Origin of the sequence: Mesorhizobium sp. LNHC252B00 (assembly GCF_000502955.1) — a bacterium.
GTDB lineage: Bacteria > Pseudomonadota > Alphaproteobacteria > Rhizobiales > Rhizobiaceae > Mesorhizobium.
Map to the genome: position 1 here is coordinate 235172 of NZ_AYWO01000002.1, position 56020 is coordinate 291191.

56 protein-coding genes, 1 tRNA gene and 3 pseudogenes (2 of these 60 cut by a window edge) are annotated in these 56020 nt (G+C 62.4%); 25 read left to right on the forward strand and 35 right to left on the reverse strand.

Annotated features, from left to right (window positions below; translation table 11 throughout):
- On the forward strand, positions 1–839 hold the 3' portion of the coding sequence (locus X744_RS165530; protein ID WP_023757391.1) for an ROK family protein. It extends 406 nt beyond the left edge of the window; the window shows 839 of its 1245 coding nt (coding positions 407–1245); its start codon lies off the left edge, out of view; the stop codon is at positions 837–839.
- 136 nt (positions 840–975) lie between these two features.
- Here the strand turns inward: X744_RS165530 and X744_RS165525 are convergent, their stop codons facing one another.
- The 10 genes from X744_RS165525 to X744_RS165480 form a co-directional block, all read right to left on the reverse strand.
- Complete coding sequence (locus tag X744_RS165525) at positions 976–2295, reverse strand: HlyD family type I secretion periplasmic adaptor subunit (protein ID WP_023757392.1); 1320 nt, start codon at positions 2293–2295, stop codon at positions 976–978.
- 3 nt (positions 2296–2298) lie between these two features.
- Entirely contained in the window at positions 2299–4038 is a 1740-nt protein-coding gene (locus X744_RS165520; RefSeq protein ID WP_245266415.1) for a type I secretion system permease/ATPase, read from the reverse strand.
- Between the two features lie 64 nt (positions 4039–4102).
- Entirely contained in the window at positions 4103–5515 is a 1413-nt protein-coding gene (locus tag X744_RS165515) for a family 16 glycosylhydrolase (RefSeq protein WP_023757394.1), read from the reverse strand.
- Between the two features lie 535 nt (positions 5516–6050).
- On the reverse strand, positions 6051–6740 hold the full coding sequence (gene phoB / locus X744_RS165510; protein WP_032906962.1) for a phosphate regulon transcriptional regulator PhoB: 690 nt from the start codon (positions 6738–6740) through the stop codon (positions 6051–6053).
- Positions 6741–6759: 19 nt separating this feature from the next.
- Positions 6760–7467, reverse strand: coding sequence for a phosphate signaling complex protein PhoU (gene phoU / locus X744_RS165505; RefSeq protein WP_023757396.1), 708 nt, complete (start codon positions 7465–7467; stop codon positions 6760–6762).
- 25 nt (positions 7468–7492) lie between these two features.
- Positions 7493–8296 (reverse strand): phosphate ABC transporter ATP-binding protein PstB, encoded by an 804-nt coding sequence (pstB, locus tag X744_RS165500; RefSeq protein WP_023757397.1) that lies wholly within the window; start codon positions 8294–8296, stop codon positions 7493–7495.
- A complete protein-coding gene (gene pstA / locus X744_RS165495; RefSeq protein WP_023757398.1) occupies positions 8293–9144 on the reverse strand; it encodes a phosphate ABC transporter permease PstA in 852 nt (283 codons plus the stop codon). The genes pstB and pstA overlap by 4 nt, the downstream gene beginning before the upstream one ends.
- Before the next feature lie 3 nt (positions 9145–9147).
- Positions 9148–10131: a phosphate ABC transporter permease subunit PstC gene (gene pstC, locus X744_RS165490; protein ID WP_023757399.1), complete on the reverse strand. Its 984-nt coding sequence runs from the start codon at positions 10129–10131 to the stop codon at positions 9148–9150.
- Positions 10132–10195: 64 nt separating this feature from the next.
- Complete coding sequence (gene pstS, locus X744_RS165485) at positions 10196–11251, reverse strand: phosphate ABC transporter substrate-binding protein PstS (protein ID WP_023757400.1); 1056 nt, start codon at positions 11249–11251, stop codon at positions 10196–10198.
- 510 nt (positions 11252–11761) lie between these two features.
- Positions 11762–16327: a PAS domain-containing protein gene (locus X744_RS165480; protein WP_023757401.1), complete on the reverse strand. Its 4566-nt coding sequence runs from the start codon at positions 16325–16327 to the stop codon at positions 11762–11764.
- Between the two features lie 190 nt (positions 16328–16517).
- Between X744_RS165480 and X744_RS165475 the strand changes: the two genes are divergently transcribed.
- Positions 16518–16871 (forward strand): hypothetical protein, encoded by a 354-nt coding sequence (locus X744_RS165475; protein WP_023757402.1) that lies wholly within the window; start codon positions 16518–16520, stop codon positions 16869–16871.
- A gap of 150 nt (positions 16872–17021) precedes the next feature.
- On the opposite strand, the gene X744_RS165470 is transcribed toward X744_RS165475, so the two are convergent.
- Positions 17022–17258: a hypothetical protein gene (locus X744_RS165470; protein ID WP_023757403.1), complete on the reverse strand. Its 237-nt coding sequence runs from the start codon at positions 17256–17258 to the stop codon at positions 17022–17024.
- A gap of 329 nt (positions 17259–17587) precedes the next feature.
- Between X744_RS165470 and X744_RS165465 the strand changes: the two genes are divergently transcribed.
- Entirely contained in the window at positions 17588–17791 is a 204-nt protein-coding gene (locus tag X744_RS165465) for a hypothetical protein (RefSeq protein WP_023757405.1), read from the forward strand.
- A gap of 60 nt (positions 17792–17851) precedes the next feature.
- Here X744_RS165465 and X744_RS165460 read toward each other — a convergent pair whose 3' ends face one another.
- The 7 genes and pseudogenes from X744_RS165460 to X744_RS165435 all read right to left on the reverse strand — a co-directional run bounded on the left by X744_RS165460 (position 17852) and on the right by X744_RS165435 (position 21676).
- Complete coding sequence (locus X744_RS165460) at positions 17852–18220, reverse strand: hypothetical protein (protein ID WP_023757406.1); 369 nt, start codon at positions 18218–18220, stop codon at positions 17852–17854.
- 279 nt (positions 18221–18499) lie between these two features.
- A complete protein-coding gene (locus X744_RS165455; RefSeq protein ID WP_023757407.1) occupies positions 18500–19363 on the reverse strand; it encodes a glutathione S-transferase family protein in 864 nt (287 codons plus the stop codon).
- A 21-nt stretch (positions 19364–19384) separates the two neighbouring features.
- The gene (locus X744_RS165450) at positions 19385–19966 is read right to left on the reverse strand and encodes a VOC family protein (RefSeq protein WP_023757408.1); all 582 of its coding nucleotides are present in this window, start codon (positions 19964–19966) and stop codon (positions 19385–19387) included.
- A 343-nt stretch (positions 19967–20309) separates the two neighbouring features.
- A complete protein-coding gene (locus tag X744_RS165445) occupies positions 20310–20486 on the reverse strand; it encodes a Flp family type IVb pilin (protein WP_023757409.1) in 177 nt (58 codons plus the stop codon).
- A gap of 211 nt (positions 20487–20697) precedes the next feature.
- Positions 20698–20772 (reverse strand) — tRNA-Glu (locus X744_RS165440).
- Between the two features lie 90 nt (positions 20773–20862).
- Positions 20863–21269: pseudogene (locus tag X744_RS01000000169230) on the reverse strand (VOC family protein).
- A 29-nt stretch (positions 21270–21298) separates the two neighbouring features.
- Positions 21299–21676: a hypothetical protein gene (locus X744_RS165435; RefSeq protein ID WP_023757410.1), complete on the reverse strand. Its 378-nt coding sequence runs from the start codon at positions 21674–21676 to the stop codon at positions 21299–21301.
- A 26-nt stretch (positions 21677–21702) separates the two neighbouring features.
- Between X744_RS165435 and X744_RS165430 the strand changes: the two genes are divergently transcribed.
- Together X744_RS165430 and rpoH are read left to right on the forward strand one after the other, a co-directional pair.
- Entirely contained in the window at positions 21703–22743 is a 1041-nt protein-coding gene (locus X744_RS165430; RefSeq protein ID WP_023757411.1) for an RluA family pseudouridine synthase, read from the forward strand.
- A 189-nt stretch (positions 22744–22932) separates the two neighbouring features.
- A complete protein-coding gene (rpoH, locus tag X744_RS165425; protein WP_023757412.1) occupies positions 22933–23844 on the forward strand; it encodes an RNA polymerase sigma factor RpoH in 912 nt (303 codons plus the stop codon).
- A 162-nt stretch (positions 23845–24006) separates the two neighbouring features.
- Here the strand turns inward: rpoH and X744_RS165420 are convergent, their stop codons facing one another.
- The 4 genes from X744_RS165420 to X744_RS165405 form a co-directional block, all read right to left on the reverse strand.
- On the reverse strand, positions 24007–24879 hold the full coding sequence (locus tag X744_RS165420) for an MBL fold metallo-hydrolase (RefSeq protein ID WP_023757413.1): 873 nt from the start codon (positions 24877–24879) through the stop codon (positions 24007–24009).
- Between the two features lie 140 nt (positions 24880–25019).
- Positions 25020–25679, reverse strand: a complete 660-nt coding sequence (locus X744_RS165415) for a peroxiredoxin (protein WP_023757414.1) — start codon at positions 25677–25679, stop codon at positions 25020–25022.
- 218 nt (positions 25680–25897) lie between these two features.
- Positions 25898–26263 (reverse strand): cell division protein ZapA, encoded by a 366-nt coding sequence (locus tag X744_RS165410; protein ID WP_023757415.1) that lies wholly within the window; start codon positions 26261–26263, stop codon positions 25898–25900.
- 20 nt (positions 26264–26283) lie between these two features.
- The gene (locus tag X744_RS165405) at positions 26284–26556 is read right to left on the reverse strand and encodes a DUF4164 domain-containing protein (protein WP_013529251.1); all 273 of its coding nucleotides are present in this window, start codon (positions 26554–26556) and stop codon (positions 26284–26286) included.
- 262 nt (positions 26557–26818) lie between these two features.
- Between X744_RS165405 and tkt the strand changes: the two genes are divergently transcribed.
- From tkt to X744_RS165370, 7 genes are all read left to right on the forward strand, one after another.
- Entirely contained in the window at positions 26819–28810 is a 1992-nt protein-coding gene (tkt, locus tag X744_RS165400; protein WP_023757416.1) for a transketolase, read from the forward strand.
- Between the two features lie 157 nt (positions 28811–28967).
- Complete coding sequence (gap, locus tag X744_RS165395) at positions 28968–29978, forward strand: type I glyceraldehyde-3-phosphate dehydrogenase (RefSeq protein WP_023757417.1); 1011 nt, start codon at positions 28968–28970, stop codon at positions 29976–29978.
- Positions 29979–30194: 216 nt separating this feature from the next.
- Positions 30195–32084 carry a potassium/proton antiporter gene (locus tag X744_RS165390; protein WP_023757418.1) on the forward strand — a complete coding sequence of 630 codons (1890 nt, stop codon included), beginning with the start codon at positions 30195–30197 and terminating at the stop codon, positions 32082–32084.
- 144 nt (positions 32085–32228) lie between these two features.
- Positions 32229–33425 (forward strand): phosphoglycerate kinase, encoded by a 1197-nt coding sequence (locus X744_RS165385; RefSeq protein ID WP_023757419.1) that lies wholly within the window; start codon positions 32229–32231, stop codon positions 33423–33425.
- A 164-nt stretch (positions 33426–33589) separates the two neighbouring features.
- Positions 33590–34615, forward strand: coding sequence for a class I fructose-bisphosphate aldolase (locus X744_RS165380; protein ID WP_023757420.1), 1026 nt, complete (start codon positions 33590–33592; stop codon positions 34613–34615).
- A 222-nt stretch (positions 34616–34837) separates the two neighbouring features.
- Positions 34838–35578 (forward strand): thioredoxin family protein, encoded by a 741-nt coding sequence (locus X744_RS165375; RefSeq protein WP_023757421.1) that lies wholly within the window; start codon positions 34838–34840, stop codon positions 35576–35578.
- A gap of 59 nt (positions 35579–35637) precedes the next feature.
- Positions 35638–36351, forward strand: a complete 714-nt coding sequence (locus X744_RS165370; RefSeq protein WP_023757422.1) for an SGNH/GDSL hydrolase family protein — start codon at positions 35638–35640, stop codon at positions 36349–36351.
- Between the two features lie 30 nt (positions 36352–36381).
- On the opposite strand, the gene X744_RS26175 is transcribed toward X744_RS165370, so the two are convergent.
- Positions 36382–36561, reverse strand: coding sequence for a hypothetical protein (locus X744_RS26175; RefSeq protein ID WP_032906964.1), 180 nt, complete (start codon positions 36559–36561; stop codon positions 36382–36384).
- A 98-nt stretch (positions 36562–36659) separates the two neighbouring features.
- Complete coding sequence (locus X744_RS165365) at positions 36660–37607, reverse strand: ring-cleaving dioxygenase (RefSeq protein WP_023757424.1); 948 nt, start codon at positions 37605–37607, stop codon at positions 36660–36662.
- A 309-nt stretch (positions 37608–37916) separates the two neighbouring features.
- On the opposite strand from X744_RS165365, the gene X744_RS1000000171440 reads away from it, so the two are divergent.
- From X744_RS1000000171440 to X744_RS165355, 4 genes are all read left to right on the forward strand, one after another.
- The gene (locus X744_RS1000000171440; RefSeq protein WP_023757425.1) at positions 37917–38084 is read left to right on the forward strand and encodes a hypothetical protein; all 168 of its coding nucleotides are present in this window, start codon (positions 37917–37919) and stop codon (positions 38082–38084) included.
- 87 nt (positions 38085–38171) lie between these two features.
- A complete protein-coding gene (locus X744_RS165360) occupies positions 38172–38762 on the forward strand; it encodes a DJ-1/PfpI family protein (protein WP_023757426.1) in 591 nt (196 codons plus the stop codon).
- 75 nt (positions 38763–38837) lie between these two features.
- Positions 38838–39227, forward strand: a complete 390-nt coding sequence (locus X744_RS01000000169235) for a hypothetical protein (RefSeq protein WP_245266417.1) — start codon at positions 38838–38840, stop codon at positions 39225–39227.
- Positions 39228–39307: 80 nt separating this feature from the next.
- Complete coding sequence (locus X744_RS165355; RefSeq protein WP_023757427.1) at positions 39308–40027, forward strand: YafY family protein; 720 nt, start codon at positions 39308–39310, stop codon at positions 40025–40027.
- 65 nt (positions 40028–40092) lie between these two features.
- Here X744_RS165355 and X744_RS165350 read toward each other — a convergent pair whose 3' ends face one another.
- From X744_RS165350 to X744_RS165345, 3 genes are all read right to left on the reverse strand, one after another.
- Entirely contained in the window at positions 40093–40788 is a 696-nt protein-coding gene (locus tag X744_RS165350) for a DUF1013 domain-containing protein (RefSeq protein WP_023757428.1), read from the reverse strand.
- Positions 40789–41064: 276 nt separating this feature from the next.
- Complete coding sequence (locus tag X744_RS1000000171445) at positions 41065–41205, reverse strand: DUF1127 domain-containing protein (protein WP_023757429.1); 141 nt, start codon at positions 41203–41205, stop codon at positions 41065–41067.
- Positions 41206–41386: 181 nt separating this feature from the next.
- A complete protein-coding gene (locus X744_RS165345; protein WP_032906965.1) occupies positions 41387–42397 on the reverse strand; it encodes an NAD(P)H-quinone oxidoreductase in 1011 nt (336 codons plus the stop codon).
- A gap of 111 nt (positions 42398–42508) precedes the next feature.
- Between X744_RS165345 and X744_RS165340 the strand changes: the two genes are divergently transcribed.
- The 3 genes from X744_RS165340 to X744_RS165330 all read left to right on the forward strand — a co-directional run bounded on the left by X744_RS165340 (position 42509) and on the right by X744_RS165330 (position 44330).
- Positions 42509–42700, forward strand: coding sequence for a DUF1192 domain-containing protein (locus tag X744_RS165340; protein ID WP_023757432.1), 192 nt, complete (start codon positions 42509–42511; stop codon positions 42698–42700).
- Positions 42701–42787: 87 nt separating this feature from the next.
- The gene (locus X744_RS165335) at positions 42788–44035 is read left to right on the forward strand and encodes an MFS transporter (protein WP_023757433.1); all 1248 of its coding nucleotides are present in this window, start codon (positions 42788–42790) and stop codon (positions 44033–44035) included.
- 31 nt (positions 44036–44066) lie between these two features.
- Positions 44067–44330: a metalloregulator ArsR/SmtB family transcription factor gene (locus X744_RS165330; RefSeq protein WP_023757434.1), complete on the forward strand. Its 264-nt coding sequence runs from the start codon at positions 44067–44069 to the stop codon at positions 44328–44330.
- An 11-nt stretch (positions 44331–44341) separates the two neighbouring features.
- Here X744_RS165330 and X744_RS1000000174785 read toward each other — a convergent pair.
- The 3 genes and pseudogenes from X744_RS1000000174785 to X744_RS165320 form a co-directional block, all read right to left on the reverse strand.
- A pseudogene (locus X744_RS1000000174785) lies at positions 44342–44452 on the reverse strand (transcriptional regulator); the annotation flags it as partial.
- 5 nt (positions 44453–44457) lie between these two features.
- Positions 44458–45114 carry a glutathione S-transferase family protein gene (locus X744_RS165325; RefSeq protein WP_023757435.1) on the reverse strand — a complete coding sequence of 219 codons (657 nt, stop codon included), beginning with the start codon at positions 45112–45114 and terminating at the stop codon, positions 44458–44460.
- A 98-nt stretch (positions 45115–45212) separates the two neighbouring features.
- On the reverse strand, positions 45213–46049 hold the full coding sequence (locus X744_RS165320; protein WP_023757436.1) for an alpha/beta hydrolase: 837 nt from the start codon (positions 46047–46049) through the stop codon (positions 45213–45215).
- 100 nt (positions 46050–46149) lie between these two features.
- On the opposite strand from X744_RS165320, the gene X744_RS165315 reads away from it, so the two are divergent.
- From X744_RS165315 to X744_RS165305, 3 genes are all read left to right on the forward strand, one after another.
- Positions 46150–46671, forward strand: a complete 522-nt coding sequence (locus tag X744_RS165315; protein WP_023757437.1) for a helix-turn-helix domain-containing protein — start codon at positions 46150–46152, stop codon at positions 46669–46671.
- Between the two features lie 79 nt (positions 46672–46750).
- The gene (locus X744_RS165310; protein ID WP_023757438.1) at positions 46751–46984 is read left to right on the forward strand and encodes a hypothetical protein; all 234 of its coding nucleotides are present in this window, start codon (positions 46751–46753) and stop codon (positions 46982–46984) included.
- A gap of 160 nt (positions 46985–47144) precedes the next feature.
- Entirely contained in the window at positions 47145–47576 is a 432-nt protein-coding gene (locus X744_RS165305) for a heme-binding protein (protein WP_023757439.1), read from the forward strand.
- 73 nt (positions 47577–47649) lie between these two features.
- Here the strand turns inward: X744_RS165305 and X744_RS165300 are convergent, their stop codons facing one another.
- From X744_RS165300 to X744_RS165290, 3 genes are all read right to left on the reverse strand, one after another.
- Complete coding sequence (locus X744_RS165300) at positions 47650–48051, reverse strand: hypothetical protein (protein ID WP_023757440.1); 402 nt, start codon at positions 48049–48051, stop codon at positions 47650–47652.
- Between the two features lie 245 nt (positions 48052–48296).
- Positions 48297–48479 (reverse strand): 50S ribosomal protein L32, encoded by a 183-nt coding sequence (rpmF, locus tag X744_RS165295; RefSeq protein ID WP_008834724.1) that lies wholly within the window; start codon positions 48477–48479, stop codon positions 48297–48299.
- A gap of 141 nt (positions 48480–48620) precedes the next feature.
- A complete protein-coding gene (locus tag X744_RS165290; RefSeq protein WP_031259605.1) occupies positions 48621–49382 on the reverse strand; it encodes a transglycosylase domain-containing protein in 762 nt (253 codons plus the stop codon).
- Between the two features lie 78 nt (positions 49383–49460).
- On the opposite strand from X744_RS165290, the gene X744_RS165285 reads away from it, so the two are divergent.
- From X744_RS165285 to X744_RS01000000169240, 3 genes and pseudogenes are all read left to right on the forward strand, one after another.
- Complete coding sequence (locus X744_RS165285; protein WP_023757442.1) at positions 49461–50378, forward strand: polyprenyl synthetase family protein; 918 nt, start codon at positions 49461–49463, stop codon at positions 50376–50378.
- A gap of 160 nt (positions 50379–50538) precedes the next feature.
- Positions 50539–51345 carry a class I SAM-dependent methyltransferase gene (locus tag X744_RS165280; protein WP_023757443.1) on the forward strand — a complete coding sequence of 269 codons (807 nt, stop codon included), beginning with the start codon at positions 50539–50541 and terminating at the stop codon, positions 51343–51345.
- Positions 51346–51581: 236 nt separating this feature from the next.
- Positions 51582–53643, forward strand: a pseudogene (locus X744_RS01000000169240) (response regulator).
- Between the two features lie 159 nt (positions 53644–53802).
- Here X744_RS01000000169240 and X744_RS165275 read toward each other — a convergent pair.
- Both X744_RS165275 and ispG read right to left on the reverse strand, forming a co-directional pair.
- Positions 53803–54657 (reverse strand): lytic transglycosylase domain-containing protein, encoded by an 855-nt coding sequence (locus tag X744_RS165275; RefSeq protein ID WP_023757444.1) that lies wholly within the window; start codon positions 54655–54657, stop codon positions 53803–53805.
- A 157-nt stretch (positions 54658–54814) separates the two neighbouring features.
- Positions 54815–56020 carry the 3' portion of a flavodoxin-dependent (E)-4-hydroxy-3-methylbut-2-enyl-diphosphate synthase gene (ispG, locus tag X744_RS165270; protein ID WP_023757445.1) on the reverse strand. 45 nt of this gene lie beyond the right edge of the window, so only the last 1206 of its 1251 coding nucleotides appear in the window; the start codon falls outside the window, past its right edge — the gene reads right to left on this strand; its stop codon occupies positions 54815–54817.

The window sequence follows — 56020 nt, forward strand, 5'->3', positions numbered from 1 at the left end:
GTTTCGAAGATCCCGATCTTGACGTTCACAGGATCGCCCGCATCGCGCTGGCGATCCAGGGCATCACCGACACCCGTGCTCGCGCCATGCTGTGGTCGCCAATCACGCCGCACACCGATATCGCCTTCGCCGACATCCTCGAAGACGAGTTCGGCATCCCCGCCACCATGGAGAACGACTGCAACATGATGGCGATCGCGCTGCGCTGGCGCGATCCCGATCGCTACCGCAACGATTTCATCGCCATCCTTTTGTCGCACGGCATCGGCATGGGCCTGGTGCTGAAAGGCGAATTGTTCACCGGCACCCACTCGTCGGGCGGCGAGTTCGGTCATATGATCCATCGGCCGAACGGCGCGCTCTGCCGCTGCGGACGGCGCGGCTGCGTCGAGGCCTATGCCGGCAACTACGCCATCTGGCGCAATGCAAGGCAATTGGGTGAGGACGCGGAACCCGTCGCCGATGTCAGCGACGCCGACATGCGCTCGCTGGCGGCTGTGGCCCGCGAAAGTGACGGGCCCGAACGGGAGGCCTATCGCAAGGCCGGCGAAGCCCTCGGCTACGGTCTCGGCAGCCTTTTCGCGCTGATCGATCCGGCGCCCGTCGCCATGGTCGGCGTCAGCGCCGCCGCCTTCGACCTGATCGAGCCGGCATTGCGCAAGGCCATCGCCCAGACCGCCGGCGGCCAGCATTCCGAATGGATTTCCTTCGAGGCCGAGCCGAACGAACTGCCGCTGATCCGCGAAGGCTGCGCCATGCGGGCACTGACCTTCGTCGACCAGGAGATTTTTGCGCCAGGTGTGCTGGCGAGAGGGAGCGCCGGAAAGAGTGTCGCGTGAGACCAGGGTCAAAAGCCAATAATTGTGAACAGCCGAGTTCGACGCTAGGCGGAAGTTAGCACGTCCTCGGTTGAACTCTCACAGCCAAGTCCCTTGCAGTCATTGCTGCGCCGATCGATTGCGCGGTCCGCGACATCTACCGCTCCGTGAAAGCGCGAGCGAAGGAATCGCGCATTGGCCGTGCGAGATACTCGAAAAAGCTCCGGTCGCCAGTACTTATGAACGCTTCTACCGGCATTCCAGGATAGAGCTGCTCCGCTTTCACGCCGGGCGGCAAGGCGGAGGCAATTTTCAGCTTCGCGCGGAAATACGCTTCATGCGTAACCTGGTCGATGAGCCGGTCTGCGGAAACCTGTGTCACGATGGCTGAAATCTCAGGCGTGAGCCGCATGTTCAACGCTGATAGTCGCAGTCTTGCCGGCTGGCCGACACGAACCTGGTCGATGTCTTTCGGCGGCAGCCGTGCATCGACGACCAGACCCGATGTCGTAGGCAGAATCTCCATGATCTTCTCGCCGGGGGCAATCACGCTGCCCTTGGAATTATAGGTGGACGACACCACGATGCCCGCTGCCGGTGCCTTGATCGTCGTCCGCCGCAGCACTGCCTCGGACGCCCGCATCTGTTCGTCGATGTCGGCCAGCGAAGACCGTACCTCGTCGAGCTTCGTCAGGGCTTCCTCCACGCGTTGCGTGGTCAGGCGCTCGATTTGCTCCTGGGCTTCGACGATCTGGGTGTTGGCCGCTGCAAGATTTGCCTCCAGCGCCCCTGCCTGCCCGACGAGATCGGCTTCGCTGCGCAAAAGCTGCGAATATTCAGTGCGATTGGTGAGGCCTTTGTCCAGCAGATTGGTCTTGATGCCGAGCTCTTTCTTCACCACTTCGGCCTGTTGCTGGACGGCCAGTTTCTGGGCTTGCAATCCGACGACAGACTGGCGATGCATGGCAACCCGCTGCGCGAGGATCGATTGTTCCGATCGAAACCGGGCGAGCCTGGCATTGAATTCCTTCTGCTGTTCTCGAACCAGAATCTCGAAATCGTCCTGGAACGGTGCTGGCGCGGCCCCCGTGATTGGCGCAAGCTGGTCCAATCCGTCGCGTTCCGCCTCCAGCCGCGAGGCGCTCGCCTTCAACGCGATCGACTGTCTCGTCAGCCGGTTGAGCTCGGCTTGCGCGGCCGTTCTATCCAGCAGGATCAGATCCTGGGCCTGCTGCACGCGATCGCCTTCATGGGCGAGCAACGCTTGAATGATACCGCCCTCAGGATGCTGAATGAGGATGTTTCCGCCTGTCGCCGAGATTGTGCCTTGCGTGATGACCGCGCCGGACAACGGTGCACTGACCGCCCAATAGCCAAAACAACCTATCAATATCGCTGTTGCCGCATATCCGGCGAAAGCCACCCGCCGGATGTCGGTGCGCGCTTTGCCTTCCCAGACGAGACTCTGTGCTGCCATCTTCTAGGATCCAAAGCGGACGTTATGAGGGGTGCTGCGGATCGTCGTTACAAAGGACCCTGTCACCGCCATGCTGCGCTTCGGGGGAAGGCCGATGCCGGCGATCGGCTGCCGCAACACGTCGCCGCTTGGACCGAAGGCTTCGATCACTCCACTGCGCAGAAGCATCACGCGGTCGCAGGCTGCGGCGACCGAAGGGCGGTGCGTTATCACGATCGTCGTAACGCCCGCTCCTTTCGCCGCGGCAAGCACGTCTTCGAGCGCGGCTTCGCCGCTGCCGTCGAGATGTGTGCTGGGCTCATCCAGCACAAGAATACGCGGATTGCCGTAAAAGGCGCGCGCCAGCCCGATCCTTTGGCGTTCGCCGCCCGACAGTGTTCTGTCCGACGGACCTATTCCGGTCTGGTAGCCATCGCGCAGCGCCAGTATCAGTTCATGCGCCTGGGCACGTTTTGCCGCTTCGACGATAGAGGCGTCACTTGCATCAGGTTCAAAGCGGGCGACATTTTCCGCGATTGATCCGGGAAAGAGCTCCACCTCCTGAGCGAGATATCCGATATGACGGCCAAGCTGCTTCTCGTCCCAGTTTCTGAGGTCGGCGCCGTTTATCCTGACGCAGCCGCTGGTCGCTTGGATCGCACCGACAAGCAATCTTGCCAGGGTGGACTTGCCGGCCCCGCTTGGACCTATTATCGCAACCGCTTCGCCGGCGCCGATCTGGAAGTTCAGTCGCTTGATGATGGGTTCGGTGCCGGGCGTGGCGTTCGGAGCGACAAGGATCAGCCCCTGCACGACAATTTCGCCCGACGGATCCGGCAAGGTCAGTTTTCGCGCGTGTGCCGGATGGGCGGAAAGCGCCTTGTCCAACCGCTTCCACGATCGTCTGGCGTCGACGATCTGCCGCCATGAACCGATCAGTTGATCGAGCGGCTGCAGCGCGCGGGACGACACCAGGGAAGACGCGAAGATCATCCCTGCCGTCATCTTCCCTTGCAGCACGAGCCATGCTCCAACGCCCAGTATCGCCAGCTGAAGGATCATGCGTACGGCTCGCGATGTTCCGCTGAAGATCGCGTTGGCCGTGGACGAACGGTCATGAAGAACTAGCGCCTCCGCCACGTGCCTGCCCCAGACGCGCGCGGCGTTTTGGACCATACCCATAGCGAGCAGCGTCTCCGCGTTGCGGGCAAAGGCCTGCTCCGACAGGCTGGCGACAGCCGAACGTTCCGCGGACAAAGCGTCGTTCCTGCCGACGGCGAGCTGATTTGCCAGGACCAGCGTAAGCAACAGCGCAACCCCTGCCAGCGTAAGCCAAAACAGAAAGGGATGGATGAGGTACAGCAGGGTGAGGAAGAAGGGAGCAAACGGCAGGTCGAACAAGACCGCCACGCTGCGTGACCTGATGAAGGCGCATATCGAGGCAAGGTCGCGCAGTGGAGACATGGCTGCGCCGCCGGCGTACTTGGCTTCAAGCGAGACGGCGAATGTCCTCGCACCCAGTCTGTCGTCGACAGTGGCTGCAACGCGCTGCGTGTAGATGGAGCGGACCGCATCGAGGAGACCGAGAAAGGCTAGCGCGAGAACCGCGATAGCCGACAGGTAGAACAGCGTCTCGACGCGGTAGGAAGGCAGGACGCGGTCATAGACCTGCAACAGATAAAGGGGGATCACCAACAGCAGGATGTTGATGAGGAACGAGAAAGCACCGACATCGGCGATGGCGCGCCTGAAAACTGCCCGCAAACTGGACTCTCCAATCATCCCCGCGCTCCCTGACGGCTAATGGCCTCAAACATGAAGCCGCCGCTTAGACCGAGTGGTCGCTTGCCATGTCCAAGGGTTGGTCCAGCGTATAGGCGTGGATATAGTCGATTTTCATCTCCGCTGGAGTAGCCAGATGGTCAGGAGGCTGGCCGGCAATGCCGCCCACCGCGAGATTGGCCAGTATGTACATGGGGTCGTGCATGTCGGACGGCGTCGCCGCTTGGGCGACCTTCACACCGTCATAGGTCCAGACAAGCTCATCCTTTGTCCAGAGCAGGCCATAGGTGTGGAAACCGTCAGTGTCCGCAACGTTCACGGTGGACGAAACCTTCGTGTGCTCTCCCGTCTCATTGGTGTGCGCTGTCATGAAAAGCGTGTTCGGATCCTGACCGCGCGTTTCGACGACGTCCAGCTCCGGCGGCCACGATCCGTCTTCCGGAAGCAGCCAGAAGGCCGGCCAGGCTCCGGCCGTTTCGGGCAGGTCCGCCCGCATTTCGAAATAGCCGTAGGTTTGCGCGAAGGTGTCGTGGGTCGTCAGTATCCCCGATGTGTATTCGTAGTTGTTGATCAGAGGCTTGATGTCCTCCGGCGCCTGCGCGGCGGTGATGGTGAGGACGCCGTTTTCAACGCTGAACGGGTGGACGGAACTCGTCGGCCCGTAATTGGCGTCGATATACCATTGCAACTCGCCATTGCTGCTCAATGTGCTGCCGTTCGGCGCGCCCCACGAGAAATTGGAATTCCACGTGCCGTCCTGCCCGTCCCGAAGGCTCAGCGTGTTGAATTCGTCGGAGAAGGACAGCGTCATTCCGGACTTGTCTATCGGCAGTTCGAACTGGGTGGGCTGCAACTTGTCGATGGTCGTATTCTTGAACACCAGGATCTCGTCAGATCCGAGGTTCAGCATCACGTTCGATTCCACCTGAACCATCTGCGAACGGACGGCGTCGAACGAAGTGAAGTCATAGCCGTTAAGGCGCACCACATCGGTCGCACCGAAATCGAAGATAAGATCGCTCCCATTTCCTTTGGAGATGGCGAAAGTGTCGGCGCCGTCACCGCCGATCAGGACATCATTTCCCTTGCCGCCATCCAGCGTCTGATGACCCGACCCGCCCTTGATGATGTTGTCCAACGCATTTCCGAACGCATATCGATTGGCGCCGGTAACGACCAGGTTCTCGAAATTGTCGGGGAGCTTGTAGCTCATCCAGGTGTCGATCGTGTCGATCCCGGCCCCGGGATCTTCGACCGCCTTATTGTTGGTGGAATAGAGGTGATAGTAGTCATCGCCGGCGCCACCGTACATCGTGACATAGACGCCGGTGTCTCCCCAGAAGGAGTCGTTGCCTGAAGTGCCATGCAGTTCGGCCCCGGCTCCGGTTGCCGAGAACCAATGACTGGACGCGCCGGTGTAGGGAAGAGGAATACCTTTGGCGTTTAAGACCGTGCTCATCAGAAATCCTTCCTCTTTAGTGTCCGACCTGGTCAAATCATTCGGCGCAGCGTCCGGCGACCGCTTTCAAAGCAACGTTGCAACGAACGAGATCGTTCCCGCGGAATCATCATCAGATCCAAGATCGTATTGACTATTCGGAGCACATACAATCAATAAAGAAGAGGGAAACTCGCTCTTAGTCGGATGCAATTTTTAATAAAATTGCGAATTTATGCGAAACCACATCCTCTAGCGGGCACATAGCCATATTAGTTCAAATTGTTTCTTGAGGCGCGCGACTTTGATCGGAGGTCTGCGGGCAAGATAGCAATGTGACCAACTAAAGTGTCACGGGCCGTGCTTCCTGCGGCCAGCCTGGCAGAAAAGCGAATTGGGAGATCGGAAGGCAATCGCCAGCCAGTCAAGGTACGCGCGAGCCCGCGACCGCGAAGGGCAGTTTAGACTTCGATGCCGCCTGCTTGAATGTCTGCCATCGCGTGGCCATTGGCGACGACCTGCTGATCGAATTTGAACCTTGGTTCCGATCTATCGGCTAGTCTTCCCTGATCGCGTAGCCTGCGCCCCGAATGGTGCGGATGACGTCGGGCATGCGGCCGTTGTTGACGGCTTTGCGCAGCCGCCCGACATGCACGTCTACCGTGCGTTCGTCGATGTAGATCGTTTCGCCCCAGACGTTGTCGAGCAGCTGGCTGCGCGAGAACACGCGGCCGGGATGGCGCATCATGAATTCGAGCAGGCGGAATTCGGTCGGCCCGAGCCGGATCTCGCTCTTCTTGCGATAGACCCGGTGCGATTCTCGATCGAGCACGATGTCGCCGACCTTCAGCACGCTGGACAGCAGTTCCGGCTTGGCACGGCGCAGCAGCGCCTTGACCCTGGCCATGAACTCCGGTGTCGAAAACGGCTTTACCAGATAATCGTCGGCGCCGGTCGAGAGGCCCCGCACGCGATCGCTCTCCTCGCCGCGCGCGGTCAGCATGATGATCGGCAGCCGCTCGGTCTCGGGACGCATTCGCAGGCGCCGGCAGAGTTCGATGCCGGAGACCGCCGGTACCATCCAGTCGAGCACCAGAAGGTCAGGCACGTTCTCCTGCAGCCGGATCTCGGCCTCGTCGCCGCGCGTCACGACCTCGACCTGATAGCCCTCGGACTCCAGATTGTAACGGAGCAGCACGCCTAGCGGCTCCTCGTCCTCCACCACCATGATGCGTGGCGCGATCATCGGCTGGTTACCCCTGTCGTCATGCCGCGGGCGCGGACATTGTCGTCTCGTCCTGTTTCGGACGATTGGCCGGCAGCTGCGTGCCGGTCAAAACATAATAGGCATTTTCCGCGATGTTGGTGACATGGTCGCCGATGCGCTCGAGGTTCTTGGCGCAGAACAAAAGATGCGTGCACGCGGTGATGTTGCGCGGGTCTTCCATCATATAGGTGAGAAGCTCGCGGAACACGGAGGTGTATTTGACGTCGATGCGTTCGTCGTCGGCACGCAGTTTCGCCAGCGCGGCGGCGTCACGCGCCGCATATTCCTCGATGACGCCCTGCACCTGGATCAGCACCAGTTGTGCCATTCCATCGATCGAGTGCGAAAGGTCGCGCGGCGTGACGCTGAGGCCGACAGTGCCGACACGCTTGGCGATGTTCTTGGCAAGGTCGCCGATGCGTTCGAGATCGCCGGCCATGCGGATAGAACCGACGACATGGCGCAGATCATCGGCCATCGGCTGCCGCTTGGCGATCAGCGTGATTGCGCGGTCGTCGAGCTCGCGCTGGCGCGCGTCCATGATCGCATCATCGGAGACGACGCGCTGTGCCAAGGCGTTGTCGGAATTCAAGAGCGCCTTGGTCGCACCGCCGACCATCGAGCTGGCGAGATCGCCCATGTCGCTGATGAGCTTGCTGATCTGACCGAGATCCTCGTCGAAAGAAGCGACTGTATGTTCGCTCATGATCCTGTTCCTCGTATGCCTGAGCTCAGCCGAAGCGGCCGGTGATGTAGTCCTGCGTGCGCTTCTCGCGGGGCGACGTGAATATCCTCTCCGTGCGGTCGAACTCGACCAGCTCGCCCAGATACATGAAGGCCGTCTGCTTCGATACGCGCGCCGCCTGCTGCATGTTGTGGGTGACGATGACGATCGTGTAATCGGCTTGCAACTCGTCGATGAGCTCCTCGATCTTGGCGGTCGACAGCGGGTCGAGCGCCGAAGCGGGCTCGTCGAGCAGGATGACTTCCGGCTTCACCGCTACGGTGCGGGCGATGCAGAGCCGCTGCTGCTGACCGCCGGAGAGGCTGAGGCCGCTGGCGTCAAGCTTGTCCTTGACCTCGGTCCAGAGTGCCGCGCGCTTCAGCGCCTGCTCGACGCGGCCGTCCATCTCCGACTTGTTCAGCTTCTCGTAGAGCCTGATGCCGAACGCGATGTTTTCATAGATCGACATCGGAAATGGCGTCGGCTTCTGGAACACCATGCCGATCTTGGTGCGCAGCAGGTTGAGGTCCTGCGAGCGGTCGAGAACGTTCTGGCCGTCGAGCAGCACCTGACCTTCGGCCGTCTGCTTGGGATAGAGCTCGTAGATGCGGTTGAAGACGCGCAGCAGCGTCGACTTCCCGCAGCCCGAAGGCCCGATGAAGGCGGTGACGCTGCGCTCCGGCAAGGACAGCGTAATGTCCTTCAGCGCCTTCGACTGGCCGTAGTAGAAGTTGAGGTTCTTGACCTCGATCTTGGCCTTGGCGGTGGCCTCGGCGGCGATCGTCATGTCTGGAGACAACATCTGGCTCATTTGTCCTCTCTGCGTCCGGTCAGGCTGCGCGCAACGATGCTGAGCGCAAGAACCGTCAATGTGATGATGAGTGCGCCGGTCCATGCCAGTTGCTGCCATTCCTCGTAGGGGCTGAGAGCGAACTGGAAGATGGTGACAGGCAGGCTGGCCATCGGCGCGTTGAGATTGCTCGACCAGAACTGGTTGTTGAGCGCCGTGAAGAGCAGTGGTGCCGTCTCGCCGGAGATACGGGCGATCGACAGCAATATGCCGGTGACAATGCCCGATAGCGCGGCGCGGTAGGCGACCGACTTGATGACCACCCAGCGCGGTGCGCCGATCGCGGTGCCGGCTTCGCGCAAGGCGTTCGGCACCAAATTGAGCATGTCTTCGGTGGTGCGTACCACCACCGGAATGACGAGGATGGTGAGCGCGACAGCACCGGCGATTGCCGAGAAATGCCCCATCGGCCGCACCATAAGTTCGTAGACGAACAGGCCGATGATGATCGACGGCGCCGACAGCAGGATGTCGTTGATGAAGCGCACCACGGTGGTCAGCCTGGAAAAGCGACCGTATTCGGCCATGTAGGTGCCGGCCAGCACTCCGATCGGCGTGCCGACGATGACGGCGATGATCGTCATGACCACGCTGCCATAGATGGCGTTGAGCAGGCCGCCGGCGTCGCCGGGAGGCGGCGTCATCTGCGTGAAGACGTCAAGGGACAGGCCGGCCGCGCCCTTGTAGACCAGCGCGCCGAGGATGAGCGCCAGCCAGGCAAGTCCGATGCCCGCCGCGGTGACACACAGCGTCATCATCACGGCATTCTTCCTCTTGCGGCTCTGGTGAAGCGATGTGGCTGTCGACATCGGTCAGGCTCCGGTGCGGGCGTCGATGCGCATCAGCATGTAGCGGGCGATGGCAAGGATCAGGAAGGTGATGACGAACAGGATCAGGCCGAGCGCCACCAGCGAAGAGGTGTAGAGGTCGCCGACGGCTTCGGTGAACTCATTGGCGATGGTCGCGGAGATCGTCGTTGCCGGCGCGAACAGCGAGGTTGAGATGCGGTGCGCGTTTCCGATGACGAAGGTGACCGCCATGGTTTCGCCCAGCGCGCGGCCAAGGCCGAGCATGACGCCGCCCATGATGCCGATCCTCGTGTAGGGAATGACGACGCGGCGGGTCACTTCCCAGGTCGTGCAGCCGATGCCGTAGGCCGATTCCTTTAGCACCGGCGGTACCGTGTCGAAGACGTCCTTGGTGATCGAGGTGATGAAGGGCAGCACCATGATGGCGAGGATCAGCGACGAGGTCAGCAGGCCGATGCCATAGGGCGGACCGGCAAACAGGCTGCCAAGGCCGGGAATGCCGTGGAACACGCCGATGATGAAGGGCTGCACGGTCGTCTGCAGGAACGGCGCCAGCACGAACAGGCCCCAGATGCCGTAAATGATCGAGGGGATGCCGGCCAGCAGTTCCACCGCCATGCCGATCGGCCGCCGCAGCGGGCGCGGGCAAAGCTCGGTGAGAAAGATGGCGATGCCGATGCCGAGCGGCACGGCGATCAGGATGGCGATGGCCGACGTGATGATGGTGCCGTAGATCGGTGCCAGCGCGCCGAATTTCTCCGTCACCGGATTCCAGCTTTCGCTGGTCAGGAAAGAGAAGCCGAAGGTCGACAGGGCTTGCCAGGATCCGGCAAACAGCGAGATCGCGACGCCGCCAAGCAGGACCAGCACCAATATGGCGGCGGCCCGAGTCATCCCGTGGAAGATTGCGTCGGTCAGCGCGAATCGTCTGACGATCGCGTCGCGCGAACCTCGAATGGCTGGCAAGGCTTCCTGGACAGCGCTCATGTGAAGCTCGGCTCTTTGAGTTGAGGGAAAGGAGCGCCGCGCTGCGGCGCTCCTTCGAAGGATGTTACTCGCCTGCGAAGACCGGCTTCCCGTCGGCCTGGATGTCGGCCTTCCAGGAGGTCTTGATCAAGTCGACGACGCTGTCGGGGATCGAGACATAGTCGAGCGCCTTGGCGGTATCCTTGCCGTCCTTGTAGGCCCAGGCGAAGAACTTCAGCGCTTCGCCGGTGGCGGCGGCATCGTTGGGAACCTTGTGGATCAGCACCCAGGTCGAAGCAGCGATCGGCCAGCTGGTGTCGCCGGGTTCGTTGGTGATGATGACGTTGAAGTTCTTCGCGCCTTTGAAATCGGCATTCGAAGCAGCCGCGCCGAAGGATTCGAGCGACGGCTCGACGACCTTGCCGGCGGCATTCACCAGCTTGGAGTAGGAAAGGCTATTCTGCTTGGCATAGGCATACTCGACGTAGCCGATGCCGCCGTCGGTCTGCTTGACGGTATTGGCAACGCCTTCGCTGCCCTTGGCGCCGACGCCAGTTGGCCATTCGACGGCTGTGTCCGAACCGACCTTGTCCTTCCAGTCAGGCGACAGCTTGACCAGATAGTTAGTGAAGTTGAAGGTCGTGCCCGAGCCGTCCGAGCGATGCACGACGGCAATCGCGGTGGACGGCAGGGTCAGGTTCGGGTTCAGCGCCTTGATCGCCGCATCATCCCAGGTGGTGATGGCGCCGAGGTAGATCTGGGCCAGGGTCGCGCCGTCAAGAACAAGTTCGCCCGGCTTGATGCCGGTCAGGTTGACGATCGGCACGATGCCGCCCATCACCATCGGGAACTGCACGAGGCCGTTCTTTTCCAGGTCGGCGTCGGACATTGGCTTGTCGGTGGCGCCGAAGGTCACGGTCTTGGCGATGACCTGCTTGATGCCGCCGCCCGAACCGATCGACTGGTAATTGAGGCCGACGCCGGTGTCTTTCTTGTAGGTGTCGGCCCATTTGGCGAACACCGGATAGATGAAGGTCGAGCCGGCGCCGGAAAGATCAGCTGCCATTGCCGTGGAAAGGGTGAAAGTGGACGCCGTAGCCATTGCGATCGCAACGGCCGCCGAGCGGATGAAATGTCTCATGTGGCCTGCTCCTGTTCGGAAGATGGTCTCTCGGCGCCATTCCTCTCGGCGCCCGCTGAGGCCAATAGCCTTCGATTATTACAGTCGCATGACAGTTTGATGTCACCCCGGTAACGCATGATCGGGATGAACAAATTGTGGCCTGACCAGCACTCCTGATGGAGCTCGGCTTTGTCCTCGAAATCAGGGACTTGCTGCGTTTGGCCCGAGGCTGGCCGGCGTTTTGGGATTAGCCGGCCTTATAAAAAAAGCCGGACGGGAGCGCGTTGCTCGCGGCCACGATGTCGTGGCCGGGCCATCGCCGAAAAACAGGGTCCGTTGGGGTAGGTTGACGCTGTTCCATGCTGGCGGTCGCTGCTCCCGCCCGTAACTGGGAAGAGCGGAATTCGAATATGGCCATTGTCTTGATCAGGCACAGTTTTGATATGGTGCGATCGCGCCATAGTGCTGCGCGTGGGACGCGTCGCGAATCTTTGCCTGGTTCTCGCGAACCGGCACGGCGAGAACCCCTTACCCGGCGTTGCGCTGAACTTGGCGGCTGGCGCCCATCCAGCGCTCGACCTTCTCGAGCAGGGCCCTGGGGCTGATCGGCTTGGACAGGTAGTCGTCCATGCCTGCCTCCAGGCAGCGTTCGCGATCGCCTTTCAGCGCATGCGCGGTGACGCCGACGATCGGCACATGAGTGCCGGTTTCTTCCTCCAGCCGGCGAATGGCGGCGGTCGCCTCCAACCCGTTCATCTCCGGCATCGAGACATCCATCAGGATCATGCACGGATTGAGCCGGCCGAAGGCGTCGAGCGCCTTGCGGCCATTGCCGACGATCTCGAAACCGAAACCGGTCTCGCCGAGAATCTGGGTGAACACCATCTGGTTCACCTCATTGTCTTCTGCCACCAGGATATCCAGCCTGTCGTCTCGACCCGTCGCGAGCAGCCGAGGGCGTAGCGAGGGAGGCTGCAGCAGCGCCCGCTGTTCTGCCGGCGCGGACGGCTGTGGTGGCACCATATCGCCCGAAGGGACGGTGCCTGCGAGCGGCAGGGCGTCGCTGCCGGTCGTGTTGTGGCGATGCCGCTGGATGGTTGCGACCAGCGTTTCCAGCAGCACCGATGAGCGCGCCGGCTTGATCAGTTGGGCATCGATGCCGAGATCGCGATAGCCGGTGTTGGCGAGCGACTGGTCGACCGAGGTCAGCATGATGATCGGCGTGCCGGCAAGGCCGGCGGTGTTGCGCACGATCCGCGCCATTTCGGCGCCGCTCATCTCAGGCATCTGGTAGTCGAGCACGACGCAATCGACCGGCACGCCATAGGCAGCGGCGGCGATCAGCACCTTGAGGCCCTCGGCGCCGCTCTCGGCCGCGCAGGAATCGAACGTCCACGATGTCATTTGTTCGGTCAGGATGGCTCTGTTGACCGCGTTGTCGTCGACGATCAGTACGCGCGCGCCGGTCACGTCGATCGGCATGATGCGTTGCCCGTCCTGCTGTCCGGCGCTCGGCAGCGTGACCGCAAACCAGAAGGTCGAGCCCTTGCCTTCGGCGCTCTCGACACCGATGTCGCCGCCCATCAGCTCGACGAGCCGCGAAGTGATGGCAAGGCCGAGGCCGGTTCCTTCGTGACGCCTCGTCGACGAGGTGTCGACCTGGCTGAATTTCTCGAACACCAGTTTCAGTTTTTCCTCGGGGATGCCGATGCCCGTATCGGTGACCGAGATGGTGAGCTTCGTTCCGGTCGCAACCCTCTCGCCTGTGACGTCGACCAGCACATGACCTTCGTCGGTGAATTTCACTGCATTGCCGAGCAAATTGGTGACAATCTGCCTGATGCGGCCGACATCGCCGACAAACAGGCTCTCGAGACGAGGCTCAACGCGCACGATGAGCTCGAGATCCTTCTCCTTGGCGCGTGTCGACACCAGTGTCGCCACATCCTCGATCGCCTCGGCAAGATTGAAGGGCGCCGGGTCGAGCACCAGCTGACCGGCGTCGATCTTGGAGAAGTCCAGGATGTCGTTGATGATGGTGAGCAGCGCGTTGCCCGATTTCACGATGATGTCGGTAAACGTCTTCTGCTTCGGGTCGAGATCCGATTTGGCCAAGAGTTCGGCCATGCCGAGCACGCCATTCATCGGCGTACGGATCTCGTGGCTCATATTGGCGAGAAATTCCGACTTGGCGCGGTCGGCGAGAACGGCGCGCTGCCGCGCCTCGCGCAGTTCGACCTCGCGCGTCTTCAACTCGGTGATATCGGTGGTCGAGCCGATCAGGTAGAGCGAGCCATCGGACGCGATCATCGCCCCCTTGCGCGCGAACTGATGCCGGACGCTGCCGTCGGCAAGCGTCACCGTCTCCTCGGCCTCCTGGGTCTCACCGGTGCGCAGCACCGCAAGGTCGCTGTCGACGAACGCTTCGCCGTCCGACCCGAATATCTCGATATCGGTCTTGCCGATCGCCTCGTCCTTGCCGAAGCCGGTGAGATCGCTCCAACCCTTGTTGACGTAGAACTGCCTGAGATCGGAGCGCTTGGCGTAGATCGATACCGGCACGTTGTCGATCAGGCTGCGGAACACCTCGTTCTCGCGCATGCTCTCTTCCAGCGCGCGCTCGCGCGCCTTGACATCCGTGATGTCGGTGCTGGAACCGACCAGATGCACCGATCCGTCCAGCGCCACCAACCGGCTCTTGCGCGTCATCAATTGTCGAACCGTGCCATCGCGATGGGTGACGGGTTCCTCGACCTCCTTGACGGTGCCTGTCACGGCGACTTGCGTGTCGTCATCGCTGTAGCCATCGGCGTCCTGCACTCCGAACAGCTGGCGGTCGGTGCGGCCAATGACATCCTCCTTGGCAAAACCGGTGATCGCGCACCAGGCCTTGTTGACGAACTCGATGCTCAGGTCCTGCGCCTTGATGAAGGCGGCGACCGGGAGCTCGTCCAGCACATGCCGGAACAGATCGATCTGGCGCATCGAGTCGCGCAACGCCGCCTCGCGGCTCTTGATCTCGGAGATGTCGACGCGAACACCGATGAATGTGCCATCGACGGTCCGCATGTCATAGACCTGATACCAGCGGCCATCGGGGTTGTGGCGCTCGAACGAGGAATTGGGCAAGCGGTAGCGGGCGAGGATCGCATCCAGCCAGCGATCGGGATCGTCGTCGTAGAGCTTGTCGACTTGCGGATCGCCGCTGCTGCGGAAATAGCCGTTGGCATGGCCGAGGACGAGCGCCTCGCGCAATGTGCAGCCGGGCTGCCATGCCGGCCTCAAGGCCGGAAGCGTATCGTGAATCTTGCGGTTGGCGAACACGAACCTGTCGTCACGATCATAGATGATGACGGCCGCCGGCAAGGATTCCAGCACGCTGGCGAGATGCTTGCGCGCATCCTCGGCTTCGGTCTCGCGGCGCTTCATGTCGGAAATGTCGAACAGGAAACCGGCAACGCAATTGCGGCCGCTGGCCATGCCGACGCGGCTTTTCCTGACGATGCGCGAACGGCTGGCGCCATCGGCCTCGAAATTTTCTTCCACTTCGTACGGGCGTCCGCTGGCAAGCACGTCCCGTTCGCTCTGCTCGAAAAGCGCCACAGCATTCGCCGGCAGGAAATCGCCGCCGGGCCTGCCGAGCATGGCTTGCGGCGTCTGGCCAAACAAAGCGGCGAACGCCTCGTTGACGAAAACGAAGCGCAGATGGTCGTCCTTGACGAAGATCGGATCCTTGACGGCATTGATCACTGCTTCGGCCAGTCGCGCTTTCTCCAGAGCGTCGGCAACCTCGGCCTCGCGATTCTTCATGTCGGTGACGTCGACATAGGAGATCAGCCGCTTGCCGCCGGCCAGCGGCGCCATCGATGATATCAGCGTGCGGCCGTCATTGCGCGGGAACTGCCGCGATCCGGCGGTGCCCGCCCTGATTTCCGCCTCGCGCTCGGCGATATGCCGCTGCCATGCCGCGTCTTCGGAACCAAACGGGTCAATGTCACGGCTGGCATCCATCAGGTCGCGGAAGCTGCAGCCGATCTCGGCACGCCGCGCGTCGATCTGCCAGAAATCGTAGAAGGCACGGTTGATGACTTCGGCGCGCATATCGGTATCGAGGACGAGGATGCCGATCGGCATCTGATCGACCATGGTGCGGAGATTGGCGAAGGTCTCGGCGACCTTGGCGTTGGCGCTCTCGATCTCGGCATCGCGGTGCTTGATTTCGGTGACCTCATAGTAGGTCAACAGGCGCTTGCCCCCGGACAGCGCTGTCACCGAGAACATCATCGTCCTGCCGTCGGCATGGGAAAACTCGCGAGGCGCTACGGAACCGGCGTGAATCTCCTCGATGCGGGTGGCGAGGTAGCGCCGCCATTGCGGTTCGTCGATGTCGCCGTAGATGCCGTTGCGGCGGTTGAGTTCCATCAACAGGCTGAACGGAGCGCCAACGGTCACGGCACCGTCGGGAATCCTGGAAAGGTCGCGATAGGCCTTGTTGACGATCAACGTGTCGAGCCTGGCGTCGAGAAGCACGACGCCCATGTGCATGGCGTCCATCGTCCGCTCGAGATCGATCAGATGCTGCTCGAGTTCGCCGCTCGCCGATGGTCCCTGCCGCGGGTTTTGGAAGGCACCGGCCAGTGCCGTGACATTGCGGCCGATGCCGCGATAACCGATGAATTTACCCTCGCCGTCGAACCTTGGAAAGCCTGATGTCAAAACCCAGCGGCAGTCGGCCCTGCCACCTTTCAGTTCATAGACGAAGTCGCGAAACGGCCGGTGCGCCTGCAGATCCTCCAGATGCGCGGCGCCGCTGCGGTCGCCGTTCAGAACCTGGTTGAGGAAGTCGAAGCGAAACCGGCCAAGCACGTTTGCCGGATCGAGGCCGGTGGCTGCCTGGTAGTTTTGCGAGAGCCAGGAGAAGCGCAGTTCGGCATCGATCTCCCAGACCCAGTCCGAACCGGCTTCGACCAGTTGGCGAAGCACGTCGACCGAATCCATACCAGTGGCGGGCGATGATGCATCGTCGCCACGCGCTGTGGGTTTGCGAGGCCCACGCATGCCGCGCGCGCCGGTTGTTTCGTCCGCTTCCGCCATGCAATCCCACCCCGACAACCCAAGGCCGAACCCTCCTCCGCGGTTCGTCGGCGGAATGTGCCCGATAAGCATTAACGATCCGCTAACCATAACGGATTCGTCGGACAAATTGGTCGACGCGAGTGCGTTGTTCCATCCGGTTGTCGGCGGGACTGAAGCCGTTATATAAGCGCTAGCAGGGGTAATGCTGATGTCTGGATGGATCGTGCCTTTTTTCATGGGGCTGGCGCTGCTTTTGGGCAGCGGCTGCTCGCGCAGTTATGATGGCACCGTCGTCATCCCGAGGCCGCTCGATGTCCGGCGATTCTGGGACCGGCCACCCCCGAATGTCGACTACGGGCCTTCCGAGGTCGAGAACAGTGCCTTTCCGGTGGCGCCACAACCGTCGAGGCGATTTTCCGACCGCAAAGTGATGACGCATGCCGCGCCGAGACGGCACCAGACGAGCCTGCCCGCGTCAGCCTCCCTGTCTACCCCGGCGAAGCCGCTGGTATGCAGGAACGTCAGCGAACCCGGCAAGAGAGCTCGCATGGTCTGCGACTAATGCATGTCGCCCAAAAGTGACCTCGGTTTTGGGAAAACGACATGCATAAAAACAAGACCTAAAGCGCGTCGCCTGAATCCGTTCAACCGCGACGCGCTTTAGATCGCTTTCAAACAACAAGCGATCGGCAAATAGCTTGGGCGAACTGCCTCACAGCGAGGCTGCACCCTTTTTCGGCTGTTTCGCACCGAGCTTGTCGAGTGCAAGACGAACCTGACGCAAATCGTCCTGCCAGCCATCATCGTCGTCCATCGGGCTCTCCGTGGCCGCCCGCTGCAGCCCGCGCGCCTCGGATTCGATCTCGCGCAGTTCAGCGATTTTCTGTTCGGTGGTCAGGGAGTCGTCTTCGACGATCTCCAGCACCCGCATTTCCCTGAACGTGGCCATGGCGTTTCTCCTGGCTGATGTCGATCACAACGCTGTGAACGCCTCTCTGTTCCGGATCGCAACAGGGTTCGCTGCAATAGCGTTTGACAGCCGCAAGCCTTGAAATTCACGCGGTATCTGATGGCCGCCGGCACCTCGGTGTAGGGCTCGCGCGTGTCGAGTGGGGCCATCTGGTCGGTTTCAAGGCTGGCGTTCGCTCAGCGCGTAGGGGTGGCAACGATCGTCGAAGGCCTGCGGCGCGAGGAGCCCGTGATAAACCGCCGTTGCCGCCGGTTGGTCTTGAAACCTTTGCCCCGTCTTCGGAGTTGAATGGCCTAAGGAGAACGCAGATGTCGATCCACTTCACGGTCTCGGACCTGACAAGAAATCTGTTTCACTCGCTGGGGCTGGAGCCAAGGCCTCTCAACCCCGAGCAAAGCCTGTTGCTGGAATGCTATCTGGCCGGCCGGGTTCCGGAGTCGGCTTGGAACGACTATGTCTTCGAAACGCCTGACCTTGCCTGGCATGCCGAAGCAAGGCGCAGCCACCACTAAGCCGGCATGGGATTAACTGTGCGCACCGCTACGGCACAGCGGCGTGCGCTGATTGCAGGCTCACTTGGGAGAAGAGAACTGCAACGTGAACACTTTGCCGGCAATTCCTTGCGCCAGCTTCGGCGAAAGCGTCAGCGGCAGACAGTTCTGCAAGGCCGTTGTTGCGGCGTCGACAAACGAGTTTTTCGCCTTGGCATCGCCTTCCACCTTGACGGCCGTCGGCCTCGGTGGGCCGATCAGCGTGCCGTCCCGCTTGAAGCTGAAGCTCAAGGTTACGCTGGCGGTTCCGGCGTCCGCCGGTGGTGTCCAGCATGCCTGGATCGCGGTCCCGACATCGTTCATGGTGTTGAGTTCAGCCGCATTTGAAGAATGAACGGCGCTCGCCAGCATCATGCCCGCAGCGGCAAGCCACCTCGCAACGCTATTCATCGCCAGCCCTCATCTCACGCCTGACCGACAATCCATGCCGGACTGCCAAAATGGATGGTAGGGCCAAAGCAAGCGATGACAATATCTGTCGGCAAAAAGTTGACGCCAAAAATGCGACACCGAGGCTCGTGTGGCCTGATCGCGGCTAGATCGCGCGGCGATGGCGCACGAAAGCAAAAAGGCCGGCGTTGCGCCGACCTTTCCTTCCACTCGGCGCCAGTACATCCGTGGTCGCGGGGTGAATTGCTGGCAGTAGACAGGGCTTTGGTTAACGAATCCCTAACCTTGGACCTTGGCCTGCGACTTCACATAGGCGATGTAACCGCGCACGTCGCCGGCCGGCTCGCTATAGGCATTGCCGAGCTTCTTCTCGATCGCCGCCACGTAGTCCTTCGCCCATTTGGGCAGGACGTAGTCGATGACGGCCAGGAATTCGAGTGTCGCCGCCAGGCGGATGTCGGCGATGGATGGATTCTTGCCGCCGATGAACGGCTTGCCGTCCCTGAAGAAGCTGTGAAAGACTTCCAGCGGCTCGGCGATCGCGGCCATCGCGGCCTTCTGGGCTTCGGACTTCTTGTCCGGGTGGGCATCGCTGTGACCGACCTCGCCGGCATATTGCGGAAAACCGAGTAACGGATAGGTGGCGCGCGCCACATAGGGGTAGAGCGTACCAACCAGGTAGAACATGGCGCTATCGATCATCGCCCGCTTGGCCGGCGCCTTCGGATAGAATTTCTCCAGCCCGTGCTTGTTGGAGAGATATTGCATGATCGCGCAGCTTTCCCACAACACGCCCCTGGGGAGGCCCTTGTCCTCGATCATCGGCGTTAAATGGGCGGGGTTTCGTGCCATGAATTCCGGTGAGCGGGTCTGACCCCAGGCATCGGTCTCGGCGGCATCCAGCCCGGCCGCGCGCGCAAATACCCGAACCGTCATGTTGTTGACGCTGGGCTTCAGCATGCTGAGCTTCACGCCAGGCCTCTTCGCCAGCTTCGCTTTGGCTCTAGGGGCGGCTTTTGCCGTCGCCTTGACGGCGGGCTTGGCAGTTGTCTTGGCCGCCGGCTTCGCCGCAGCTTTTGCAGTCGGCTTGGCGGCTGCTTTGGCCGCGGGTTTTCCGGCATTGTTCGTCGCTGTCTTGGCCATATGTTCCTCCCTCTGGTCTGTTCAGTATGGGTTCTTCGGTGCCCGGTCTTCCGACAAGGTTGCGCGGGAACGCTCGACGAGCGACTGGATCGCATCGGCGAGGTGCACTTCCGCGATGTTGTAGTCGCCGCGCGCGACACGCAGCCTGTGCGCCTCCATCAGCACGTCGGCATGGGTGAAGCCCGCCGGCGGCTCAAAGCGGTAGGAGGCCAGTTCGATCAGCAGGCCGAGCGGATCCTCGAAATAGATCGAATCCATGAAGCCGCGGTCCTTGACGCCGCTGTGCTTGATGGCGCGCGCGTCGAGCCGGGCGACCGCCTGCAGGAAAGTGACGCGCGACACCGAAAAGGCGATGTGGTGGACGCAACCCGGATCGGTCGGCGTGCGCCGTTTCTCCGGCACGCGGCTCTCATCGGTGAAGATAGTGATCAGCCGGCCGTCGCCCGGATCGAAATAGAGATGGCTTTCGCTCGCCTTGTCGAGGTTGGGCTGCTCGAAGATGAACGGCATGCCGAGCACGCCTTCCCAGAAATCAATCGAGGTCTGGCGCCCTGCGCCGACCAGCGTGATGTGATGAACGCCCTGCGATTGCAGTTTCTGCATTGGCCTTCTCCCCGTGGCATCGACCGCCCGTCCGGATCTGCCCGGCACCCGGCGTTCTCGGCGTCGGCGGAGCCGTGCCCCAGGATCCATGATGCGATGCTAAAGCAATCGGCCCTGCTGCGCCAGAAGCGACGAAAGTGGCGACGCAAAGGGTAATGCGGGCCGGCTAGCCGTCAGCACTTGCGCGGTGAGGAAGATTTGCGGGCCCCGCTGCGGGACTTGCCCGGCGTCGCCAGCACAGAAAGTAGCGTGCTGCGACCGGTATTGGCGCTACACGCTACGCATTTGGAGGTCGAAATCGGGATATCCAGCCGGTGCGGTCGAACGGAAAGGTGTACCCGACTTACGAACCGCTGCTGTTAACCGTCGTGCCGATATTCGTGAACATGCCGTTGAGCGAATTGCCCAGCGCGCCGGCGCCGGTGATGATCGCCAGCGCGATAAGAGCCGCGATTAGGCCATACTCGATCGCGGTCGCGCCAGACTCGTCCCCGGCGAAACGGTAGATTATTTTCCGCATTTCAATCTCCTGCGCTACTAAAGGCAGCACTAATATACCCCCTGCGAGTTGCGGGGCAGTTAAGGTTCTCGGTTGCGAGTCCGTTAATATTTGCCAGAGAAATGAAATGAAGACTGGAGCCGCGGGTGCCATCGAGCTCTTCAAGGTTGCGGCCACATGGTGGGGCGCTCGGGATGGAGCGACGGCATGCTGCAAAATTTATTGAAATCCTTGGTACGCCCAAGGGGAATCGAACCCCTGTTCCCGCCGTGAGAGGGCGGTGTCCTGACCGCTAGACGATGGGCGCGTTCAAGAACCGGCGATATAGGCTGACGGCTTGGAAAAAGCAACTGGGGTTCGGCCGCTTTAGCGCATTGCAGAAAAACCGGTCCCAGCGCTATCGTTTCGGCTCGATCAGGTCCCAGAGATTGCCGTGGGATCGGCGAAAACGGCCACCGTGCCGTAGGCCTCAAAGCGCGGCGCTTCGCGGAATTCGACGCCCTTCTCCAGCATCGCTGCATGGTCGCGGGCAAAATCGTCGGTTTCGAGGAACAGGAAGACCCGCCCGCCGGTCTGGTTGCCGATGCTTCTGCTCTGTGCCTCGTCGGAAGCCTCGGCCAGCAGCAGCTTGGCACCTTGTCCGTCGGCCGGCGCCACCGTGACCCAGCGCTTGCCGCCGCCGAGATCGATGTCCTCGATGAGCAGAAAGCCCAGCCGCTCGACATACCAGTCGATCGCCGCCTCATAATCGGCGACGACCAGGGCAACGGTCGCGACGCGGCGGTGTTCAGCGAACCCGGTTATGCCTGAGGCTTGCTGATCGTTACTGCCGCTCATTTGTTTCGGATCGCAAAGCGCCCGATCAGGCGGCGCTCGGTGATGTCGTAGACGAAGATCGTGCGGCTGCCGTCGGCTAGCTCGGCATCGACGGAGACTCGATTGCCGGACAGCGACTGGCTGATCACCTTGGCACCAACCGGCAGCACGATATCGCCGTTGATCGGTTCGCCGGCGGGGGTCTGGATATCGCCAGCCAGCGGCGGGTTCGCCGGCGGTGCGTTGCGCGCTTTGTAGACAAGGGCGCCGATCACCACCATAAGGGCGAGGAACAGCAGGCCGAGATTGATCCCGACGAAGCGGACGAGTTTCCTGCGCACCTTTTCGACCTCGGGGTCGAGCGGCTTTTCCTGGTCTTCCTCGGCGATGGCCATAGCAGAACATTCCGGAACGGTTTTCGATGAGCGCTCATAGCGAAGAGGCCCCTGAATTGATAGAGGCGGCGCCCACCGTGCTGGTGGCGGGCGCGGATGCGGCCGGTCAACGCCTCGACCAGTGGCTGGCGGCAAGCCTCGGCCGGGATATGTCGCGCAGCCGCGTGCAGATGCTGATCAGGCAGGGCGCGGTCAGCGTCGACGGCAAACCGGTCGACGAGACCAAGCGCAAGATGACGCCGGGTGAAAGCGTCTCGGTCGTCATGCCGGAGCCGGAACCGGCGGAGCCGCAAGGCGAAAACATCGCGCTCGATGTGCTCTATGAGGACGACGAACTGATCGTCATCAACAAGCCGGCGGGGCTTGTCGTGCATCCCGGCGCCGGCAACTGGACCGGCACGCTGGTCAATGCGCTGATCCATCACTGTGGCGACAGTCTTTCCGGCATCGGCGGCGTGCGCCGGCCCGGCATCGTGCACCGCCTCGACAAGGAGACCAGCGGCGTCATGGTGATCGCCAAGACCGACCGCGCCCACAAGTCGCTGTCCGAAGCCTTCGCCGATCACGGCCTGACCGGCGATCTCGAACGTGCCTATCTGGCACTGGTTTGGGGCATACCGCAGAGGCCGACCGGAAAGGTCGATGCGCCGCTCGGCCGCGCCGCCGATCGCGTGCGCCGTGCCGTGGTGCCGGAAGGACGCGACGATGCCCGCCATGCGGTTACCCACTTTGCCGTCCAGGAGCGCTTCGGCGAGACACAGCAGGAATTCGCCACGGCAAGTCTGGTCGAGTGCCGGCTCGAAACCGGCCGCACCCACCAGATCCGCGTCCACATGGCGCATATCGGCCATCCCGTGATCGGCGATCCAGACTATGGTCAGGCCTTCCGCACCAAGGCCAACCGGCTGCCCGAACCGCTGAAAAGTCAGGTCAAGACCTTTCCCCGGCAAGCTTTGCACGCCTGGCTCCTTGCATTTCGCCACCCGAGTACCCATCTAGCGATGAGGTTCGAAGCGCCTATACCGAGGGATATGGAGGAACTCGTATGCGGCTTTCGCAAGCTCTGAACCTGCTCCAGAAAACTTGAGCGGCGTTGTTCACTTCAGCGTGACACACTGTTTCGTGTTGAACAAATGCCTGTCTTTTCTGGTTTTGTTCCTGTATAACCACTGACGTCGCGAGCGAGCCGTTTGGTGCTCGCGTCATATGCCCGCCGCGTTTCGGGGGCATCACTCCAATAGAGAGGGGGCGCTATCATGGCCCAGTCATTACCCAGTATCGTTTCCGGCGAAGGCGGCCTCAGCCGCTACCTGGAAGAAATCCGTCGCTTTCCCATGCTGCAGCCGCAGGAAGAGTACATGCTCGCCAAGCGTTATGCCGAGCATGAAGACACCACGGCTGCGCACAAGCTCGTCACCAGCCACCTCAGGCTCGTCGCCAAGATCGCCATGGGCTATCGCGGCTACGGTTTGCCGATCGGCGAAGTGATTTCGGAAGGCAATGTCGGCCTGATGCAGGCCGTCAAGAAATTCGAACCGGAGCGTGGCTTCCGCCTCGCGACCTATGCCATGTGGTGGATCAAGGCCTCGATCCAGGAGTACATCCTGCGCTCGTGGAGCCTGGTCAAGATGGGCACGACCGCCAACCAGAAGCGCCTGTTCTTCAACCTGCGCAAGGTGAAGGGCAAGATCCAGGCGCTCGATGACGGCGACTTGAAGCCCGACCAGATCGCCGAGATCGCCACCAGGCTGAACGTTTCCGAAGCCGAAGTGGTGTCGATGAACCGCCGCCTGTCGGGCGACGCCTCGCTCAATGCCCCGATCCGGGCGAGCGAAGGTGAGTCCGGCGAATGGCAGGACTGGCTGGTCGACGACCACGAAAGCCAGGAAGAGATGCTGATCGAGCAGGACGAGTTGGAGAACCGGCGCGGCATGCTGTCGGGCGCCCTTGCCGTGCTCAACGAGCGCGAGCGGCGCATCTTCGAGGCCCGTCGCCTCGCCGAGGAGCCGCTGACGCTGGAAGAGCTGTCGTCCGAGTTCGACATCAGCCGCGAGCGCGTGCGCCAGATCGAGGTGCGTGCCTTTGAGAAGGTGCAGGATGCGGTCAAGGCCGCCGCCAAGCGTCAGACCCAGGCGCTGCGCACCATCGAAGCCCAACCGGCGGCGTAAAGCCAGTATCGGCAATGAAACAACGGCGGCGTCAGGAAACTGGTGCCGCCTTTTTTGTGTCTAACCTTTGCGCCGGCGATTGGCGAAAGCCAGGGCGACATCCGATCCCCCTTGCGGGGGAGATCGGCAATTTCACCGGCCGCGCCCGGCACAAAATACTTCTCACAGCCCATCCAGCGGAAACTTCAGGTACCGCCGGCCATTCGCCTCGGGCTCCGGCAGCCGTCCGCCATTCATGTTGACCTGCAGCGCATGCAGGATCAGCCTCGGCATCGGCAGCGTCCTGTCCCGAGCCTCGCGCAGGGCGACGAACTCGGCCTCGCTGCGGGCGGCGACGAGATGGGTGTTGGTCGCCTTCTGCGCCGCCACCGTGCTTTCCCACAAGGGCTCGCGGCCGCCGGGCTGATAGTCATGGCCGACGAAGACGCGCGTCTCGTCCGGCAGCGCCAGAATGTCCTGGATCGATCGCCAGAGCCGCCCGGCACTGCCGCCGGGAAAATCCGTCCTCGCCGTACCGCTGTCGGGCATGAACAGTGTATCGTGGACAAAGGCGGCATCGCCGACCACGTAGGTGATCGAGGCCAACGTGTGCCCGGGCGAGAACAGCACCTTGACCGGAAGCGTGCCGACCTGAAAGGTTTCGCCTTCGGCAAAAAGCCTGTCCCACTGTGAACCGTCGGCGGGAAAATCCGGCCAGTTGTAGATCGCCTTCCACAGTTTCTGGACGCCGACGACCCTGTCGCCGATCGCCGTCGGTGCGCCGGTCCTCTCTCTCAGATAGTGCGCCGCCGAGAAATGGTCGGCATGCGGATGGGTGTCGAGGATCCATTCGACGCTCAGCCCCTGCTCGCTGATGAAATCGAGCAGGACATCGGCATTCTTCGTTGCCGTGGCGCCGGATCTTTCGTCGAAATCGAGGATCGGATCGATGATGGCGCATCGCTTCGTCGCCTGGTCGGCGACGACATACTGAATGGCCCCAGTCGGCTTGTCGTAGAAGCCGCTGACCTGCGGCCTGGCCAAAGCTACGTCCAATTTCGGCTTCCCCACGCTTGGCCAGCAGGAACTATTTTCTCTGACGGCACCTGAAAGGAGCATGGTTGTCCGCTCGGGTGACCCAGTCAAGTATCATTTCGCTCGCAGCGACGAGAACGCCAAAAACTGTTCCGAAGCAATCAGGCGGATGGCTGCTTGGTCTTCCTCAGATAGGGCAGGATGGTCTCGTAAGCGCCGAAACGCTTGATCGCATCCTCGTTGGAAACGGCGGCGGTGATGATGACGTCCTCGCCCTGCTTCCAGTTCGCCGGCGTCGCCACCTGATGCTTGGCGGTCAGCTGCATGGAATCGACCGCGCGCAGAATCTCGTCGAAGTTGCGGCCCGTGGTCATCGGGTAGGTCAGCACCAGCTTGATCTTCTTGTCCGGTCCGATGACGTAGACCGAGCGCACCGTGGCGTTGTCGGCGGGCGTGCGGCCCTCCGACGTTTCGCCGGCACCGGCGGGCAGCATGTCATAGAGCTTGGCGACCTTGAGATCCTTGTCGCCGATCAGCGGATAGTGCACCGTTTGGCCGGTCGCCGTCTTGATGTCGGCCTGCCACTTGTCGTGGCTCGCAACCGGATCGACCGAAATGCCGATGATCTTGACGTTGCGCTTCTTGAACTCACCCTCAAGCCCGGCCATCGTGCCAAGCTCGGTCGTGCAGACCGGCGTGAAATTCTTCGGGTGGCTGAACAGGATCGCCCAGCCGTCACCGATCCATTCATGGAATTTGATCGTCCCTTGCGTGGTCTCGGCGGTGAAATCCGGCGCGATATCGTTGATACGAAGGCTCATGGAACATCTCCCCTGTAAACAGATTCCGCCAGAAGCAAGAGGCGGCAAACCATGGCCGCCATCACATGTCCACGCTCCGGCAATCGCCATCTTAGCGCAAAAATTGCGGCCGCGAGATAATATCAAACTCTTGTCGGCGGAAGTGCGAGAATTTTCATGCTGCCGGGGGCACCGCCAGCGGATGAGAGCTTTGGTTTGAACTCGAAGTGCGCGCTGCCTCAGGTCTTGTTGACCGCCAAGGTCGCCGTCAGGTCTTCCATCCGCTGCGCCAGCGCGCCAAGCGCATTGGTCAGCACGCTGTCGTTCTTGTCGGCCTTGGTCAGGGCGTCGTCGCGGGTCTTGCGCAAGGTCAGCACTTCGCTTTCCATGCCCTTGACGCGCTTCTGCAGCTCCGAGAGTTCGTCCATCACCATGATGCCGGCCATCACCGTCAGCCGCTGGTCGCCGATCTCGCCAAAGGAGTCCTTCAGATGCGAGACATAGCGGTCGAAACGTTCGGCAAGGTCGATCAGATGATCTTCCTGGCCTTCGTCGCAGGCCATCCGATACTGTTTGCCGTCGATGGAAACCGTGACTTGAGCCATGAGCCTACCTGTCCAGCCCCCTACCTGTCCAACACAGCGCGGATGGTTTCCATGGCGGTCACCAGCCGTCGCGAGACTTCCTTGTTGGCGTCTTCCAGCCGTTCGGCACGCGCTTCGGAATTGTCGAGTTCCTGTGCCAGCCGGGAGCGGTCGGCATTCATCCGCTGCACCTCGGCCTCGGCTTCCGAGTAATCGCGCTCATGCTCGAGCTTGGCCGCGACAGCGTTTTCCAGCCCCTCGATGGCCTTTCCCAGCCTGGCGATAACTTCCTTGAGTGTGGCTTCCCCGGTCATGGCCTTCTTCCTGTGCCCTGCCCATCACCGAATCGTTCGCGTTCAGAACGCGTTATTCAGGAAACATTAGGCACCGGGTGAAGGCAACGTCAACAAAGCTCTCGCGACTGTCCCCTGCTAACGCTAATGTAGACCCGCCGCCGGCATCACAAGGCCGGCAAATGTGCACCGATTTGTTGACTAAAAGCGCGCGCCTGCTATGTGTCGCGCACCCTTTTCAAGGGCTCTCCCAAGCCCCCAAACCCCCACTTCTGGAGGAATCATGACGTCGCGTGAACAACATGACCGGATGGCCAATGCGATCCGCTTTCTCTCCATGGATGCAGTCGAGAAGGCAAATTCCGGCCATCCCGGCCTGCCGATGGGTTGCGCCGACATCGCCACGGTGCTGTTCACGCGCTTCCTGAAATATGATCCCAAGGCCCCGCACTGGGCCGACCGCGATCGTTTCATCTTGTCGGCCGGCCATGGCTCGATGCTGCTCTATTCGCTGCTGCATCTGACTGGCTACGAAGACATGACCATCGACCAGATAAAGCACTTCCGCCAGTTGGGCTCGAAGACTGCTGGCCACCCCGAATACGGCCATGCCACCGGCATCGAGACGACGACCGGCCCGCTTGGCCAGGGCCTCGCCAATTCGGTCGGCTTCGCTCTCGGCGAGCGCATCATGAACGCCGCCTTCGGCAACGATCTCGTCGATCACTACACCTACGTGCTTGCTGGCGACGGCTGCCTGATGGAAGGCGTCTCCCAGGAAGCCATCGCGCTTGCCGGGCACCTCAAGCTCAACAAGCTGATCGTCTTCTGGGACAACAACAACATCTCGATCGACGGTCCGGTATCGCTGTCCGACAACACCGATCAGGTCGCCCGCTTCCAGGCCTCCGGCTGGAATGCCAGCCACATCGACGGCACCGACCCGGAAGCCATCGCCTATGCGATCGAAGCCGCCCGTCATTCCGACAAGCCGACGATGATCGCCTGCAAGACGACCATCGGCTTCGGCGCACCGACCAAGGCCGGCACCAACAAGGCGCACGGCTCACCGCTCGGCGCCGACGAGATCGCCGGCGCGCGCAAGTTCTTCAACTGGGATTCGCCGCCCTTCGAGATCCCGGCCGACATCCTCGACGCCTGGCGCACCGCCGGCAAGGCCGGCGTCAAGGCGCGCACCGACTGGGAAGGCCGCCTCGCCAAGGCCGACGCGAAGCTGCAGGCCGAGTTCGAGCGCCGCATCAGCGGCAAGCTGCCGTCTGATTTCGACGCCGTCATTGCCGATTACAAGAAGAAGCTCTCGGCCGACAAGCCGAAGGTCGCCACCCGCAAGTCGTCCGAGATGGCACTGGAAATTATCAACGGCGCCGTGCCCGAGACCATCGGCGGTTCCGCCGACCTGACCGGCTCCAACAACACCAAAACCAGCCAGACCAAGAACATCACATCAGACGATTATGGCCAGCGCTATGTCCACTTCGGCATCCGTGAGCACGGCATGGCGGCCGCGATCAACGGCCTGACGCTGCATGGCGGCCTCATCGCCTATGGCGGCACTTTCCTGTGCTTCTCCGACTATGCCCGTCCGTCGATGCGGCTGGCGTCGCTGATGGGCATCCGCTCGATCTTCGTCATGACCCATGACTCCATCGGTCTGGGCGAGGACGGCCCGACCCACCAGCCGGTCGAGCATCTGGCCGCATTGCGCGCCATCCCCAACCACAATGTCTTCCGCCCGGCCGACGCGGTGGAAACCGCCGAGTGCTGGCAGATCGCCCTCGCATCGGAAAAGACGCCGTCGACGCTGGCGCTGACCCGCCAGAACCTGCCGACGGTGCGCAACGAATTCGTTGCCAGGAACCTGAGCAGCCAGGGCGCCTATGAACTGGCCGCAGCCAGCGGCGAGGCGGCGGTGACGATCTTCGCCACCGGCTCCGAGGTCGAGATCGCGCTCGGTGCCCGCGACCTGCTTGAAAAGCATGGTCATCCCACACGCGTCGTCTCGGTGCCTTGCTTCGAGCTGTTTGACCAGCAGAGCGCCGACTATCGAAAGGCGACGATCGGCGACGCGCCGGTCAAGATGGCGATTGAAGCCAGCATCCGCCAGGGCTGGGATCATCTGATCGGCTCCGACGGCATCTTCATCGGCATGACCGGTTTCGGGGCTTCGGGCAGCATCGAACAGCTTTATCCGCATTTCGGCATCACCGCCGAAGCTGCGGCCAACGCGGCGGAAGCCCGCCTGCATGCCAAGTAGGTTGGTTCAAAGCCGGCGAAATCGCGCAAGGCGGTTTCGCCGGGCTGGCCCAACCTAATCGATTTAAATCCACATCGCTGCGGCTGGATTCTTTCCGCTTCCGCCGCTATGAAACTGCGGACCCATCGTCTGCCGTCCAGCTCCCAGGGAGAGAATAATGACCGTCAGAGTTGCCATCAACGGATTCGGCCGCATCGGCCGCAACATCCTGCGCGCCATCCATGAATCCGGCCGCAGGGACATAGACGTCGTCGCAGTCAACGACCTCGGCCCGGTCGAGACCAACGCGCACCTCTTGCGCTACGACAGCGTGCACGGCCGCTTCCCGCATGAAGTCTCGGTGTCCGGCGACCAGATCACCGTCGGCAAGGAGACGTTCAAGGTCACCGCAATCAAGGATCCGACGCAGCTGCCGTGGAAGGAACTTGGCATCGACATCGCACTCGAATGCACCGGCATCTTCACCGCCCGCGACAAGGCAGCCGCGCATCTGACCGCCGGCGCCAAGCGCGTCATCGTTTCGGCCCCGGCCGAAGGCGCCGACCTCACCGTGGTCTACGGCATCAACCACGACCAGCTGACCAAGGACCACATCATCATCTCGAATGCGTCCTGCACCACCAACTGCCTGGCGCCGCTGGCAGCCGTGCTGCACGAGACGGTCGGCATCGAAAAGGGCATGATGACGACCATCCATTCCTATACAGGCGACCAGCCGACGCTGGACACCATGCACAAGGATCTCTACCGCGCCCGCGCCGCCGCCCTGTCGCAGATACCGACCTCGACCGGTGCCGCCAAGGCGATCGGCCTCGTGCTGCCCGACCTCAAGGGCAAGCTTGACGGCATCTCGATCCGCGTGCCGACCCCGAACGTCTCTGTCGTCGACTTCAAGTTCATCGCCAAGCGTGCGACCACCGTCCAGGAGATCAACGACGCAGTGATCGCCGCTTCCAACGGCAAGCTGAAGGGTATCCTCGGCGTCACCCATCACCCGAACGTCTCGATCGACTTCAATCACGATCCGCGCTCCTCGATCGTGGCGCTCGACCAGACCAAGGTGATGGACGGCAACTTCGTTTCGGTGCTGTCCTGGTACGACAACGAATGGGGTTTTTCCAACCGCATGGGCGATACAGCAGTCGCCTTCGGCAAGACCATCGCCTGATCGCGGACCCATCTTCTCGAGACGTGAGACGCCCGGCTTCGTCCGGGCGTTTTTCATGAGTGCGCCTTGCGCCTTCACAATTGGGGTCCTGAGCGCCAAAACATCCGAAAATCAGCGGCATAGGCAAAAAACCACCCCGCTGCCTTGCACTGGTCATGTCTTCGCCCCACTCTGCCGTGAAGCGAGAGAAAGAGGAATTCGAGGGGCAAATCACGGATGGAGCACGCGATCTATCTCGTCACGCTGGTCGGTACAGCGCTTGTCGTCGCCGCCGCCTTTTCGAGCCTGATCGCCTTCCGCTTCGGCGCCCCGCTTCTGCTCCTGTTTCTCTGCATTGGCCTGGCCACTGGCACCGACGGTCTCGGCATCCAGTTCGACAATGCCCGCATCGCCTATTTTGCCGGCTCACTGGCGCTGGCCGTCATTCTGTTCGATTCCGGCTTCGGCACTCCACTCAACGCCTTGCGGCAGGCCGCCGGTCCAGCGCTGTCGCTGGCAACCTTCGGCGTGCTTGTCACCACCGGCCTGTTCGGCGCCGCCGCCCACTATCTGCTCCACCTCACCTGGCTGGAATCCTTCCTGCTCGGCGCCGCCGTCGCCTCCACCGATGCCGCGGCCGTGTTCTTCCTGTTGCGCGCCGGCGAGATCAATCTGCGCGAACGCGTGCGTTCGACGCTCGAGGTGGAATCCGGCACCAACGACCCGATTGCCATCTTCCTGACCATCACTCTGGTCGAGGTCATCGCCGCTAACGCCAACCCCGAGACCAATGTCCTGGTCACCAGCCTGTTCCTCGGCTTCCTTCTCAACATGGGCCTCGGCGCCGTCGTCGGCGTGCTCGGCGGCCTCGCGATCGTGCGCCTCGTCGACCGGCTCAATCTCGACCACGGCCTGCTGCCGATCTTCGTGCTGACCTTGTCCCTGATGGTCTTTGCCGCGGCCGGCGCCATTGGCGGCTCCGGCTTCCTGGCGGTCTATCTCGCCGGCCTCATCGCCGGCAATTCCGACATCCGCGCCGTCACCATCCTCAAGCGTTTCCAGGACGGCATGTCCTGGCTGGCGCAGATCATCATGTTCCTGATCCTTGGTTTGTTCGCGACGCCGTCGCAGTTCCCGGCCATCATGGTGCCGGCAGTGCTGCTCGGCCTCTTCCTGATGTTCGTGGCGCGGCCGATCGCGGTCTGGCTTTGCCTGGTCCCGTTCCGTCTGCCGCGTCCCGAGGTCGCCTTCGTTTCCTGGGTTGGCCTGCGCGGCGCGGTGTCGATCCTGCTCGCCATCACCCCGCTGCTCGGCGGCCTGGAAAACGGCCGCGTCATCTTCAATACCGCCTTCATCATCGTGCTGGTGTCGCTGGTCATCCAGGGCTGGACGGTCGGGCCGCTGGCCCGCCGCCTCGGTTTGATCGTGCCGGCCCGCCTTGGACCGCTGGACAAGGTCGAGCTGGAACTGCCGGGCTCGGCCCATCACGAACTTCTTGCCTATCGCGTCGCACCCGGCAGCCCGGTAGCGCGCGGCGAGCGAATCCCGCGCTGGGCCCGGCCCTCGCTAGTGCTGCGCGACGGTCGCTCGATGCGCTTCCAGGACATGGGCCGGCTCGCCGCCGGCGACCAGGTCTACATCTTCGTGCCGGACCGTTATCCGCGCCTGCTGGACAAGCTGTTCGCCAGCCGCGCCGTGGTCGATCCCGAGGACGCCGATTTCTTCGGCGCTTTCGCCGTCGATCCTGCACGCTCTGCCGCCGAACTGGAAATAGCCTATGCGCCCGGGCTCACCGACGTGGAGCAGCAAATGACCGTTGGCGCGCTGGTCACGGCGCGGCTCGGCGGCCATGCCGAATATGCCGACCGGGTGCTGATCGGCCCGATCGAACTGATCGTTCGCGACGTCGACGACAAGGGCAAGATCACGGGCCTCGGCCTTTCCTTTGAACCGACCGCGCCGGTTGCCCGGGTGCCGGTTTTCCTCAGCGCTGGCGAAATCGCCGACCGTCTCTCCACCTTCATCCGCAACTGGCGCAAGCCTACCGAGACGCGAGCGGACGAGGCGCGCGCGGACGAGATGCCTACCCCGGAACCCGCGCCCGAAAAGGCGGCGCCCGGAAACTGACAGCTTCGGTTGCCGACGCTGCCCTTCATCCGCCCGCGGCACGAAATCGTGCCGGCTTCAAAAATTCGTTTCGAACCCGGGCTAAGCCTTGCATCATCGTTGGCGCGGGGTATGGTCGCCCGATTTTTCGCGAAAGGAACCCGCATGGCCGCCTTCAAGACACTCGACGATATCGGCAACATCAGCGGCAAGCGCGTGCTGGTGCGCGTCGACCTCAACGTGCCTGTCGCCGAAGGCAAGGTCACCGACGCTACCCGCATCGAACGCATTGCACCGACCATCGCCGAACTGTCCGGCAAGGGCGCCAAGGTCATCCTGCTTGCCCATTTCGGCCGGCCCAAGGATGGTCCTTCGCCTGAATTTTCGCTGGAGCCGATCGCCAAGGCGACGGCCGACGTGCTCGGCCGCCCCGTAGGCTTCGCCAGCGACTGCGTTGGCGGTACCGCGGCAAGCGCCGTCGCCGCCATGAGCGAGGGCGATGTGCTGCTGCTTGAAAACACCCGCTTCTACAAGGCCGAGGAAAAGAACGATCCGGCTTTCACCGAAAAGCTTGCCGCCAATGGCGACATCTTCGTCAACGACGCCTTTTCCGCCGCGCACCGCGCCCATTCGTCGACCGAGGGGCTGGCACATCTACTGCCGGCCTTTGCCGGCCGCACCATGCAGGCCGAGCTCGAAGCGCTGGAGAAGGGCCTGGGCAATCCGGTCCGTCCCGTCGTTGCCATCGTCGGCGGCGCCAAGGTCTCGACCAAGATCGACCTGCTGATGAACCTGGTGAAGAAGGTCGACGCATTGGTCATCGGTGGCGGCATGGCCAACACCTTCCTGGCCGCGCGCGGCACCGATGTCGGCAAATCACTGTGCGAGCATGATCTCGCCACGACCGCCAAGCAGATCATGATCGAAGCGGCCGAGGCCGGCTGCGCCATCATCCTGCCGGTCGACGGCGTCGTGGCCAAGGAATTCAAGGCAGGCGCGGCCTGCGAGACCGTCGCCATTTCGGACGTGCCGGCCGACGGCATGATCCTCGATGTCGGCGCCAAAACCGTGACGACCATCGGCGAATGGATCAACCGCGCCGCGACACTGGTGTGGAACGGCCCGCTCGGCGCCTTCGAGATCGCACCCTTCGACCATGCGACGGTGGCGGCGGCCAAGCACGCGGCTCAGCGCACCGCGGCCGGCAAGCTGGTCTCCGTTGCCGGCGGCGGCGATACGGTGGCGGCCCTCAACCATGCCGGTGTCGCCGACGACTTCACCTATGTCTCGACCGCCGGCGGCGCCTTCCTGGAATGGATGGAAGGCAAGCCGCTGCCCGGCGTCGATGTGCTGAAACGCTAGACGCGCTTGGCGTCGCGGAACGCGGGAAACGGATAAGCCGATCAACACATGGAGAGAACGGGCAAGGTCGCCCGAGACTTTCAATCGATTCGAGCTTTCCGAGGCTCTTCCTTTGGCGGTAGACTTCCCTTAAGCGCGGAACGAAACCCTTCAGGAGAAGCAAAATGAGCGAACGTCTCGAAGACATTGCCGCCGCGATCGTCGCCGATGGCAAGGGCCTGCTGGCAGCCGATGAAAGTTCCGGCACCATCAAGAAGCGCTTCGACGTCATCGGCGTCGAATCGACCGCCGATAGCCGCCGCGACTATCGCGAGATGATGTTTCGCGCCCGAGATGCGATGACCCGCTACATTTCCGGCGTCATCCTCTACGACGAGACGATCCGCCAGAAAGCTGCCGACGGCACGCCGCTGGTCGACATCATCAAGGCTGCTGGTGCCATACCCGGCATCAAGGTCGACGCCGGCGCCAAGCCTCTGGCCGGCTTTCCCGGCGACACCATCACCGAGGGCCTCGACGGCCTGCGCGAGCGCCTTGCCGAGTACTACAAGCTCGGCGCCCGCTTCGCCAAATGGCGCGCGGTGATCGACATCGACCAGGCCAAGGGCGTGCCCTCGGCCAATTCGATCAGCTCGAACGCCCATGCACTCGCCCGCTATGCGGCCCTTTGCCAGGAGGCCGGCATCGTGCCGATCGTCGAACCGGAAGTACTGATGGACGGCGCCCACGACATCCACACCTGCTATGACATTTCGAAGGCGACGCTAATCAAGCTCTATGACGAGCTCCATGCGGCGCGAGTCGTCCTCGAAGGCACCATCCTGAAGCCCAACATGGTGCTGGCCGGCAAGAAATCGGGCAAGGTGAGCAGCCCGGAACAAGTCGCGGAAAAAACCATAAAACTGTTTCGCGAGACCGTGCCGGCAGCCGTGCCGGGCATCGCCTTCCTCTCCGGCGGCCAGGCGGACGAGGAAGCGACCGCCAACCTCAACGCCATCAATGCCATCGGCCCGCACCCATGGAAGCTGACCTTCTCCTACGGCCGCGCGCTACAGGCCGCGCCGCAGAAAGCCTGGAGCGGCAAGGCGTCGAACGTAGCCGCCGGCCAGGCCGCCTTCACCCATCGTGCCCATATGAACCATCTGGCGGCGCTTGGAAAATGGAAGGCGAGCCTGGAACAAGCCGCCTGATTGCAGTCCTTCTGTCTTCCGTCGAGCCCGGGCCATGCGCCCGGGTTTTTGTTTGTGACGTGCCGACTTGGGGTGGAGTGTCTGCGTCCTTATTTCCCTTTGGCGCTGGAGCATGATCCCGAAAAGTGGAATCCGGTTTCGGAAAAAGGCGCAACCAAACAGTCGACATGTCGGCTTTCGCCCATCCCGAACGTCCTTGGGATGACAGACAGGGAGAGATTCATGCATCGCAGCAAGGTTGTTTCGCGCGAAGACTGGTTTCAAGCGCACAAGGCGCATCTGGCGCGCGAGAAGGAACTGACGCGGCTTCGCGAGCGGATCGCGGCTGAGCGGCGTGAACTGCCCTGGCTGAAGATCAGGAAGGACTATGTCTTCGAGACCGAGCAAGGGCCGAAGAAACTGACCGACCTGTTTGCCGGCGACAGCCAGCTGATCGTCTACCACTTCATGTTCGGGCCGGGTTGCGGCCATCATTGCCTGGGCTGCTCGTTCCTTGCCGACCATATCGACGGCGCCAATCAGCATCTGAGACATCACGACGTGTCTCTGGTCGTGATCTCCCGCGCGCCGCTAGCGGAACTTCTGCCCTACAAGCAGCGCATGGGCTGGAAATTCGACTGGGTGTCGTCCTATGCCTCGGATTTCAATTTCGACATGCAGGTCTCTTTCACCGACAAGCAGATCGCCGCCGGCGATACCACCTACAATTTCGAGACCCGTCCCAGGACATCGAAGGAGCTTCCCGGCACCAGTGTTTTCTACAGGGACGAGACCGGCGACATCTTCCTCACCTTCATGTCGCGCGCCCGTGGCGGCGAGTCACTGATCGGCACGTATGACTATCTCGATATGACGCCGAAGGGCCGCAACGAAAACGGCCCGTATCACAGTTTGATGGACTGGGTGCGGCTGCACGACGAATATCAGGAAGGATGGGCGGCAAAGCCGAACTGCTGCGACTGAAGGCTTTCAACCGGGCACAAACTTGCGCTAAGTCTGCCCCGATCGTTAACGGTATTGCCATGCGCTTCCCGGCCCTCCTCACCTGGCTCGCTTACCCGGTATATGTCTGGCAAGGCCTCGGCGTGCGCCGCCGCACGACGCGCATGCTGCCGGCGCAGGGGCCGGTCATGCACGAAATCGCCGGCATAGCGCCGGCGATCTCGCTTCTGGTGCTGGGCGATTCCTCCGCCGCTTCGGTCGGCATCGGCAATTCGGAAAACGGGCTTGCCGCACAACTCGCCGTGCTGATTGCGCAAAACACCGGCCGCGCCGTGCGCTGGCGAGCCGCCGGCTTCAATTCGGCAACGTCGGGCCAGATCCGCGACCATGTCCTGCCCAACCTGTCGGCCGATCCATGGACGCACATCGTGCTCGCCATCGGCACCAACGACACCAAGAATTTTCATTCCGTGCCGCGCTTCAAGAAGGAGTTCGGCGGCCTGCTCTATGCGCTCCGTGCCAAATGGCCGGAGGCGCGGGTGGTGTGGTCGCCGGTGCTGGAGTTCACGCGGGCGCCGGCAATGCCGCCGTTGCTCGGCAAGATCCTTGAGATCCGCGCCATCGACATGAACCGGATGGGCGAACGCCTCTGCCTGGAGCGCGGCGCGGTGCCGGCGTCGCGCCTGCCCATCACCAATCCCGAGGCCGGCTTTGCCTCAGACGGCTTTCACGCCTCGGAAGCAGGCTACCGCGCCTGGGCCGAGCATCTCGTCGACCCGGTGCTTGGCGGCTGAAGGTTGACGCGGCCGCCCGGCAGGCGAGGGCTATGCCCAGTGCCCAAGCACGGCCGTTATCGAAATCGCGGCCATTGCCAGCAGCGCCAGCTTCCAGAAGTCGCTGCGCCGTTTCAGTCCCGGCCAGCCGAGCGGCTTGATCAGCTGAATGACCATGATACCAACAATGACGAGCGCGAGGAGTTTCGACATGCCGCCTTTGACCAGCAACGCGGCCGGCTGTCAAAGCGCCTCGTTCCTTACCCGAGAACAACAGGCGCCGCGATCCCGAACCAGAATGCGGCGCCCGCCATTGACCGGCGAGCGACCTACTTCAGCGGCTTGAGGCCGGCCTCGATCGAGGCGCGTTTCGCTTCGAGGAACGGCGGCAAGGCGAGGCTTTCACCCAGCGTTTCCAGCGGCTCGTCGGCAGTGAACCCCGGCCCGTCTGTGGCGATTTCGAACAGGATGCCGTTCGGCTCGCGGAAATAGAGCGAGCGGAAGTAATAGCGCTCGACCTCGCCGCTCGACGGCAGCCGGAATTCGGCCAGCCGCGCGGTCCATTGATGCAGCGTCTCCTGGTCCGGCGCCCGGAAGGCGACATGGTGGACCGCACCCGCACCTTGCCGTGCCGGCGCCAACCCCGGCTGCAACAGAATATGCAACTCCGCCGCAGGCCCGCCCTCACCCATTTCGAAGACGTGAACCTGACCCTCCGGCGACGCGTACTCGCGCGCCTTGCGCATGTTCATAACCTTGGTCACGACTGCCTCGGTGTTGGTGATATCAGGGACGCTGATGACGATCGGCCCGAGCCCGCGGATCTGGTGCTCGGCCGGCACCGGGCTCTGCGCCCAGGGATGACTGTCGCCTTTGCCGTCGTCGCTCACGAGCCGAAGGCGCTGGCCTTCGGGGTCTTCGAAATCCAGACTCGGGTAGCCGCCGATCTCGGCGATCTCTCCCGTCACAATGCCTTCGCCTGCCAAGTGCTGCTTCCACCAGCCAAGGCTCTCTTGGTTGCCGACCCTGAGGCTGGTCCGCGCAATGCTGTGCGTACCGCGCTTCTCGCGTCCGACCGGCCAGTCGAAGAAGGTGAGATCGGTGCCCGGTGTGGCTTCGCCATCGGCATAGAAGAGGTGGTAGGCCGAGGTGTCATCCTGGTTCACGGTCTTCTTGACCAGCCGCAGACCCAGCACCTTCGTATAGAAGTGAAGATTGCCCGGCGCATTGGCGGTGATGGCGGTGAGGTGGTGGATACCTGTCAGTTGCAAGCTCATGGTCGTCTCCCTGGTTTTGGGAACGAATTTTCTCCTCTCATATCAGAACTGCGGCCACGTCGCTGAAGGCCGCGTATTCCGACAGTCCGTCGCCGGAAGCTGAACAACGGGCCTTGACCAGCGTCGTTGCAGTGAACAATCGGGATGTGGGAAGCCTGTGCGCATCACGGTTTGACGTCAGTGAAAGAAGGATCCCTTCCTGGCAAATGCACCAGTCGGAATTATCGTCGCCGTCCTGCCACCCTCCTGACAGACTGCTGTCAGGAGGGGTGTGCGATAGTGTCTTCATCAGAAGAGAGGAGACCAGCCATGAACGGTTTTACCATTTTGCGCGGTATGCAGCACTATGTCGGCAAGATCCGGACGATGCGCAATGAGATCCGCACCCGGCGGCTCATGAACTCGCTGCCAGCGGACATTCGCAAGGATATCGGCTGGCCGGACATGTATGCCGACCGTCGCTTTCGCGGCAATTGAGTGAGACGAATTTTTCGACGCTGCGGTTGGATGTGGGCTCCGCAACGCCCAGATAACAGGTCGGCGCGTGAGGGATGGAGCGAGCTTATGCCCGAACAGAAGACAATCGGCTTTCTTTTCATCGAAGGTTTTGCCGACTGGGAGTACGGGCTGCTGGCGGCTTCGGCGGTCGAATGGTTCGGCGCCCGCGCCGTATCGCTAGCGCCTGACGGCAAGCCGGTGACCGGCATCAGCGGCTTTCAGCTGACGCCCGATCGCTCGGCAAAAGCCGATGAGAATTCCGATCTCGACGCCATTGCCGTCATCGGCTCCGACGAATGGGCCGGTAAGGCACCGCCGGATGTTGCTGACCTGCTCAATGCTGTTGCATCGCGGGGCGGCGTGGTCGGCGGCATCTGCGCCGGCACTTTGGCGCTGGCGCGCGCCGGCCTGTTCGAGAAGGCCAGGCACACCAGCAATGGCCGCGACTGGATCAATGGTCATCAAGCCGGCTATGCCGGCGTCAGCCTCTATCAGGACGTGCCGCATGCTGTGGCTGACGGCAAGATTGTCTCCGCCCCGGGCTCGGCGCCGGGCACTTTCGCGCTTGCCTTTCTGAAGACGCTTTATCCGGAAAGAGGCGGCGATCTCGCGCAGATGCGGACACTTTACGCCAAGGAGTATGCTGAATCCTCCTGACAGCATGCTGTCAGGAGGGGGCGTGCAATGGTGCAAGCTTCAGACCCTGTGCATCGGCGGTCGAAAGGACGATCGATGAAGAGTTGGAACGACAGACTGAACACACCAGGCATCAACATCGTGAAGCCGAGGCCGCGCACGATGCCCGATGTCATCGAAGGTCAGCCTATGCTGATGCCGACGGTCCAGCAGGTCGATGATTTCATCCGCTCAATTCCGGAAGGCGTCGAGATGGACGTGCGTCCGCTGCGCACGGCGCTCGCCATCGAGCATGGCGCCGAAGTGACATGTCCGGTTACCATAGGCTATCATCTGCGCACGATTGCCGATGCCGCCAATGAGGACCTTGAGCGCGGCATGGCGCTGAGCGACATCGCCCCTTTCTGGCGCGTGCTTGATACACAACGAGTAAACTGTCCTTCGGCGCGGAATTCGTCGCCATGCAGCGCAAGTGCGAAGGGCTGAAGCCGTAATGCATGTCATCTGGAAGTGGATCCGGTCCGGGAGCCACGGCATGCATGGGAACAACATTGGGGAAGCAAACGATGCGCCGCGCCGACAGGCTCTTCCAGATCGTGCAGCATCTGCGCGGTGGCCGTCTGGTCACCGCCCAGAAGCTCGGCACGTGGCTCGAGGTTTCCGAGCGAACCATCTATCGCGACATTGCCGACCTGCAGTCGACCGGGGTGCCGATCGATGGCGAGGCCGGCGTTGGCTATATGATGAGGGAGGGTTTCGACCTTCCACCGCTGATGTTCACGCGTGACGAGATCGTCGCGCTGGTTGCGGGCGCCCGCATGGTGCGCGCCTTTGGCGGTGCTGCCATGGCGCGCGCCGCCGACGAAGCGCTGGTGAAGATCGGCGCGGTACTGCCTGATGCCGAAAAGGACCGCATCGCCCGCACCGAGATCCACACGCCGATGTGGGTGGTCAGCGACGCCGCGCGTGAGGCGATCGACCTGATCGAGCGTGCGGTCGAAAAGCGCCAGGTGCTGACCATCGACTATTCGGACGAGGCAGGCCGCGGCACGGCCCGCGATATCCGTCCGCTCGGCCTGTGGTTCTGGGGCAAGGTGTGGACGCTGGTCGCCTGGTGCGAGATGCGCGACGACTTCCGCGCCTTCCGCATCGATCGTATCGCATCGGTGATCATCGCCGGCCGCATCTTCAAGCCGGAGCGCGGCAAGCAGCTTGCCGACTTCTACCGGGCGGTCGAGCGCAGCGAGGATTATGGCATGGCGCCGGACCGCTCCGCGCGGAGCTGAGGCCCGGCGCACGCAACAAAAAAGCCCGCTTGAAAGCGGGCTTTTTTGCCGAGAGTGTCGAAATCTCACTCCTCGTCGTCGTTGTCGGTTTTCTTCGACTTCAAGGCCGAGAGCTTGGCGAACACGGCGTTGGCGTCGAGTTCGGCATCCTCGTCCTTCGGCTTCTCGGGAGCCGGCACCAGCCGCTCGGTCAAGGCCGCCGGCAGCAGCGTGTCACCAGCCGGCTGCGCCTGCTCGCGACCGCGCGAGGCGCGATTGACTTCCATGTCGAGGTCGATCTGCGAGGCGAGGCCCAGCGTCACCGGGTCCATCGGCTGCAGATTGGCCGAGTTCCAGTGCTTGCGCTCGCGGATCTGCTCGATCGTCGACTTGGTGGTGCCGACGAGGCGCGAGATTTGCGCATCCTTGAGCTCGGGATGGTTGCGAACCAGCCAGAGGATGGCGTTTGGCCGGTCCTGGCGCTTCGAAAGCGGCGTGTAGCGCGGACCCTTGCGCTTGGATTCGGGCACCCGCACCTTGGGGTCCGAAAGCTTGAGGCGCTGGTTCGGGTCTTTCTCGGCGCGTGCGATCTCGTCGCGGGTCAGCTGGCCGGTCATGATCGGATCCATGCCCTTGATGCCTTGCGCCGATTCGCCGTCGGCGATCGCCTTGACCTCGAGCGGATGCAGACCGCAGAACTGCGCGATCTGCTCGAAGGAAAGCGCGGTATTGTCGACCAGCCAGACGGCGGTCGCCTTGGGCATCAGCAGCGTATTGGCCATTTAAAAATCCTTCTCGTTCGCCCGCGTTCCCGCGCGGGCGGTGGTTTAGAGCCACCAAAATGGGAAATTCGCGGCCTGTATAACCGTTCCATTGTTGTTTCGCAATGTTTTTGGAAGCAATGACTGGATGGCGCTCCCGCCATTGCCGCGAGCGAAACTGCGCCCAAAACGACAAAACCCGCCGGACTGCGTCCAGCGGGCTCGGAACCGCGACGGAAAACCCGTCTGATGCGGCTCTGGCTTGCCAGGCGTGACCTTCGCAGGTCACGCTCGACGTTAGATGGCCCTGCGGGCGATCTTTTCGATGTCGCCTCGGTTGATGCCGAGGTCGCTGAGCTGACGTGCGTTGAGGCGATTCAGTTCGCGGACGGTCTCGGTGTACATACGCCAGTTACGGTAAGCGCGGATCGGGTTCATGGTAGTCCTCCAAATCAGTGTTCGTTTTGATGATGCTCAAATAGGCATCATCGATGAGGACTTGAATGGCCGATTTTGCATAGCAATGATGCAAATGGTGCATTGCAGCATTAAACAACTGTTCATCTTGTAGGCAGTGAGGCGCACGCCCAGGACAAATCCGGATTCAAGTGATCCCGGCCTAGCCGACGTCGAGCACGATCTTGCCGATATTCTCGCCGTCTTCCATGCGCTCATGAGCCCGCCAGGCTTCGCTGAGCGGGAAGATCATGTCCATCACGGGAGCGATCTTGCGCGTACCGAGCAGTGGCCACACCTGCGCTTCCAGTGCCGCCGCGATCGCCGCCTTGAACTCGACGGTGCGAGGCCTCAGCGTCGAGCCGGTGTGGACGAGCCGCTTGACCATGATCTTCGAAAAGTCCGCGCTTGCGACAGCACCGGCCTGCACGGCGATCTGGACGATACGGCCTTCGACCGCCGCGGCCTCGTAGTTGCGCGCCACGTAGTCGCCGCCGACCATGTCGAGGATCACATTGGCGCCCTTGCCGCCCGTTGCCTCCTTCACCGCGGCGACGAAATCACCCTCGCGATAGTTGATCGCGCGGTCGGCGCCGAGCTTCAGGCAGGCATCGCATTTCTCCTTGCTGCCGGCGGTGGTGATGACATAGGCGCCGAAGGCCGAGGCCAGCTGGATTGCGGTGGTGCCGATGCCGGAAGAGCCGCCATGGACGAGCAGCGTCTCGCCGCGCTTCAGGCCGCCGCGCTCGAACACATTGTGCCAGACGGTAAAATAGTTTTCCGGCACGGCCGCGGCTTCGGTGTGGGTGAAGCCGGCCGGCAGCGGCAGGACGCTGCCGGCATGAACCTTGACATACTCGGCATAGCCGCCACCGGGCGTCAGCGCGCAGACGCGGTCGCCGATGCGCCAGCGCGATATGTCGTCGCCAACGGCCGCCACTTCGCCCGACGCCTCGAGGCCCGGCAGGTCCGACGCGCCGGGCGGCGGCGGATAGGCGCCCTTGCGCTGCTGGATATCGGGCCGGTTGACGCCGGCGGCATGCACCTTGATCAGTATCTCGCCGGGACCGGGCTGCGGCACGTCGCGCGTTTCCGGCTTCAGCACCCTCGGGCCACCCGGCTCCGAGATCGCAATGGCCGTCATTCTTGCCGGAATTTGCTGTCCGCTCGCCATGAGATTCCCGTCTTTCCTCGCCGTTGTCCGATCGGCTGTTTGCATCGACGCCCCTGCCCTATGTATGCTGATTGCGAAATCAGGCAAATGGCCAATCAGGGAGGAGCGACGATGGCGATCTTCGACGACGAACCCAAGAAGGCGCGCCCGCACGAGATCGGGCAGGACCTGTCACTGCTTTCCGTTGGTGAATTGTCGGAACGCATCGGCATCCTGCGAGACGAGATCGCCAGGCTGGAGGCTGAGCTCAAGGCCAAGGACACCACCAAATCGGCTGCCGAGGCGCTGTTCCGCCGCGGATAGAAGCGCCGGTGAAGGTCCGCCGCCGAAAAGCCCGAATGCGGCAGTCTCCAGACCCAGCGCCCTGTCAAACACGAGCCGGATCACACAATGTTCGCAACCTACCGCCCGATCCTCTCTCTGCTTCGCGGCACCGCCTTCCTGCTGGCGGCGTCTGGATTGCATGGGCTGTTGCTGCCCCTGCGCGGTCAGCTGGAAGGCTTCTCGACAGCGTCGCTCGGCCTGATGGGCACGGCCTGGGCCGGCGGCTTCGTCACCGGCTGCTTCTTTGCGCCGCGCATCGTGCGCCGCGCGGGCCATGTGCGCGCCTTCGGCGCCTTTGCCGCGTCGGGCGCCATCGTGGCGCTGCTCACCGGCCTGGTCATCGACGAATATGTCTGGATCCTGCTGCGCGCCTTCACCGGCTTCACCATGGCCGGCGCCTTCATGGTCATCGAAAGCTGGCTGAACGAGAAGGCCAGCAACGAGAATCGCGGCACCGTCTTCGGCCTCTACATGATGGTCACCTATGCCTCGATCATGGGCGGGCAGATGATCGTCGCCGGCGGCGACGTGAAATCGGCGTCGCTGTTCATGATCACCGGCATCCTGTTTTGCCTGTCGCTCATTCCGACCGCGGTTTCGAGCGCCTCCCACCCCAAGCCGCTGCAGGATGTTTCGCTCGACGTCAAAGGCCTTTATGCCAACTCGCCGGTTTCGGCGGTCGCATGCGTATTGATCGGCATCGCCAACGGTGCCTGGGGCACGCTAGGCGCGGTCTATGGCGCCCGCATCGGCATTTCCACCGCCGAGATCGCCCTGATGATGAGCCTCGTGGTCGTTGCCGGTGCCGCCATGCAGCTTCCGGCCGGGCGCCTGTCCGACCAGACCGACAGGCGTTTCGTGCTGGCGGGGGCGGCTTTCGGCGCGGCCTTGTTCGCGCTCATGATCTTCCTGTTCGAGCCACGCTCCGGCGTCTTCGTCATCGTCTTCACCGCAGCCTACGGTGCCTTCGCCTATACGCTCTATTCGATCGCCGTGGCGCATGCCAATGATCACGCGCGCTCCGAGGATTTCGTCAAGGTGTCGGGCGGCCTGTTGCTGCTCTACGGCTTCGGCACGATGATCGGACCCTTGCTGGCAGCGGCCCTGATGGGCTGGATGCGCCCGGAAGGGCTGTTCCTGGCCACCGCCTTCGCGCATCTCTGCCTGGCTGGCTATACGCTGCTGCGCATCAGCCGCCGCGCCCCGGTGCCGATCGGCGATCGTGATGCCTTCAAGACGCAGCCGGCCGACCGTTCGGTGACGCCGGAAGCATTGCGGCTTGATCCCAGAAGAAAAGCAGAAGCAGACGGTTGAGATTCGAAAGGCTTTGCCCCACAAATAAGGCATGATGTTTTCCGACGCCTTCATGGCGATTGCCGATCCCAACCGGCGCCATCTTCTGGAAGAACTTCGCCGCGGCCCCAAAACCGTCACCGAACTGGCTGCCGGCTTGCCGGTCTCACGTCCAGCCGTGTCGCAACATCTGAAAGTGCTGCTCGATGCCGGCCTGGTCAATGCCAAGCCGGAAGGGACAAGACGCGTCTATGCCGTGAGCAATACCGGCTTCCTCAAACTCAACATCTGGCTCGATCAGTTCTGGGAAAACTGACAAGCTCGCTGCAGGTGGCTGACCGAAGCAGGCCCGCGCGACAGCCGATCGACCATCTTCCGCCGCGCCGGGTCGGCGAGTGCCTGGATCATCCGGCCGAGCTGGGCGGGATCGTGCAGCATCGCGATCAGCCGTTGTTGTAGGGGAAGAACTTGAAGTAGGGCTGGGCCTCCTCGATCACCCGGGCGAACGATGGCCGCTGCAGCAGCCGGTCGTGATAGCGCGTCACGGCCGGGTAGTTGTCGCCGAACGGCTCGACCTTGTTGGCATAGAACAGCGCGGGGGAGGCCGCGCAATCGGCCATGGTGAAGGCGTCGCCCATCGCCCAGCTCTTCGAGCGCATGTCCTCTTCGATGATGGCGTAGGAGTTGCGCAGCTGAGCGCGAGCCTGCTCGACGCCGAACGGATCGGTCTTGTCCTGCGGCCGCAACCGGTCGCCGACGATCTTCTGCATAGGCTCCTGCACATAAAAATCATAAAAGCGGTCGGCCTGGCGGACTGCCAGCGCCAGGTCGACGTCTGCTGGAACGAGGTCGACCGGCCCCGGATAGTGTGCGGCCAGATATTCGACGACGATGGTCGATTCCAGCACCGTGCGGTCGCGCGCATCGTCGCGCAGCGCCGGCATCTTGCCGGTCGGCGAAATCCTCAGGAAGGCCGCGCGCGACTCGGCATCGCCGAGATCAACAATGACCGGCGAGAACGGCGTGGCGTTCTCATAGAGCGCGATCAACGGTTTCCAGCAGAAGGAGGCCAGCGGATGGAAATGAAGCGTGAGGGACATCTTTTGCTCGCCTGTCTCGTGGTTTGTCGATGGCTGGCGCTGTTCTGTTTGCCAAGGGTAAACAATGAAGCATTTACTCATCCGTCAAGACTCGCCGATTAATTGGCCTGGATGTGAGCGACGATGGCTGCGGATATCTCCGTCCAGTCGTCCGGATGCAGCTCATGGCCGCCGCCTTCGATTCGAATGATTTTCGCGCCGGGCACAGCCTTGGCCAGCGCCTCGCCATGCTGCACCGGGAAGATCGGATCCGCCGTGCCATGAATCACCAGCAACGGCGCCATCATCTCGTGCAGCCGACCCTTCCATCCATCGCCACCCCCGAGCATGAAATGGTTGGTCGCGCTCAGATAGCCGCCGGAACGGTCGTAATCCTGCTCGACGAACGCTCTCGTCCGAACCTCGTCGAATGGGTGAGCGGTGCTGGCGATCGCCCTCGCATCCCTGACGATGAAATCGATGACCTGGCCACGATCCGACCAATCGACCTTGGCTCCCTCGGCTGAATGCTCGGCATAGGCATCACTGGTTTGCGGCAGATGCGACGTGTCGAGCCCGAGCGGCGAGCTGCTGATCACGGTCAGCGATGCGACGCGGGACGGTTGCTTGAGCGCCACAAGCTGAGCGATCATGCCGCCCATCGACATGCCGGCGACATGAGCCTTGTCGATGCCGCGCTCGTCGAGAACCTGCATCGCATCGTCCGCCATGTCGTCGAACGTGTAGGGCGGCTCGCCCGGTCTATATTTGGTCGAACGGCCGGTATCGCGATTGTCATAGCGGATCACGAACAGGCCGGAGTAGGCCAGCTTCCGGCACAGCTGCTCCGGCCACCACAGCATGGAGGCCATCGCGCCCATGATCAGCAACAGCGGCGGGTTCGCCGGATCGCCAAAGGCTTCGGATATGATCTCGGGTCGTTCGATGGTCGTCACGGCGCGATCTCCTACTCCATAATACTGATTGCGTTTTGCAATCGGTTGAACGATAATTAAACTGATACGATATTGCAACCGGTTATGGAGAAAATATCCTATGAGCATTGATCGCCGATCCGGATGCCCGATCAACCTGTCGCTGGAAGTGTTCGGCGACCGCTGGAGCCTGATCATCCTTCGCGACATGATCTTTGGCGGCAGACGCCATTTTCGCGAGTTGCTCAACGGGTCGATGGAAGGCATCGCTTCCAACATACTCGCCGACCGGCTGAAGCGGCTGATGGAATTGGGCATGCTGACCAAGGCCGACGACCCCTCGCACAAGCAGAAGGCGATCTACAGCCTGACCGAGATGGCAATCACGCTGGTGCCGATCCTTGCCCATCTCGGTGCCTGGGGCCGCGTCTGGCTGCCGGTCAGTGAAGAACTCTCGATCCGTGCCGAACTGCTGGAAAAGGGCGGACAGCCGATGTGGGATAAGTTCATGGACGAGTTGCGCCACGAACATCTCGGCATGCCGCTCGATACAGCTTCCGGTCCTTCTGTCCGCGCGACCTTGCAGGCCGCCTATGAGGCGGTGGTTGCCAGCAAGGCGCTCGCCGCCAGCCCGGCCGCTTGACCAACTTATTTTTCCCGTTTTCGGGCCGGCTCTGCTACAATAGGCGGAAAATTAACAGTCACGGGATTGGATAAAGCTCTTGGTTGAGAATCCTCGGGATGCTGCCCGCGCGCGCGCCGACCTGCGTTTCAAGAAGCAGGAAGAGGCGGTAACCGTGCGCCAGAAGGCGATGGCCGAATACGTCGCCGAGAGCGACGCCCGCCAGGCCAAAACCAACAAGCTGCGGGCGCTCCGTCTTGCCAAGGAAGCGGAAGATCTTGCCAATGCACCGGCGGCGCCCGTCAAGAAACCGGCCCGCGCCAAGAAAAAATAGCAGCCGCGCCCGGAACCCCAAACGCTACGCCTGTCCGGATGGTGTCGGTGAAAGCCGCTTCCCTCCCGCCTTTTTTGCGCGAAGCAATTTCAACCGAAACGGGGATGTTATCTCGCCCGCTGACGTTCAATGATCGACGCGTTCCAAACTGGAGACTGCCATGACCGCACTGCCGCTCGAAAAAGCCAGGCAAATCATCGACGCCGCCTTTGCCAAAGGCGCCGATCTCAAGCTCAAGCCGCTCGGCGTCTCGGTGCTTGATGCCGGTGGACATCTGGTCGCCTTCCAACGCCAGGACGGCGCCTCGTTTCTGCGCCCGCAAATGTCGGCCGGCAAGGCCTATGGCGCGCTCGCCATCGGCATGGGCTCGCGCAAAGTCGAGGCCTTCGCCAAGGAGCGCCCGCATCTCGTCGCCGGCATCTCGGACGTCTCGGGCGGGCGCGTGCTACCGGTGGTGGGCGGCGTGCTGATCCGCGACAAGGCCGCTGCCATCATCGGCGCCGTCGGCATTTCCGGCGACACGTCGGACAATGACGAGGCCGCGGCGATCGCCGGCACCGAGGCAGCCGGTTTCACCGCCGATCCGGGCTGAGCAGCCTTCGACATTGAGGCGAGGCTGCGTTGAGATTCAGATCAGGCCGGCATTACCCGAATGTCAATGCGGCCTAATTCAAATTGATGTCCCGGCTCGCCGACCGCATCGACACCGCGAATCCGGCCAGCACATCGAACAGCGCGATGACCATCAGCGTGAAGAAGACGGAATGGGCGGCGCCCTTCACCAGCAGGAATTCGACCAGGAAGGCCACGAAGACCAGCGTCGACAGAAGGTGGTCCATGATCGAGGCATTGGTCGTGCGCGCCGACTTCGCCATTTCTAGGAAAAGGAAGATCAGCCCGAGCAGCACCATCAAGTCGCCCAGCGTCATCGAGAACACTCCGCCCGACATCATGCTGAAGGAGAAGACCTCGCTCGCCCACGGATCGTCGCCGCTGCCGAATATTCCCAGAAGTCCGAGGTTGTAGAGCACGAAAGGCACGATCAGCAGCGGAATGGCACCGAACATCTGGCGTCTCCATGTGGGGGCAATCCTTGTAGAATGCGCCACAGGCACGCCGTCAAGATGTTTCGGTGGCAGCGCCGAACACGGTCGAAGACCGCACGCAACAAGCATGTCAGCCGGTTCCCCGTCTGGAGTATCTCGGCGATTGCCGTCCACGCTTCGCAATGCGCGCTCCCCGGCCGCCAAACGCAAAAAGGACCGGCCAGTGGCCGGTCCTTTTTTAATTCAAAACTTCGAAAAAGCTGTTCTCAGCTTTCCTTGGGCGTCAACACCTGGCGACCGCGATACATGCCGGTCTTCAGGTCGATGTGGTGCGGACGGCGCATTTCGCCGGAATTCTTGTCCTCGACATAGGTCGGGGCCTTGAGTGCGTCAGCCGAGCGGCGCATGCCGCGCTTGGACGGAGAGGTTTTTCGTTTCGGAACGGCCATGGATATGCTCCACTACATGGTCAAAAAGCCCCGCCTGCCCTCGTGAAAGGGCCATGTCGGGGCCGGAATCTGAGAAAGTCGGGTGCCTATACACGCCCTGTGCCGTTTTGGCCAGCACTGGAGCGAATTTTTTTGAGTTGGCTAGCGGAGGCAACCAACATAGGCGCCGGAGCGGCCGGCGCGCCGCTCGATCAAATTGGCAAGCCTCCTCAGGCCCGGTCCGGGTTTGGCCGGGTTGCGGGCAATCGGATTGGGCAAGGAGACGGCGAGCAGTGCGGCCTGCCGCCGCGACAGCTGTTTTGCCGAAACGCCAAAATGATGCTGTGCCGCGGCCTCGATACCGTAGATGCCCGGCCCCCATTCGGCGATGTTGAGATAGATTTCCATGATGCGCCGTTTCGACATCACTGCGTCGAAATAGACGGCCAGCGGCAGCTCGAACACTTTGCGCACCGAACCCAGCGGCCGCGACCAGAGGAAGAGGTTCTTCACCGTCTGCATGGTGATGGTCGAAGCGCCGCGCGTTGCTTCGCCAGCCAGCGCGTCGTCGACGACGCCCCGCAATTCGCCGAGATCGACACCGCGATGGAAGCAGAACTGCCCATCCTCCGACATGATGACGGAATTGGCCAGCACCGGCGCCACGTCGTCGATCGACGCCCAGCGGCGCTCATAGCCCGAGAATGTCGCCAGGTCCTTAAACATCAGCATCGAGACCGGATGCACGAACGATGGCAGGTACAGGACCGTCAGCAGCGTTGGAATAACCGCCAGCACCGCGGCCACGGTGATACCGCGCCGGACCCAGCGTTTGAGACTGCGGCGGTTCACGCCTCGCGATCTCGTCGCCATGTCCAGCTTTTCGGTTTCATGATCGACGATCGGTTCCGCCAAGCCGCCCAACCCGTGCTCTCCCTGCCCCCGGCATAATGGCGCTTGGCTTCTTGCGCAACGTCTGAGTGTCGGCTACCGGTCCCGATCATGACGAGTGACGACGAAATGGCGTTCGAAATGGCGCTCATCAGACGGGCAGCCGCCGTCGAGGTGCTGCTGAGGCGGTTGCTCGACGACCGCGCGCTTTCGGGCGAGATCGCCCGGCCTGAGCGCTTGATGGCGGCGATGTGCCACGGCGTGCTGAATGGTGGCAAGCGCTTGCGGCCTTTCCTGGTGATGGAAAGTGCGGCACTTTTTTCCGCTGACGGCGAGGCGGCACTGCGCGTCGCGGCAGCGCTTGAATGCGTGCATTGCTATTCGCTGATCCACGACGATCTGCCGGCCATGGACGACGATGATCTGCGGCGTGGCCAGCCGACGGTGCATAAGGCCTTCGACGAGGCCACCGCCATCCTGGCTGGCGACGCCTTGCTGACGCTTGCCTTCGACATCATCGCCGGCGAGGCGACCGCTCTGCCGGCGGAGCGGCGGATAGCACTGGTGTTCGCACTGGCCCGTGGGGCCGGGGTTGGCGGCATGGTCGGTGGCCAGAAGCTCGACCTCGAAGCTGAACAGACGCCGCCGGACGAGGCCGGCATCATCCGGCTGCAGGCGATGAAGACCGGCGCGCTGATCCGCTTTGCCTGCGAGGCCGGTGCACTCATTGCCGGCGCTCCCGCAGAGGACCGTGAGCGACTTGCCGAATTCGGCTCCGCGATCGGACTTGCCTTCCAGCTCGCCGACGACCTGCTCGACCTGACCGCCGATGCCAGCCAGATGGGCAAGGCGACCGGCAAGGACGCCGCTGCCGGCAAGGCGACGCTGGTGGCGCTGCACGGTGCGAATTGGGCACGCAGCCAGCTTCACGGCCTCGTCGAACAGGCCCATGCACTGCTTGAGCCCTATGGCGACGGCGCCAAGCTCCTGAGGGAAGCAGCGACGTTCGTGGCGGCTCGGAACAGCTGAGGTTTGGTCAAACCAGGACATCGGGCCGATTTAGGCCGCTCGTCCTCCGCCACCCCATTCAGAAATAGAGCTTGAGCGGACGCCTGCCAAAGCAGAGGATCGGTACGGCTTTGCCATCCACACGGCAACGACGCGGTGCGGACACAGTTGGAGAGATGCCATGTCGACAACCGACACGCTGTTCGCAGGTTCCATTCCCGAAGTCTACGACCGGGCAATGGTGCCGCTGATCTTCGAGCCCTATGCGCGGGATCTGGCGGAGCGGGTGGCGAAGCTCGGACCTCAATCGGTGCTCGAAGTGGCGGCGGGCACCGGTGTGGTGACACGCGCGCTCGCAGCAAAGCTGCCGGCGCCGACACGCATCGTGGCCACCGACCTTAACCAGCCCATGCTCGACCACGCGCGCACACGCATGGCGGACGATCCTCGTATCACCTGGCAACAGGCCGACGCCCAGGAGCTGCCCTTCGAGAACGCATGGTTTGACGCCGTGGTCTGCCAATTTGGCGCGATGTTCTTCCCCGATCGGGTGGCCGCCTATGGACAAGCCCGGCGGGTGATGCGGCCGGGCGGACATTTCGTATTCAACGTCTGGAGCGCCATCGAAGAGAACGAGTTCGCCGAAGAAGTGACGCGAGCGCTCGGCACTCTCTTCCCCGCCGATCCGCCTCGCTTCTTGGCCAGGACGCCGCACGGCTATCACAATGCGGACGCCATCCGTGCCGACGTGCATGCGGCAGGCTTCCACGATGTCAGCATCGAGGCTCTGGGTGCCGTGAGTGCCGCTCCGTCGCCGCATGACGCGGCCGCGGCCTATTGCCAGGGAACACTTCTGCGTGCCGAGATCGAGGCGCGCGGCGGCTCGCTGGAGGAGGCGACGCGACACGTTGCAAATGCCATGGAGAAACGGTTCGGGGAAGGTCCGGTGAGTGGCCGCATCCACGCCCTCGTCGTGACGGCAGCCTGATGCATGTCGCTCAAAAGTCTGCTCGGTTTTGCGAGAACGACATGCATCAAAACGAAGACCTGAAGCGGATCGTCTGAATCCGTCCAGACGCGACAGGCTTTCGTTGCGCAAGGATTGTCAGGTCAAAGCTGTCATCCATCCGGCTGTTCGCGTGGCTCGGCTATCCACACGAAATTTTAATGTAAATGAAGCGTAATCCCGACCATTAAAATGGTGCGTATGTGTTGGGGTTGCGCATGCCGGAATATTCGTCCTTCATCCGATCAGTCCGGATTCGCTATATTTCAGGGTTGCTGATCTTCGCGCTGGCTTCCGTGGCAATCGTGGTTGCGCTTGATCGTGTCAATTCCTTTCGCCGTGACATCGATGCGCTGAGCAGCAACCTCGTCGTCTTCACCCGCGACCTGCGCAACGCGACCAGCTTTGCCGAGACGACCGGCACCGCCTGGCGGGCGGAGACACGCGATGCGCTGACCTCATCGGCGCGCGGCCATTCGGAACGCCTGACCGGCGAGATCGAGTCGCTGACCGCGCAGCTTGCGGCGATCAAGCCGCGGCTGTCGACCAAGACTGCCAACGAGCTCCAATCGGCTTCCGTCAACGGCGATCTGTTCTGGTCGCCGCGCGACATGGTGCGCAACTTCAACCTGATGTCGGTGGCGCAGAAAGTCGATGAGTGGAGCTATCGCGAAATCCGCAACCAGAACGACCTGTTCGCCCAGCCCATGCTGGTCCGCGTCCGCACCGCAATGGATGATGAACGCCATCTGGCGGACGCCTCCAGCGACAGGCTGCTGCTGTGGGCAAGCGCCATCCTGTTCGCGGCCCTTACCATCGTCGCCTTCTGGATTTTCCGCCCGATGGAAGTGGCAATCCGCCGCGCCTTTGCCGAATCCGCAGAATCCCTGTTCAAGGCCGAGGCCGCCGACCGCGCCAAGTCGGAATTCCTGGCCAATATGAGCCATGAAATCCGTACGCCGATGAACGGTGTGCTCGGTATGGCAGAACTGCTGGCCAAGACCGATCTGACGGCGCGCCAAAAGACCTTCACCGACGTCATCGTCAAATCCGGCAATGCACTGCTCACCATCATCAACGATATCCTTGATTTCTCGAAGATCAATGCCGGGCAACTCACCCTCGACCCCGCTCCCTTCCGTCTCTCCGAGGCGGTCGAGGATGTGGCGACGCTGGTATCGGCGCGCGTCGCCGAAAAGAACCTCGAATTGATCGTGCGTGTCGACCCGCGGCTGCCGGCCCATGTCGTCGGCGACGCCGGCCGGTTCCGGCAGATCGTCACAAACCTGCTCGGCAACGCGGTGAAGTTCACCGAAAAGGGTCACGTGCTGATCGATGTCGGCGGCGAGATCGTCAACGACGTGGTCCAGCTTAAGGTTCGCGTCGAGGACACCGGCATCGGCATACCAGCCGAGAAACTGCAGAACGTGTTCGAAAAATTCGCCCAGGTCGACGGTTCGTCGACCCGCCGCCACGAGGGGACCGGCCTCGGCCTTGCCATCGCCGCCCGCCTCGTCGACCTGATGGCAGGCAAGNAGGCAAGATCGGCGTCGAGAGCGAGATCGGCCGCGGCTCGGTGTTCTGGTTCGCGGTGCCGCTGCCGGCGCATCAGGCCGGGGCTCGCGACGAGATCGTGCCGGTCGACGTCACCGGCGCGCGCGTGCTGGTCATTGACGACAATCCGGTCAACCGCGAAATCCTGCTCGAGCAGCTCAGAAGCTGGAGCTTCGATTGTGCCGCCGCCGAAAGCGGCGCTGTAGGCCTGGCCTTCCTCGATCGCGCCTTTCAGCTGGGCGCCGCCGTCGACTGCATCATCCTCGACTACCAGATGCCAGGCATGAACGGCGCCGACGTCGCCAGAGCCATCGCCTTGGACAGCAGGCTGTCCTCCATCCCGGTGGTGTTGCTGACCTCGGTCGACCAAGTCGATTTCGGCAAGATGATCATCGACTTCGGCATCGCCGCGCACCTGACCAAGCCGGCCCGCTCCGCGGTCCTGCTCGGCACCGTTATCTCGGTCGTCCAGAGGGCCCGCTCGCAGGTCNCTCGATGCCGGAAATGAACGGCTACGAAGCAACCCGCGCCATCCGGACGATAGAGGTGTCAACGGGCACCCACATACCGATCATCGGCGTCACCGCGCATGCGCTGAAGGGCGATCGCGACAAGTGCATCGAAGCCGGAATGGACGACTATCTGCCGAAGCCGGTTTCACCCGACCGCCTCGGCACCAAGATCGGCACTTGGCTCAGCGAGACGGTGGCAGCAAAGATTGCTTGAGGCAGACCTTAGCGCTGGCTTGCAGGATCAACGCAGCCGGCCGACTGGGATGATTTCCGGCGAGGTCGCAACATAAGGATCTCCCTGCCAACTGCCGAGCCGTTGCTCGGTCGAATGGGCGCGCGACGAGAGCTCGAAATAAATTCGTCGCATTTGTCGCTACCGGTTGCGAACCACCACGCACGCCCCGCCGATGCTTTGCAATTTCTGGCAGATGACATTGGCGGCCGCACGGTCATCGACACCGATCCTGACCGCGTAGATGCCGCGCCGGCCGATCGGGGTGCGCACCCGGCTGACCACCGGATCATGCCCGCTGAGCAGGGCCGGGAACCGGCTTCTTACCCGCAGCCACTGGTTGATCGCTGCACTGCGGCGGAAGTTGCCGGCCACCTGGATGCCCCACGGTTTTATGTTGATCGACGCCATCGCCACCGTCTGCGACATGATCACCGGTAGCCTGCGGCAGGCGTAGGCAAAGTCCGCCTTTGCGTCGAGCGGCTCGATCGTTCCGGCATAGGCCCGGTCGGTGAACTTGTCGGCCGGCTCGCCCATGATGTCGAAGACATAGCTCTCGGTCTCCATTGGCAGGAAGCCGCCGGAACTGAGCCAGCGCGACACCCGACTTTCGCCGGCATTGTAGGCGGCCGCCGCCAGCCCGAGATTGCCGTAGCCGGTTTTCATTTCGGCGAGATATTTCGCCGATGCCGGGATCGCCTGGTTGATGTCGAAGGAATTGGCCAGCCCGCGCATCTTGGCGGTGCCCGGCATGAACTGGGCGATGCCTTCGGCGCCGACCGGGCTGACGGCGTTGGGATCGAAACGGCTTTCCTTCCAGATCAGCCGGGCGAAGAAATCCCTGGGCAGACCATTCTGGTCGGCATGCGCCTGGATCAGGTTACAGACCTTGCCTATCAGCCGTTGCTTGGCGGATTGCGGCGGATCCGCCTGAACCAGCGTCGCCCAACCCAAGGCGCAAAGCAGAACCAGCGTAGCCCCGAGAAAACGCTGCATCGAGCGCTGAGCCCGTGCCGAAAGTCGCTCCGGCGAGCCAGGTGATGGTGGCTTCGTGGTCGCCCCGGCGACGCGCGCAGCGGACATTTGGTCCGTGAGCACCGGAAGCGCAGAAGACGCCTTCAGGTGGCCGCCGGAGTAGAGTTTCGGCATGGGCTCACTCGGCTGCGGCCTTGCCGCGGCCAAACCGTTGCTCGATATAGTCGGCGACCATTTTCTCGAAATCCGCCGCGATCGAAGGCCCGCGCAACGTCGCCGCCTTCTTGCCGTCGACGAAGACAGGCGCTGTCGGCGTCTCGCCGGTGCCGGGCAGCGAAATGCCAATGTCGGCATGCTTGGATTCGCCCGGGCCGTTGACGATACAACCCATCACGGCGACCTTGAGGTTCTCGACGCCGGGATATTTTTCGCGCCACACCGGCATGTTTTTCCGCAGATCCGCCTGTATGTTCTGGGCGAGTTCCTGGAACACGGTGGAGGTCGTGCGGCCGCAGCCGGGGCAAGCGGCGACGATCGGCACGAACTGCCTGAACCCCATGGTCTGCAGCAATTCCTGCGACACTTGCACCTCGCGTGTGCGGTCGCCGTTCGGCTCCGGCGTCAGCGAGATGCGGATGGTATCCCCGATGCCTTGCTGGAGCAGGATGCCCATGGCAGCCGACGAAGCCACGATGCCTTTCGAGCCCATGCCTGCCTCGGTGAGGCCGAGGTGCAGCGCATGGTTGGAGCGGGTGGCTAGCTCGGTATAGACGGCGATCAGGTCCTGCACGCCGCTGACCTTGGCCGACAGGATGATTTTCTCGCGGCCAAGCCCGATCTCTTCCGCCAACTCGGCCGACAGGATCGCCGATTGCACGATCGCCTCGCGCGTCACTTCCTGCGCCGTCAGCGGAAACCCCTTGGCCTGGTTGTCATCCATCAGCCGGGTCAGCAGTTCCTGATCGAGCGACCCCCAGTTGACGCCGATGCGCACCGGCTTGTCGTGTCTGATCGCCATCTCGACGATCGCCCCGAATTGCCGGTCCTTCTTGTCCTTGAATCCGACATTGCCCGGGTTGATGCGATATTTGGCCAGCGCTTCGGCGCAGGCCGGATGGTCTGCCAAAAGCTTGTGGCCGATATAGTGGAAATCGCCGACCATCGGCACGTCGATGCCAAGCCGCTGAAGCCGCTCATGAATGCGCGGCACCGCGGCGGCGCTCTCGTCGCGATCGACGGTGATGCGCACGATCTCGGAGCCCGCCCGGTGAAGTGCTGCAACTTGCGCAACTGTCCGGTCGATATCGGCCGTATCGGTATTGGTCATCGACTGCACGACAATGGGCGCTCCGCCGCCGACGACCACGCCGCCGACATCGACGCC

Coding starts and splice junctions, on each gene's coding strand:
- rpmF (WP_008834724.1), bottom strand. CDS start 48,479: ATGGCCGTTCCGAAACGAAAAACCTCTCCGTCCAAGCGCGGCATGCGC.
- X744_RS165365 (WP_023757424.1), bottom strand. CDS start 37,607: ATGAGCTTGCAACTGACAGGTATCCACCACCTCACCGCCATCACCGCC.
- X744_RS165405 (WP_013529251.1), bottom strand. CDS start 26,556: ATGACCGGGGAAGCCACACTCAAGGAAGTTATCGCCAGGCTGGGAAAG.
- X744_RS165410 (WP_023757415.1), bottom strand. CDS start 26,263: ATGGCTCAAGTCACGGTTTCCATCGACGGCAAACAGTATCGGATGGCC.
- X744_RS165430 (WP_023757411.1), top strand. CDS start 21,703: ATGAGCGCTCATAGCGAAGAGGCCCCTGAATTGATAGAGGCGGCGCCC.
- X744_RS01000000169235 (WP_245266417.1), top strand. CDS start 38,838: ATGAAGAGTTGGAACGACAGACTGAACACACCAGGCATCAACATCGTG.
- X744_RS165360 (WP_023757426.1), top strand. CDS start 38,172: ATGCCCGAACAGAAGACAATCGGCTTTCTTTTCATCGAAGGTTTTGCC.
- X744_RS165300 (WP_023757440.1), bottom strand. CDS start 48,051: ATGTTCGGTGCCATTCCGCTGCTGATCGTGCCTTTCGTGCTCTACAAC.
- X744_RS165480 (WP_023757401.1), bottom strand. CDS start 16,327: ATGGCGGAAGCGGACGAAACAACCGGCGCGCGCGGCATGCGTGGGCCT.
- X744_RS165515 (WP_023757394.1), bottom strand. CDS start 5,515: ATGAGCACGGTCTTAAACGCCAAAGGTATTCCTCTTCCCTACACCGGC.
- X744_RS165475 (WP_023757402.1), top strand. CDS start 16,518: ATGTCTGGATGGATCGTGCCTTTTTTCATGGGGCTGGCGCTGCTTTTG.
- X744_RS165330 (WP_023757434.1), top strand. CDS start 44,067: ATGATGTTTTCCGACGCCTTCATGGCGATTGCCGATCCCAACCGGCGC.
- phoB (WP_032906962.1), bottom strand. CDS start 6,740: ATGATCGCGCCACGCATCATGGTGGTGGAGGACGAGGAGCCGCTAGGC.
- X744_RS165315 (WP_023757437.1), top strand. CDS start 46,150: ATGAGCATTGATCGCCGATCCGGATGCCCGATCAACCTGTCGCTGGAA.
- X744_RS1000000171445 (WP_023757429.1), bottom strand. CDS start 41,205: ATGAACCCGATCCGCGCTTACCGTAACTGGCGTATGTACACCGAGACC.
- X744_RS165285 (WP_023757442.1), top strand. CDS start 49,461: ATGACGAGTGACGACGAAATGGCGTTCGAAATGGCGCTCATCAGACGG.
- X744_RS165370 (WP_023757422.1), top strand. CDS start 35,638: ATGCGCTTCCCGGCCCTCCTCACCTGGCTCGCTTACCCGGTATATGTC.
- X744_RS165335 (WP_023757433.1), top strand. CDS start 42,788: ATGTTCGCAACCTACCGCCCGATCCTCTCTCTGCTTCGCGGCACCGCC.
- X744_RS165435 (WP_023757410.1), bottom strand. CDS start 21,676: ATGGCCATCGCCGAGGAAGACCAGGAAAAGCCGCTCGACCCCGAGGTC.
- X744_RS165380 (WP_023757420.1), top strand. CDS start 33,590: ATGAGCGAACGTCTCGAAGACATTGCCGCCGCGATCGTCGCCGATGGC.
- X744_RS1000000171440 (WP_023757425.1), top strand. CDS start 37,917: ATGAACGGTTTTACCATTTTGCGCGGTATGCAGCACTATGTCGGCAAG.
- X744_RS165340 (WP_023757432.1), top strand. CDS start 42,509: ATGGCGATCTTCGACGACGAACCCAAGAAGGCGCGCCCGCACGAGATC.
- X744_RS165455 (WP_023757407.1), bottom strand. CDS start 19,363: ATGGCCAAGACAGCGACGAACAATGCCGGAAAACCCGCGGCCAAAGCA.
- X744_RS165470 (WP_023757403.1), bottom strand. CDS start 17,258: ATGGCCACGTTCAGGGAAATGCGGGTGCTGGAGATCGTCGAAGACGAC.
- X744_RS165350 (WP_023757428.1), bottom strand. CDS start 40,788: ATGGCCAATACGCTGCTGATGCCCAAGGCGACCGCCGTCTGGCTGGTC.
- X744_RS165305 (WP_023757439.1), top strand. CDS start 47,145: ATGACCGCACTGCCGCTCGAAAAAGCCAGGCAAATCATCGACGCCGCC.
- pstB (WP_023757397.1), bottom strand. CDS start 8,296: ATGAGCCAGATGTTGTCTCCAGACATGACGATCGCCGCCGAGGCCACC.
- X744_RS165445 (WP_023757409.1), bottom strand. CDS start 20,486: ATGCGGAAAATAATCTACCGTTTCGCCGGGGACGAGTCTGGCGCGACC.
- X744_RS165460 (WP_023757406.1), bottom strand. CDS start 18,220: ATGAATAGCGTTGCGAGGTGGCTTGCCGCTGCGGGCATGATGCTGGCG.
- X744_RS165275 (WP_023757444.1), bottom strand. CDS start 54,657: ATGCAGCGTTTTCTCGGGGCTACGCTGGTTCTGCTTTGCGCCTTGGGT.
- X744_RS165415 (WP_023757414.1), bottom strand. CDS start 25,679: ATGAGCCTTCGTATCAACGATATCGCGCCGGATTTCACCGCCGAGACC.
- X744_RS165375 (WP_023757421.1), top strand. CDS start 34,838: ATGCATCGCAGCAAGGTTGTTTCGCGCGAAGACTGGTTTCAAGCGCAC.
- pstA (WP_023757398.1), bottom strand. CDS start 9,144: ATGTCGACAGCCACATCGCTTCACCAGAGCCGCAAGAGGAAGAATGCC.
- X744_RS165390 (WP_023757418.1), top strand. CDS start 30,195: ATGGAGCACGCGATCTATCTCGTCACGCTGGTCGGTACAGCGCTTGTC.
- X744_RS165525 (WP_023757392.1), bottom strand. CDS start 2,295: ATGGCAGCACAGAGTCTCGTCTGGGAAGGCAAAGCGCGCACCGACATC.
- X744_RS165355 (WP_023757427.1), top strand. CDS start 39,308: ATGCGCCGCGCCGACAGGCTCTTCCAGATCGTGCAGCATCTGCGCGGT.
- X744_RS165465 (WP_023757405.1), top strand. CDS start 17,588: ATGTCGATCCACTTCACGGTCTCGGACCTGACAAGAAATCTGTTTCAC.
- X744_RS165450 (WP_023757408.1), bottom strand. CDS start 19,966: ATGCAGAAACTGCAATCGCAGGGCGTTCATCACATCACGCTGGTCGGC.
- X744_RS165325 (WP_023757435.1), bottom strand. CDS start 45,114: ATGTCCCTCACGCTTCATTTCCATCCGCTGGCCTCCTTCTGCTGGAAA.
- gap (WP_023757417.1), top strand. CDS start 28,968: ATGACCGTCAGAGTTGCCATCAACGGATTCGGCCGCATCGGCCGCAAC.
- X744_RS165345 (WP_032906965.1), bottom strand. CDS start 42,397: ATGGCGAGCGGACAGCAAATTCCGGCAAGAATGACGGCCATTGCGATC.
- X744_RS165280 (WP_023757443.1), top strand. CDS start 50,539: ATGTCGACAACCGACACGCTGTTCGCAGGTTCCATTCCCGAAGTCTAC.
- tkt (WP_023757416.1), top strand. CDS start 26,819: ATGACGTCGCGTGAACAACATGACCGGATGGCCAATGCGATCCGCTTT.
- pstC (WP_023757399.1), bottom strand. CDS start 10,131: ATGAGCGCTGTCCAGGAAGCCTTGCCAGCCATTCGAGGTTCGCGCGAC.
- X744_RS165385 (WP_023757419.1), top strand. CDS start 32,229: ATGGCCGCCTTCAAGACACTCGACGATATCGGCAACATCAGCGGCAAG.
- pstS (WP_023757400.1), bottom strand. CDS start 11,251: ATGAGACATTTCATCCGCTCGGCGGCCGTTGCGATCGCAATGGCTACG.
- phoU (WP_023757396.1), bottom strand. CDS start 7,467: ATGAGCGAACATACAGTCGCTTCTTTCGACGAGGATCTCGGTCAGATC.
- rpoH (WP_023757412.1), top strand. CDS start 22,933: ATGGCCCAGTCATTACCCAGTATCGTTTCCGGCGAAGGCGGCCTCAGC.